At 68.1% G+C, this 57,671-nt stretch carries 40 protein-coding genes (2 of these 40 running past the window's edge); 22 read left to right on the top strand and 18 right to left on the bottom strand.

The genetic code is table 11. From position 1 onward, the window contains the following. Nucleotides 1-977: the 3' portion of a DUF1513 domain-containing protein gene (locus CRT60_RS21605; RefSeq protein ID WP_098738562.1), read on the top strand. The gene continues 172 nt to the left of window position 1, outside the view; the window shows 977 of its 1,149 coding nt (coding positions 173-1,149); its start codon lies beyond the left edge, outside the window; it ends in the stop codon at nt 975-977. Between the two features lie 55 nt (nt 978-1,032). On the opposite strand, the gene fghA is transcribed toward CRT60_RS21605, so the two are convergent. Together fghA and CRT60_RS21595 are read right to left on the bottom strand one after the other, a co-directional pair. Continuing rightward, on the bottom strand, nt 1,033-1,884 hold the full coding sequence (fghA, locus tag CRT60_RS21600) for an S-formylglutathione hydrolase (protein ID WP_098738561.1): 852 nt from the start codon (nt 1,882-1,884) through the stop codon (nt 1,033-1,035). Between the two features lie 85 nt (nt 1,885-1,969). Beyond that, the gene (locus CRT60_RS21595; RefSeq protein ID WP_098738560.1) at nt 1,970-3,088 is read right to left on the bottom strand and encodes an S-(hydroxymethyl)glutathione dehydrogenase/class III alcohol dehydrogenase; all 1,119 of its coding nucleotides are present in this window, start codon (nt 3,086-3,088) and stop codon (nt 1,970-1,972) included. 180 nt (nt 3,089-3,268) lie between these two features. Between CRT60_RS21595 and CRT60_RS21590 the strand changes: the two genes are divergently transcribed. Continuing rightward, nucleotides 3,269-4,174 (top strand): LysR substrate-binding domain-containing protein, encoded by a 906-nt coding sequence (locus tag CRT60_RS21590; protein ID WP_280177233.1) that lies wholly within the window; start codon nt 3,269-3,271, stop codon nt 4,172-4,174. Between the two features lie 90 nt (nt 4,175-4,264). On the opposite strand, the gene CRT60_RS37560 is transcribed toward CRT60_RS21590, so the two are convergent. The 4 genes from CRT60_RS37560 to ptsP all read right to left on the bottom strand — a co-directional run bounded on the left by CRT60_RS37560 (nt 4,265) and on the right by ptsP (nt 11,243). After that, nucleotides 4,265-5,617, bottom strand: coding sequence for a calcium-binding protein (locus tag CRT60_RS37560; protein WP_161958101.1), 1,353 nt, complete (start codon nt 5,615-5,617; stop codon nt 4,265-4,267). Between the two features lie 272 nt (nt 5,618-5,889). After that, nucleotides 5,890-7,668: a fructose-specific PTS transporter subunit EIIC gene (locus tag CRT60_RS21580; protein WP_098738558.1), complete on the bottom strand. Its 1,779-nt coding sequence runs from the start codon at nt 7,666-7,668 to the stop codon at nt 5,890-5,892. Between the two features lie 69 nt (nt 7,669-7,737). Beyond that, on the bottom strand, nt 7,738-8,706 hold the full coding sequence (pfkB, locus tag CRT60_RS21575; RefSeq protein ID WP_098738557.1) for a 1-phosphofructokinase: 969 nt from the start codon (nt 8,704-8,706) through the stop codon (nt 7,738-7,740). Beyond that, nucleotides 8,703-11,243, bottom strand: a complete 2,541-nt coding sequence (ptsP, locus tag CRT60_RS21570; protein WP_098738556.1) for a phosphoenolpyruvate--protein phosphotransferase — start codon at nt 11,241-11,243, stop codon at nt 8,703-8,705. Before ptsP ends, pfkB begins: the two co-directional genes overlap by 4 nt. A 259-nt stretch (nt 11,244-11,502) precedes the next feature. Here ptsP and CRT60_RS21565 point away from each other — a divergent pair, with 259 nt between their 5' ends. The 11 genes from CRT60_RS21565 (at nt 11,503) to CRT60_RS21515 (ending at nt 28,740) form a co-directional block, all read left to right on the top strand. Next, entirely contained in the window at nt 11,503-12,516 is a 1,014-nt protein-coding gene (locus CRT60_RS21565) for a LacI family DNA-binding transcriptional regulator (RefSeq protein ID WP_098738555.1), read from the top strand. A 517-nt stretch (nt 12,517-13,033) separates the two neighbouring features. Further along, a complete protein-coding gene (locus CRT60_RS21560) occupies nt 13,034-14,407 on the top strand; it encodes an oligosaccharide flippase family protein (RefSeq protein WP_098738554.1) in 1,374 nt (457 codons plus the stop codon). Nucleotides 14,408-14,448: 41 nt separating this feature from the next. Then, the gene (locus tag CRT60_RS21555) at nt 14,449-16,299 is read left to right on the top strand and encodes a glycosyltransferase (protein ID WP_098738553.1); all 1,851 of its coding nucleotides are present in this window, start codon (nt 14,449-14,451) and stop codon (nt 16,297-16,299) included. Next, the gene (locus tag CRT60_RS21550; RefSeq protein ID WP_193548454.1) at nt 16,296-18,461 is read left to right on the top strand and encodes a hypothetical protein; all 2,166 of its coding nucleotides are present in this window, start codon (nt 16,296-16,298) and stop codon (nt 18,459-18,461) included. The genes CRT60_RS21555 and CRT60_RS21550 overlap by 4 nt, the downstream gene beginning before the upstream one ends. A 60-nt stretch (nt 18,462-18,521) precedes the next feature. Next, complete coding sequence (locus tag CRT60_RS21545) at nt 18,522-20,852, top strand: GumC family protein (RefSeq protein ID WP_098738552.1); 2,331 nt, start codon at nt 18,522-18,524, stop codon at nt 20,850-20,852. 52 nt (nt 20,853-20,904) lie between these two features. Beyond that, on the top strand, nt 20,905-22,077 hold the full coding sequence (locus CRT60_RS21540) for a glycosyltransferase (RefSeq protein ID WP_098738551.1): 1,173 nt from the start codon (nt 20,905-20,907) through the stop codon (nt 22,075-22,077). Nucleotides 22,078-22,097: 20 nt separating this feature from the next. Continuing rightward, complete coding sequence (locus CRT60_RS21535; RefSeq protein WP_244592685.1) at nt 22,098-23,084, top strand: glycosyltransferase family 2 protein; 987 nt, start codon at nt 22,098-22,100, stop codon at nt 23,082-23,084. Beyond that, entirely contained in the window at nt 23,081-24,598 is a 1,518-nt protein-coding gene (locus CRT60_RS21530; RefSeq protein ID WP_244592684.1) for an O-antigen ligase family protein, read from the top strand. The genes CRT60_RS21535 and CRT60_RS21530 overlap by 4 nt, the downstream gene beginning before the upstream one ends. After that, a complete protein-coding gene (locus tag CRT60_RS21525; RefSeq protein WP_244592683.1) occupies nt 24,583-25,770 on the top strand; it encodes a glycosyltransferase family 4 protein in 1,188 nt (395 codons plus the stop codon). Before CRT60_RS21530 ends, CRT60_RS21525 begins: the two co-directional genes overlap by 16 nt. A gap of 10 nt (nt 25,771-25,780) precedes the next feature. Next, nucleotides 25,781-27,040: a glycosyltransferase family 4 protein gene (locus tag CRT60_RS21520; RefSeq protein WP_098738549.1), complete on the top strand. Its 1,260-nt coding sequence runs from the start codon at nt 25,781-25,783 to the stop codon at nt 27,038-27,040. After that, nucleotides 27,037-28,740 (top strand): hypothetical protein, encoded by a 1,704-nt coding sequence (locus tag CRT60_RS21515; RefSeq protein WP_098738548.1) that lies wholly within the window; start codon nt 27,037-27,039, stop codon nt 28,738-28,740. Before CRT60_RS21520 ends, CRT60_RS21515 begins: the two co-directional genes overlap by 4 nt. Nucleotides 28,741-28,750: 10 nt before the next feature. Here the strand turns inward: CRT60_RS21515 and CRT60_RS21510 are convergent, their stop codons facing one another. Further along, the gene (locus tag CRT60_RS21510) at nt 28,751-29,959 is read right to left on the bottom strand and encodes a glycosyltransferase family 4 protein (RefSeq protein ID WP_098738547.1); all 1,209 of its coding nucleotides are present in this window, start codon (nt 29,957-29,959) and stop codon (nt 28,751-28,753) included. Nucleotides 29,960-30,301: 342 nt separating this feature from the next. Here CRT60_RS21510 and CRT60_RS21505 point away from each other — a divergent pair, with 342 nt between their 5' ends. Both CRT60_RS21505 and CRT60_RS21500 read left to right on the top strand, forming a co-directional pair. Further along, on the top strand, nt 30,302-33,079 hold the full coding sequence (locus CRT60_RS21505; protein ID WP_244592682.1) for a carbohydrate-binding domain-containing protein: 2,778 nt from the start codon (nt 30,302-30,304) through the stop codon (nt 33,077-33,079). A gap of 509 nt (nt 33,080-33,588) precedes the next feature. Beyond that, a complete protein-coding gene (locus CRT60_RS21500; RefSeq protein ID WP_244592681.1) occupies nt 33,589-34,608 on the top strand; it encodes a LuxR C-terminal-related transcriptional regulator in 1,020 nt (339 codons plus the stop codon). A 42-nt stretch (nt 34,609-34,650) separates the two neighbouring features. Here CRT60_RS21500 and CRT60_RS21495 read toward each other — a convergent pair whose 3' ends face one another. Beyond that, nucleotides 34,651-36,708, bottom strand: coding sequence for a sensor domain-containing protein (locus CRT60_RS21495; RefSeq protein ID WP_098738544.1), 2,058 nt, complete (start codon nt 36,706-36,708; stop codon nt 34,651-34,653). Between the two features lie 661 nt (nt 36,709-37,369). Here CRT60_RS21495 and CRT60_RS21490 point away from each other — a divergent pair. Continuing rightward, nucleotides 37,370-38,206, top strand: a complete 837-nt coding sequence (locus CRT60_RS21490) for a formate/nitrite transporter family protein (RefSeq protein WP_098738543.1) — start codon at nt 37,370-37,372, stop codon at nt 38,204-38,206. A 65-nt stretch (nt 38,207-38,271) separates the two neighbouring features. Next, nucleotides 38,272-40,026, top strand: coding sequence for a bifunctional protein-serine/threonine kinase/phosphatase (locus tag CRT60_RS21485; protein WP_244592680.1), 1,755 nt, complete (start codon nt 38,272-38,274; stop codon nt 40,024-40,026). Nucleotides 40,027-40,054: 28 nt separating this feature from the next. On the opposite strand, the gene CRT60_RS21480 is transcribed toward CRT60_RS21485, so the two are convergent. Next, on the bottom strand, nt 40,055-40,234 hold the full coding sequence (locus CRT60_RS21480) for a zinc-finger domain-containing protein (RefSeq protein ID WP_412504566.1): 180 nt from the start codon (nt 40,232-40,234) through the stop codon (nt 40,055-40,057). Between the two features lie 188 nt (nt 40,235-40,422). Here CRT60_RS21480 and CRT60_RS21475 point away from each other — a divergent pair, with 188 nt between their 5' ends. From CRT60_RS21475 to CRT60_RS21460, 4 genes are all read left to right on the top strand, one after another. Continuing rightward, nucleotides 40,423-41,421: an ABC transporter ATP-binding protein gene (locus CRT60_RS21475; protein WP_098738542.1), complete on the top strand. Its 999-nt coding sequence runs from the start codon at nt 40,423-40,425 to the stop codon at nt 41,419-41,421. Between the two features lie 64 nt (nt 41,422-41,485). Further along, nucleotides 41,486-42,403: an alpha/beta hydrolase gene (locus CRT60_RS21470; protein WP_244592679.1), complete on the top strand. Its 918-nt coding sequence runs from the start codon at nt 41,486-41,488 to the stop codon at nt 42,401-42,403. Nucleotides 42,404-42,501: 98 nt separating this feature from the next. Further along, entirely contained in the window at nt 42,502-42,681 is a 180-nt protein-coding gene (locus CRT60_RS21465) for a hypothetical protein (RefSeq protein ID WP_143273338.1), read from the top strand. Nucleotides 42,682-42,819: 138 nt separating this feature from the next. Continuing rightward, the gene (locus CRT60_RS21460) at nt 42,820-43,059 is read left to right on the top strand and encodes a hypothetical protein (protein ID WP_244592678.1); all 240 of its coding nucleotides are present in this window, start codon (nt 42,820-42,822) and stop codon (nt 43,057-43,059) included. 115 nt (nt 43,060-43,174) lie between these two features. Here CRT60_RS21460 and CRT60_RS21455 read toward each other — a convergent pair whose 3' ends face one another. Beyond that, nucleotides 43,175-46,495: a maltotransferase domain-containing protein gene (locus CRT60_RS21455; protein ID WP_098738538.1), complete on the bottom strand. Its 3,321-nt coding sequence runs from the start codon at nt 46,493-46,495 to the stop codon at nt 43,175-43,177. A 216-nt stretch (nt 46,496-46,711) separates the two neighbouring features. Between CRT60_RS21455 and CRT60_RS21450 the strand changes: the two genes are divergently transcribed. Beyond that, a complete protein-coding gene (locus tag CRT60_RS21450; RefSeq protein ID WP_098738537.1) occupies nt 46,712-47,530 on the top strand; it encodes a polyphosphate kinase 2 family protein in 819 nt (272 codons plus the stop codon). Between the two features lie 42 nt (nt 47,531-47,572). Here CRT60_RS21450 and leuD read toward each other — a convergent pair whose 3' ends face one another. The 8 genes in view from leuD to CRT60_RS21410 are tightly spaced (at most 19 nt apart) and all read right to left on the bottom strand, a layout consistent with a single transcriptional unit that may run on beyond the window. Beyond that, nucleotides 47,573-48,172 (bottom strand): 3-isopropylmalate dehydratase small subunit, encoded by a 600-nt coding sequence (leuD, locus tag CRT60_RS21445; RefSeq protein ID WP_098738536.1) that lies wholly within the window; start codon nt 48,170-48,172, stop codon nt 47,573-47,575. A 2-nt stretch (nt 48,173-48,174) separates the two neighbouring features. Beyond that, nucleotides 48,175-49,596, bottom strand: a complete 1,422-nt coding sequence (leuC, locus tag CRT60_RS21440) for a 3-isopropylmalate dehydratase large subunit (RefSeq protein WP_098738535.1) — start codon at nt 49,594-49,596, stop codon at nt 48,175-48,177. Beyond that, on the bottom strand, nt 49,593-51,002 hold the full coding sequence (locus CRT60_RS21435) for an FAD-dependent oxidoreductase (protein WP_098738534.1): 1,410 nt from the start codon (nt 51,000-51,002) through the stop codon (nt 49,593-49,595). The genes leuC and CRT60_RS21435 overlap by 4 nt, the downstream gene beginning before the upstream one ends. Beyond that, entirely contained in the window at nt 50,999-51,613 is a 615-nt protein-coding gene (locus CRT60_RS21430; RefSeq protein WP_098738533.1) for a cysteine hydrolase family protein, read from the bottom strand. The genes CRT60_RS21435 and CRT60_RS21430 overlap by 4 nt, the downstream gene beginning before the upstream one ends. Then, nucleotides 51,610-53,694 carry a hydantoinase/oxoprolinase family protein gene (locus CRT60_RS21425; protein ID WP_098738532.1) on the bottom strand — a complete coding sequence of 695 codons (2,085 nt, stop codon included), beginning with the start codon at nt 53,692-53,694 and terminating at the stop codon, nt 51,610-51,612. The genes CRT60_RS21430 and CRT60_RS21425 overlap by 4 nt, the downstream gene beginning before the upstream one ends. Before the next feature lie 19 nt (nt 53,695-53,713). Beyond that, nucleotides 53,714-55,459: a hydantoinase B/oxoprolinase family protein gene (locus CRT60_RS21420; protein WP_098738531.1), complete on the bottom strand. Its 1,746-nt coding sequence runs from the start codon at nt 55,457-55,459 to the stop codon at nt 53,714-53,716. Next, nucleotides 55,456-56,358, bottom strand: coding sequence for an isocitrate lyase/PEP mutase family protein (locus CRT60_RS21415; protein WP_098738530.1), 903 nt, complete (start codon nt 56,356-56,358; stop codon nt 55,456-55,458). Before CRT60_RS21415 ends, CRT60_RS21420 begins: the two co-directional genes overlap by 4 nt. Nucleotide 56,359: 1 nt before the next feature. Then, on the bottom strand, nt 56,360-57,671 hold the 3' portion of the coding sequence (locus CRT60_RS21410) for an MmgE/PrpD family protein (protein ID WP_098738529.1). Its footprint extends 116 nt past the window's final position; only the last 1,312 of its 1,428 coding nucleotides appear in the window; its start codon lies off the right edge, out of view; its stop codon occupies nt 56,360-56,362.

Here is a 57,671-nt window from a genome sequence, read left to right as displayed (position 1 = left end):
AGCCGAGCTTCGGCGTCGCAGCACTCGACCGGACCGGCAAGGTGCTGTTCACCACCGCCACCCCCGGCCGCGCCCATGGCATCATGCCCCGGCCCGGCATGGCGGAGGCCGCCGTCTTCGCCCGCCGGCCCGGCCGCTGGTTCCAGACCCTGTCGCTGGCCGACGGCTCCCCCGGCCCGGTGGTGCGGGCGCCGGACGACCGCCGCTTCACCGGCCATGGCGACTATTCGGCCGACGGACGCACCCTCTTCGTCGCCGAGGACGACGTGCCGCGCGAAGAAGGCGCCATCGGCATCTATGACGCCACCGACAATTACCGCCGCATCGGCGCCATCCCGACCCATGGGCTGGGGCCGCACGAACTGATCCTGATGCGTAACGGCACGACGCTGGCGGTCGCCAACGGCGGCGTCATCACCCATCCCGACACCGGCCGGGCCAAGCTGAACCTCGACAGCATGGACAGCTCGCTGACCTATGTCGAGGCGGCGACCGGCAAGCTGCTCGACAAGGTGCGCCTGCCGGAAGAGCACGCCAACCTCGGCATGCGCCACATCGCCCTGCTCGACGATGGCGGGATCGCCTTCGGCGTGCAGGACGAGCGGCCCATCGGCATGCTCCAGCCGCTGACCGGCGCCTACCGTCCCGGCAGCGGCGCCATCCGCCTGTTCGACACGCCGGAGGACATGCTGTCGCGCATGCAGGGCTATATCGGCAGCGTGGCGTCGGACGGCAGAACCGTGGCGGCCAGCTCGCCGATGGGCGGGATCATCGGGCTGTGGGATGCGGCGAGCGGGGCATGGCTGGGCTCTACCGCGCTGGCCGACGGTTGCGGTCTGGCACCGAACGGCGACGGCTATCTGGCGACCAGCGGGCTCGGCGTCATCGAGCCGGTCTCGGCGAGCGCCGAGGCGGGACCGGAGCGCAAGGCGCCGGCCTTCCGGTGGGACAACCACCTGACGCGGCGGGTTGCCTGACGCGCAGGGCGTCAGGACAGGGGGCTTTTCGCGCCCCCTGCCCCGTGTCAACCTCTCACCCCAGCAGCGCCGCCGCATGGTGGCGCAGATGGTCCTCGATGAAGGTGCTGATGAAGAAGTAGCTGTGGTCGTAGCCCGGCTGCATCCGCAGCGTCACCGGGTGACCGACAGCCTCCGCCGCGGCGACCAAAGTCTCCGGCTTCAACTGCGCCTCCAGAAAGCCGTCGCGGTCGCCCTGGTCGATCAGGATCGGCAGCCGCTCGGCCGCAGTCGCGATCAGCGCGCAGGCGTCCCATTCCAGCCAGCGGTCGCGGTCGGGGCCCAGATAGCGGCCGAAGGCCTTCTCGCCCCAGGGCACCGCCGCCGGGTTGACGATGGGGGCGAAGGCCGACACCGCCTTGTAGAAGCCCGGATGCTTCAGCGCGCAGACCAGCGCGCCATGTCCGCCCATCGAATGGCCGGCTACCGACCGCCGGTCGGTGACCGGGTAATTCGCCTCGATCAGCGCCGGCAATTCCCGCGTCACATAATCGTGCATCCTATAATGGCGTGCCCACGGTTCCTCGGTCGCATCGACGTAGAATCCGGCGCCGAGCCCGAAATCCCAGGAATTGTCGGGGTCGCCAGGCACCCCCTCCCCGCGCGGGCTGGTGTCGGGGGCGACGATGGCGAGGCCAAGCTCCGCCGCGACGCGGAAGGCGCCGGCCTTCTGGGTGAAGTTCTCGTCGGTGCAGGTCAGTCCCGACAGCCAGTAGAAGACCGGCACCGCGGCGCCGGACTCCACCTGCGGCGGCAGGAAGATCGCGAAGGTCATCTCGCAATCCACCGCCGCGGACTGGTGCCGCACCCGCTTCAACCGGCCGCCGAAGACGCGGGTTTCCGACAGGGTGGTGAGGGGATCGGTCATGGAAGCGCCTTTTGAAAAACGATGGCCGGAAGGCTCCCTCCCCCGGGTCCCGGCAAAAGGAGCGAGGGAAAGAGCCAGCGTCACCTCACTGGTTGTACAGAATGACCGAGCGGATGCTCTTGCCCTCATGCATCAGGTCGAAGGCGTGGTTGATGTCCTCCAGACCCATGGTGTGGGTGATGAAGGTGTCCAGTTCGAACTCGCCGCGCAGGTAACGCTCCACATACTCCGGCAGCTCCGACCGGCCCTTGACGCCGCCGAAGGCGGAGCCGCGCCAGACGCGGCCGGTGACCAGCTGGAACGGACGGGTGGCGATCTCCTCGCCGGCGCCGGCGACGCCGATGATGACCGACTCGCCCCAGCCCTTGTGGCAGCATTCCAGGGCGGCCCGCATCACCTTGACGTTGCCGATGCACTCGAAGCTGTAGTCGACGCCGCCGTCGGTCATCTCGACCAGCACTTCCTGGATCGGGCGGTCGAAATCCATCGGGTTGACGACGTCGGTGGCGCCGAGCTGCTTGGCGATCTCGAACTTCGACGGGTTGACGTCGATGCCGATGATGCGGCTGGCCTTCGCCATGGTGGCGCCGATGATGGCCGACAGGCCGATGCCGCCCAGGCCGAAGATGGCGACGGTCGAGCCCGGCTCCACCTTCGCGGTGTTCATCACCGCACCCATGCCGGTGGTGACGCCGCAACCCAGCAGGCAGACCTTCTCAAGCGGCGCCGCCTTGTTGATCTTGGCGAGCGCGATCTCCGGCAGCACCGTGTATTCGGAGAAGGTCGAGGTGCCCATGTAGTGGGCGATCTCCTTGCCCTTCAGCGAGAAGCGGCTGGTGCCGTCCGGCATCAGGCCCTTGCCCTGGGTGGCGCGGATCGCCTGGCACAGGTTGGTCTTGCCGGACAGGCAGAATTTGCACTTGCCGCATTCCGGCGTGTAGAGCGGGATGACGTGGTCGCCGACCGCCACCGACGTGACGCCGGGACCGACCTCCACCACCACGCCGCCGCCCTCATGGCCGAGGATGCAGGGGAAGACGCCTTCGGAATCCTTGCCGGACAGGGTGTAGGCATCGGTGTGGCAGACACCGGTGGCGACGATGCGGACCATCACCTCGCCGGCCTTGGGGGCCGCGACCTCGACCTCTTCGATCTCCAGCGGACGGTTGGCTTCCCAGGCGACGGCGGCGCGCGACAGAACCATGTGGGTTTCCTTCCCCAAGTCGGATTGGTCCCGAGAACGGGTTTGCCCCGAAAGCGGGTTTGCCAATGAGGATTGGCATTTGATTTCCGCAGTGTAGACCGCGACCGGTCATTGCCAGAACGGCGATTTCGGGAATAGATTTTTGCCGTATGGGGATAATGGCCGGATGGCCCTGGGAGAATGACCGTGAGCGGCTGGGACGGCATCGATGAATTCGTGGCGGTGGCGGAAACCGGCAGCTTCTCCCGCGCGGCGGAGCGGCTGCGCGTCTCCTCCTCCCATGTCAGCCGCAGCGTGGCGCGGTTGGAGGACCGGCTTCAGGCCCGCCTGTTCTACCGCACCACCCGCAAGGTCAGCCTGACCGAAAGCGGGCGTGCCTTCCTCGCCCGCTGCCAGCGTCTGGCGGAGCAGCGCGACGACGCCTTCCTGGCGGTGGGCGCGTTGCAGGGCGGCAGCGACAGCGATGTGAAGGGCGTGCTGCGGATGACCTGCGCCACCGCCTATGGCGAGCAGTTCGTCATGCCGCTGATCAACGACCTGATGGAGCGCCACCCGCAGCTGAGCATCGAGGTGGAACTGACCAACCGGCAGCTCGATCTGGTGCAGGAAGGCTACGATCTGGCGATCCGGCTCGGCCGCCTCAGCGAATCGAGCCTGGTGGCGACGCGCATCGCCCCCCGCGTGATGCATCTGTGCGCCGCCCCGTCCTATCTGGAACGCCACGGCAGTCCGGACAGCCTGACCAGTCTCGGCAGCCACCAGTGCCTGACCGGCACCTCCGACCATTGGCTGTTCGACGACAACGGCCAGGACTGGCTGTTCCGTCCCCGCGGCCGCTGGCGCTGCAACAGCGGCTTCTCGGTGCTGGACGCGGCGCTGCGCGGGTTCGGGCTGTGCCAGTTGCCGGACTATTATGTGAAAGATCCGGTGGCGGAGGGACGGCTGGTGTCGCTGCTGGACCGCCACCGCCCGCCCAACACGGCGGTGTGGGCGGTCTATCCGCAGAAGCGGCACGTGCCGGCGAAGGTGCACGCGGCGATCCGGCATCTGAAGGACGGGCTGGCGCGGCGGCAGGAATACCGGTGAGCACGGTTGCCACCGGCCGGCCGTGGTGGCGCACGCCGCACCACGCGCTATGCATGCGTGCGCCACCCCCTTCCTATCTGCCGATGAACATCAGTATACGTAGGGGATCGAGATTATGTCCGAAGCGGACAGAGTCCTGACGTTCAGCTTGGCGATCGCAACCGCCGCGCCGAAACCGTTGCCATCGGCGTCGTAGGACAGGACGCCCGTGTTGGTGTTGAAGATGAACCGATCATCGCTATCGGCTGGCCGGTTCAGTGCGAACAGATCGTCGCTCAATGCACCGTCCGGCAGATAGCCGAAGTCAAAGCCGTACACCTCGATGTGATCTATGCCGTTCTGGAAGTCCCGGATAATGTCACTTTCCTTATCATATCTTGAGAATCGGAACGCATCCGCGCCGGCTCCGCCGATCAGAATGTCGGTGCCGTTTCCTCCGATGAGCGTGTCGTCGCCACCGCCGCCGGAAAGAGTATCATTGCCGTTCGATCCGCTCAATTCGTTGGCGAGCGCATTTCCGGTCAGTGTGTCGTCGTAAAAGGACCCCCGAACGCACTCGATGTCGATGAGACGGTCGCCCTCGGCCGTGCCGCCACTCCCGATGCCAGTGCTCAGATTGACTGTGACGGCTGCATCCGAACGGTAATAATAAGCAATATCGTAGCCGTCTCCACCGTTCAATACATCGGCACCGGGACCACCCTCAAAGAAATCGTCTCCGATACCGCCGCGTAGCGTATCATTGGCGGAACCTCCGGTCAGAGCGTCGTCGCCGGCTCCTGCATTGACCTCAATGGAAACCGTGCGGTATTCACCATAGAAGCTTTCATTTCCGTCTCCACCGAACGCGCGTTCGACGTTCCAAGTATCCATGTTGATGAAAACGGGGTTGCTTCCTTGCACGACGATGGTGTCAACTCCGTCGCCGCCATCCAACCAGTCTTCGTAAGCTCTGATGTAGAAGCGGTCGTTCCCATCCCCTCCAAGCATCGTGTCGTAGCCCGGGCCTCCGAAGAACGTGTCGTCGCCGGCACCGCCTTCGAGAAGATCGTCACCGGCGCCACCACGCAGAAGGTCGTCGAAGCCACTGCCGGTGATCGTGTCGTTTCCGCCCCGACCGTCGATGAAGACACCGGCGGTTGCGTCGGTGGCGATCAGCACATCGTCGCCCGCGCTGCCGTAGGCACGCTCGATTTCAGTCGCGGCGAGATCGAATGTGAAGCCGACCGTTCCCTGCATGACGACGGTATCGATACCGGCTCCGCCACTGACGAGCAGATCGGCCGCATCGATGTAGAAGCGGTCGTCTCCATCGCCGCCACGGAGGGTGTCCGCTCCTTTGCCGCCGAAGAGGGTATCGTTTCCTTCAAGGCCCCAAATGTCGTCGTCGCCCAGCCCGCCCCGCAGGTAATCCGCATCCTCGGTCCCGAAAATCACTGACATCGTCATCTCCTGGTATTCTTTTTTTCAACTGCCAATAGGCAGATTGGAGAATAAGATCCGTGATAGGTAGAAGCGTGTGACGGCCATCACTCCCTTCGAAGCTTTTCGCGAGGCAGAGTGTCGCATGAGGGAATCAGATAAACCCGATGCACTTGAAGGGTGTGATGTCGCCGAACCGATCTTCGGCAGCTCGCCGAAAAGAAAACCCCTCCCCGCGGGTGCGGAGAGGGGCCAAGGGTCGGGAGGACGCCCGAGAGGAAAAGGGGCAAGGGTCAGGCGGGCGCGCCGGCCCGCTGGACCGCCGGCTTCGGCGTCGCGGCGGCGGCGGCCACCGGCTTCTTCAGGATGCGCAGGGCGACGGCGGTCACCACCGTGCCGACCACCAGGGCCACCACATAGCCGAGCAGATGCGTCACCGCGTTGGGGATCGGCAGGACGAAGACGCCGCCATGGGGCACCTTCAGCTCCGCCCCCACTGCCATCGACATCGCGCCGGTCAGCGCACCGCCCAGCATCAGCGCCGGGATGACGCGCAGCGGATCGCGGGCGGCAAAGGGAATGGCGCCTTCGGTGATGAAGGCGATGCCCAGGACCGCGGCGGCGTTGCCGGCCTCGCGCTCCTCCGCGGTGAAGCGGTCGGCGAACAGCTTGGTGGCGAGCGCCAGCCCCAGCGGCGGCACCATGCCGGCGGCCATGGCGGCGGCCATCGGCGTGTAGACCTGGGAGGCGATCAGGCCGGTGGAGAAGGCGTAGGCCGCCTTGTTGACCGGGCCACCCATGTCGAAGGCCATCATCGCCCCGATCAGCAGGCCGAGCAGGATGGCGCTGCTGCCCTGCATGCCCTTCAGCCAGGCGCTCATCCAGGCCAGCGCCTCGGCGACCGGGGTGCCGACGACATAGATCATCAGCAGGCCGGTCAGCAGCGAGCCCAGCAGCGGCAGGATCAGAACCGGCTTAAGCCCTTCCAGGTTGCGGTGCAGCTTGATGTGACGGTTGAGGAAGGCGGTGCCGTAACCGGCGATGAAGCCGGCGACGATGCCGCCCAGGAAGCCGGCACCGATGCTGCCGGCCAGCATGCCGCCCACCATGCCGGGAGCGATGCCGGGGCGGTCGGCGATGGAATAGGCGATGTAGCCGGCCAGCGCCGGCACCATCAGGGCGAAGGCGCCCTTGGCGCCGATCTGGAACAGGGCATAGCCCAGCGTGCCGGCGTTGGATTCTTCGTAGACGTAGATGCCGCCCAGCGCGAAGGCCAGAGCGATCAGCAGGCCGCCCGTCACCACGAAGGGCAGCATGAAGGACACGCCGGTCATCAGATGCTTGTAGGGGCCGGTTCGCTGGGCCGAGCGCTCGGCCTTGCCGGCGGCGACGGCATCGGCCAGCGGGGTCGCGCCGCCGGCGGCGCCATGCGTCTTCGCCTCGGCCAGGGCACGGTTGACCAGCGCCTTGCCGTCATTGATGGCGGGCTTGGTGCCGCTGAGGAACACGCGCTTGCCGGCGAAGCGGGACAGGTCGATCTGGGTGTCGGCAGCGATCAGCACGACGTCCGCCTCGCGGATCTCCTCGTCGGTCAGGGTGTCGCGTGCACCGACGGAGCCCTGGGTCTCCACCCGGACCTTGTGGCCCAGAGCGGTGGCCGCCTGCTGGATGCCCTCGGCCGCCATGAAGGTGTGGGCGATGCCGGTCGGGCAGGAGGTGATGGCGACGATCCGGCGCGGCCCAGCCCCCGCGGGCGCAGCCGTGGACGCGGCGGAGGACAGCGCCTTCTCCAGCACGGCGGCGGGATTGCCCAGCACCTCGTCGAGCGTGGCGGTGCTGCGCTTCAGCGCGGCGAAGCGTCCGTCGTCGAAGTCGCCGCTGCCGATCAGGATCAACCCGTCAGCCGTGGACGGCGCAGCGGCGTCGAGCGGAGACTGGATGCCGAGGCTCGTGCGAATCTCCACCTGGATGCGGTGGCCGGCCTTCGCCGCCGCCTTGCGCAGGGCCTCGGCCGCCAGAACGGCCTGGGTGGTAAGATCGCCCGCCGCGATCACGGCCAACAGGGTCGCCATTGTTTCCTCCTGGCGGGTTCGAGCCCGCGCCTGTCACTGCGTTGATTTCAGTCCGATATCTCGGAAATCTCAGTCGATCGGGGTCAGGGCCACCTGTGCGGCGAGCGTCCGCACCGTCGCCGGATCGGGCAGGTTGGGGCCGAAGCAGCCGAGCTTGGCGGCGGCAAAGGCTACCGAGAGCCGGGCGACATCCTCCAAACCGCCATCCTGCTGGAAGGCGGCGATCAGCCCGGCAACCATCGCGTCGCCCGCCCCGACGGTGCTCAGCGCCTGGACCGGCGGCAGCCGGCCGTGCAGGGCGCGGTCGCCATCGACGAACAGCGCGCCGTCGGCCCCCAGCGACACCACCACCACCGACACGCCGCGGCGATGCAGATCACGGGCCGCATCGAGCAGGTCGGCGGTCGTCGGCAGAGGCCGGCCGGCCCAATCCTCCAGCTCATGCCGGTTGGGCTTGATGCAGTGGGGCAGCGCACCGGCGGAGGCCAGCGCCGCCGCCAGCGGCGCCCCGCTGCTGTCCAGCACGACGCGGGCGCCGGCCGCCGCCAGATCGGCAGTCAGGGCGGCGTAGGCGTCGGCAGGCAAGCCTTCCGGCAGGCTGCCGGCCAGAAGCACCGGCGTTCCCGGCTCCACCAGCCCCAGCACGGTCTCGCGGACGCGGCCGACGGCGCCCGCATCGGCGCTCAGGCCCGGCAGGTTGATGTCGGTCGTGTCGTTGGCCGCGAGGTCGGCGATCTTGATGTTGACCCGCGTCTCGCCCGGCAACCGCAGGAAGGCATCGGCGATGCCCTTGGCCTGGAACAGCGCCTCGAACGGCGCGGCGTTGCCGGTGCCGAGCAGGCCGGTGGCGGTCACCGGCGTTCCCCAATCGGCAAGGCAACTGGCGACGTTCACGCCCTTGCCGCCGGCATTGTGGCGAACCGCCTTGGCGCGATGGACGCTGCCGGGCTTCAGCGTCTCGACCGTGATGGTCTGGTCGATGGCCGGATTCAGCGTGACGGTGACGACGGACCGGGCCGTCTTCGGCTGGCCGCTCATGACGCTTCCCCCTCCAGCGCCCGCACCTCGTCGGAGGATTCGCAATCCAGCGCGCGCTGGGCCAGCGCCCGCAGGCCGGCGAGGTCGCTGTCGCGCAGCTTGTCCTTGACGCCGGGGATGTCGCGCGGGGTCATCGACAGCTCGCGCACGCCGAGACCGGCCAGCAACGCGGCGCCGAACGGGTCGCCGGCGATGCCGCCGCAGACGCCGACCCAACGGCCGTGCTTCTCAGCCCCTTCCACCGTCAGGCGAATCAGGCGCAGCACCGACGGGTGCAGGCTGTCGGCCTCCGCCGCCAGTTCGGGGTGCTGGCGGTCGATGGCCAGCGCGTATTGCGTCAGGTCGTTGGTGCCGATGGAGAAGAAATCGACATGACGGGCCAGCACGTCGGCCTGGATGGCGGCAGCCGGCACTTCGACCATGATGCCCAGCGGCACCGCCGGCGCGTCCAGCTCGGCCCGGATGCGGTCGCAGACGGCGCGCAGCGTCTCGATCTCGCGCAGCGTGGTGATCATCGGGAACATGATCAGCAGCGCGCCGGGCTTCGCCCCCTTGGCGGCACGGTAGAGCGCGCGCAGCTGCGGCTCCAGCAGTTCGGGATGGCGCAGCAGCAGACGGGCGCCGCGCACACCGAGGAAGGGGTTCTCCTCATGCGGCAGCTGAAGGTGCGGCACCTGCTTGTCGCCGCCGATGTCGAGCGCGCGGACGATCAGCGGACGGCCGTCCAGCGCTTCCAGCATGGCGCGGTAGGTCTGGTACTGCTCCTCCTCGCTCGGCGCGTCGCCGCGCTCCAGGAACAGGAACTCGGTGCGCATCAGGCCGACGCCCTCGCCGCCCTGCGACAGGGCCATCGCCACCTGATCGGGGCGGTTGACGTTGGCGCCGATCTCCACCGTGTGGCCGTCGCGGGTGCGGGCGGGCAGGCTGCGCCGCTCCTCCTGCTGGGCCTTCCTGACGCGCTGCTCCTCGATCCAGCCATGGGCCGCGGCGATGTCGGCGTCGGAGGGCTCCAGATAGAGGCGGCCGGACTGGCCGTCGAGGATGGCGGTGGTTCCGTTGGCGAGACCGGTCAGCGCGGCACCGCCCGCGACCATCGCCGGCAGGCCAAGCGTGCGCGCCAGGATGGCGGTGTGGGAGGTCGGGCCGCCCTGCGCCGTCGCCAGACCGATGACGCGGCCCATGTCGAGGGCGGCGGTGTCGGACGGCGACAGGTCGTCGGCGACCAGGATGCAGGGGGTGTCCGGCAGGTCGCGGATCGAGCCGCCGCGCAGGTCCGGATCGATGCGGGTCAGCACCCGGCGGCCGACATCGCGCAGATCGGCGGCGCGGCCGGCCAGCACCGGGTTCGGGTTGGCGGCGAGCCTGACGGCGCTGCGCTCCACCGCCTCGTTCCACGACCAGCCGGGACCATGTCCCTCGACCATCAGCTGGCAGGCCAGCGTGATGACGTCGGTGTCGTTCAGCAGCTCCGCCTGGGCGGCGAAGATGCCGGCCTCGGCCGGTCCCAGCCGACGGGCGGTGTCGTCGGCCAGCGCCTTCAGCTGCTGGCGCGTCAGGTTCAGCGCCTCGTGCAGGCGGTTGCCCCCCTCCAGCAGCGGGGCCGGACGGTCGGGAACGGTCAGGTCGGCCTTCGGCATCACGTGGACCGGGCCGATGGTCAGGCCTGGGCTGGCGCCGATGCCGGCAATCGCGGGCATCTCGCGGCCGCCATTCGTGCCGGCGGCCGGCGGGGTCCAGCCCTGCACCACGGCCTTCGCCTTGCGCGCCGCGGCGGCGGCATCGGCCTTTTCCCGCGCGCTGAGGCCGGTGATGGTTGCGCGCAGCCGGTTCAGCACCGCGCGGGCGTCGGCCCCGTCGGCGGACACGGTGATGCGGTCGCCGGGACGCAGGCCCAATTGCAACAGCGCCACCAGCGTCTTGCCATCGGCGCTTTCCCCGCCATGGCGGACACGGACCCGGCCGGACGCGGCACGGGCGCTCTCGACCCAGGCGGCGGCGGGGCGGGCATGCAGGCCGGTCGGATAATCGACCACCCACTCGAAGCTCTCGGCAAGATCGCCGGCATCGGCGGCGGAGGGGGCAGGCGCTGCCATCTCGTCGGACAGCGCGGCAACGAGGTCGGCGGGATCGCCGGTGGTGAACAGGGCAGCCAGCCGCGCCTCGTCCTGCATCAGGCGGGTCAGGCGGCGCAGGATGGCGATGTGGGCGTCGGACTGGGCGGCGATGGCGACGACGAGCCGGGCGGTCTGCCCGTCGTTCCACACCACGCCGTCCGGCACCTGCAGAATCGCGATGCCGTTACGGCGGACCAGATTGCGGTCGTCCACCATGCCGTGCGGGATGGCGACGCCATGGCCGAGGAAGGTGTTCGCCACCGTTTCGCGCCGGATCATGCTGTCGGCATAGGCGGGATCGATGCAACCCGCCGCGATCAGCAGCTGCGCCGCCTCGCGGATCGCCGCCTCCTTGCCCGCCGGAGCGGCGCCGAGGCGGATCAGATCGGGGGGAAGGCTCAAGGGGTGCGTGTCGGTGAGCATGGCGACCGTATCCTCCGCGGGCTTTTGTTTGTGCTGTTGAACCAAGTGAAAACGATTACAGTGCGACTGTCAACGCTTGTTGCGTTGCAGCATATGGACTTTCCTGGATGAATGGCTTGTCAGGCGGACAAAAATAAAGGATGTTTTGCCGAAGCTTCTGGAAACGTTTTCAGAAAATACCCCGCCCTGGTCATCGTCGGCCCATGCGGCTAAGGTCGCCTCCCCAATCGGGGCATCCCTCCACACGATCGGTCTGGACATGAGCGTCTCGGGAAAAACCGCCGGCATCAAGGACGTGGCCCTGGCCGCCGGTGTGTCGGTCGCCACCGTGTCACGCGTGCTGAGCAACGGTCCGGTCAGCGACGCCCTGCGCAGGCGGGTGGAGGATGCGGTGCGCGCCACCGGCTACCGCCCCAACCTGTCGGCGCGGCGGCTGCGCTCTCAGCATTCGCAGACCATCGGGCTGGTGGTGTCCGACATCCGCAACCCCTTCTTCACCGCCGTCAGCCGCGCGGTGGAGGATGCGGCTTACCGCGCCGGCATGCGCGTGATCCTGTGCAACAGCGACGAGAACCCCGAACGGGAGGAGCTGTACCTGCGCCTGATGCAGGAGGAGCGGATCACCGGCCTGATCTTCGCCCCCACCCGGGCGACACTCGACCGGCTGGACGGGCTGGATCTCGATTTCCCCGTCGTGCTGATCGACCGCAACGCGCCGACCGGCCGTCACGATGCCGTGGTCCTCGACAACCCGCGTGCCGCGGCGATGCTGGTGGAGCATCTGCATGCCCAGGGCTATCGCCGCATCGCCGGGCTGTTCGGCAACACCAGCACCACCGGCCAGGAGCGTCATGAGGGCTACCGCGCCGCCATGACCGCCCGCGGCCTCGCCCCGGCGGCCCGCTTCCTCGCCCCCCATGCCGATGCGGCGGAAGAGGCGGTGGTGGCGTGGATGGCGGAGCGCGAGCGGCCGGAGGCCTTCATCGTCAGCAACAGCCTGTTCCTGATGGGCGTGGTCAAGGCCGCCCGCCGGCTCCATCTGCCGATTCCCGACGGGTTGGCGGTCGCCGGCTTCGACAACGAACCCTGGACGGAACTGGTCGGTCCCGGCCTGACCGTCATCGAGCAGCCGGTGCAGGACATCGGCCAGTCCGCCATGGCCCTGCTGTTCGAACGGCTGGAGGCGCCGGACCGTCCCAGCCGCCGCCTCATCCTCGGCGGCACCTGCATCGTGCGCGGCTCGACCGCCGCGCGGATGGCCGCGGCCGACTGAAGACACCCATCAATGGCGTCAGTCGGCGGTCCGACGACGCCATGCGGCGGGACGCAACGGCGCCTCCCCCTCCCCTCCCGTGTGCGACCGGCCCGGCAACGGGCTAATCCCGATGCCGGAAAATGGGCGTCGCCGATAACCGATGCCCGAAAGATACGCTAGGACTCACGATCCTCGCCAACGGATGTTCAAAGAAAAATACTCCCCTGGTGTGTGGGAAGAACAGTTCCGAAAGCGGCGTTGACCCTGGACCAACACCCCACTACCGTCCTGTTTGCAACGCACAACAAAAATGCGCGCCGGATCAAATAACGGCCGCATTTTACGATTGTTCCTCTTCCCGATAACTTTTGAATTCACCGCACAATGTTGGCATTGCCAACTATTTTTCGCCGGCAAAAGCAGGCAAGTGAAAACCGCTTCAAATCGGGAATGGGGCTGCAATCAAAACAGGAGTTCCAGAACGGCAGGTTACGCAGTGCGCGGATTTCAGGGTCATCGACGGGGGGACGGCGCGATGCTGAAGGGTTTGACCGGACGGAAGGCGGCGGAAAAGCAGAACAGCTTCGCTAGGCATGGCGTGGCGACGGTGCTCGTCACCGCCGCGACGATGGCGCTGGGGCTGCTGACCGGAATCCTGGTCGCCCGCACCATCGGTCCGGACGGCCGGGGGGCGCTGACCGCGGTGCTGACCACCGTGCAGCTGCTGGGCTGGCTGTTCGGCATGGGCTGCGGCAAGGCGGTCACCTACGCGCTGTCGCGGAACCATGCCGCCGGCGGTCGCCTGCTGAGCACCTGGACCCTGATCCTGCTGCCGGTTGCGGCGGTGGCGATCGGCGTCGGCTATCTGCTGCTGCCGACGCTGCTGGCGGCACAGCCGGCGGAGACGCTGGCGCTGGCGCGGCTCTATCTGCCGATGATCGCCATGGCCCTGCTGTCCGAACTGATGCTGGGCCTGATCCTGGGCGACCAGGATTTCCGCAGCTTCAACGCGCTGAATTTCCTTCAGCCGGCCGGTGTCGCCATCGTCTATGCCGCGCTGTGGGCCACCGGCCGCTTCACGGTGGAGGCCGCCGTCATCGTCCAGGCGGCCATGAGCACGCTGGTTCTCGTGGTGGCGACCGCTCTGCTGGTCCGCCGCCACGGCATCGGCCGGCCCGACCCGGCGCTCGGCCGGCAGACCGTCTGGTATGCCCTGCGCACACACGGCGACGTGGTGGGCGGCGTCATCACGCAACGGCTGGACCTGCTCATCATCCCCGCCTTCCTGTCGGCGGCGCAGGTCGGGCTCTATGCGCTGGCGACCAGCCTGTCCTGGCTGATCGTCAGCCTGTCCGGCGCGCTCGCCACCGTCGTCATGCCCGCCGCCACCCGGCGGGGACAGTCGGGGCGCGAGCTGGTGCTGAACAGCCTTCAGGCGACCTTCGCCATCGGCGGGCTCCTGGGCGGCGGGCTGTTCGTCTTCGCCGACATCGCCATCGGGCTGGTCTATGGCCCGTCCTTCGCCGACAGCGCGCTGCCGCTGCGGCTGCTGCTGCCGGGCGCCATCCTCTACGCCGCCGCGTCGATCCTGCTGAACGGGCTCTATGCGGAGAACCGGCCCTTCACCGCCACCCTGGCCAATCTGCTGGGCATGCTGGTCACGCTGGCCGGGCTGCTGCTGTTCCTGCGCAGCGGCGGGATCCTGGCGGCGGCCATCGTTTCCACAGTCGCCTACACGCTGGTGTTCGTCACCGCGGCGACGCTCTACCGCCGCGCGACCGGACTGCCCTGGCGCGTCTTCCTTCCCGACCCGGCGATGCTCGCGGCCTTGCCGCGGCGCCTGTTCGACAAGCCGGCCCCGGTGGCTCCCGCTCCGGTTGTCTCTCCGGCCGGCCCCGCAGGCCAGTGACCGAACCACTCGGACATTCTTTAGGAATCGAGGAAACCGCAATGCGACTGTCGCTCTTGACGCCCGAATACCCACCCGGCGAAAAGCTCGGCGGTATCGCCACGCACACCCACACGATGGCCCGGGCACTGTCGCGGCTGGGCCATACCGTCCAGGTGGTGACCCCATGGAAGGCCGGCGGCCTGCCGGCCGGCACCACCATCGAGGACGGCGTGACGGTGCAGCGCGTCGATCCGGGTCCGCACAGGCATGCGGTCATCGACCGCTTCCGGACCAACCGCCGGCTGGCCGACGCCGTCCGCGCCTTCCGTCCCGAAATAGTCCATGCAGCGGAGTTCGACGCCGACGCCTGGTGGCTGACACGCTTCAGCACCATTCCGGTGGTGACGCGGCTGGCGACCCCGACCGGGCTGGTGATGGACACCAACAGCCAGCCCTGGGTGCCGCACACCCATCTGCTGAACGCGCTGGAGCGCGACCAGACCAAACGCAGCACCGCGATCTACGCCTCCACCCGCGCCATCGCCCGGCGGGTGGCCGATTACTGGCGCATCGCGCCGGAGCTGATCCAGGTCATCCCCAACAGCATCGACGTTGCCGCGGTGGCGGCGAACCGGACGGCCGAACCGCCGATCCCGCTGCCGAAGCGCTTCATCGCTTTCTTCGGCAGGCTGGAGGGGCGCAAGGGCATCGCCACGCTGGGCCGCGCCATCCCAGGCGTTCTGGCCGCCAACCCCGACCTGCATCTAATGATGATCGGCGGCGAGGATTCGGCGAGCGCCGCCGTCATCGACCAGTTCCGCCGCGATGTCGCCCCGGTCGCCGACCGCGTCCATTTCACCGGCGCCCTGCCGCGCAACGACGCGCTGGCCGTGGTGGCGCGGGCCGAGATGGCGGTCGTCCCCTCCCTGTGGGAAAGCTTCGGCTTCGTGGTGGTGGAGGCGATGGCACTGGGCGTGCCGGTGGTCGCCAGCGACTGCGGCGGCTTCCCCGAAATCATCGAGCATGGCCGCACCGGCTGGCTGGTCCCTCCCGGCGAAGCCGAACCGCTGCGCGACATGCTGATCGCCCGGCTGGCCGACCGCGAGGGGCTGAAGGCAGTCGCCGCGGCCGGTCTGGAACATGCGAAGAGCTTCGACGTCGACACCGTCGCCGCCCAGGTCGCCACCCTGCTGGAGAATGCCAAGGCGGAACGCACGCAGGCCGCCGGCTCCGGCATCTACAACAACGGTTACCGCCGCCATTTCCGCCCCGACCACCCCACCACCCCCTTCTACCGCATCTATGACGAGAAGCGGCGCGCGGTGGCGGCGGAGCTGGAACGGCTGCCGCGGATGCGCATCCTCGATGTCGGCGGCGGCTACGGCCGCATCACCGGCCCCTTCGCCGGCCGTCACGACGTGACGCTGCTCGACATCTCCCACGAGATGCTGGCGGAGGCGAAAGAGCGCTTCCCGGCCCTGACCGTCCAGCAGGCCGACGCCCGCAAGCTGCCCTTCCCCGACGACAGCTTCGACCTCGTCATCGCCATGGATCTGCTTTGCCACCTGCCGGATCTGGAAGCCGGCGTGCGCGAGTTGCAGCGGGTGGTCAAGCCCGGCGGCCGGATCGTCTGCGACACCACCAACGCCAACCCGCTGTGGGTGATCGCCTATCCCCGCTATTACCGCTGGCGGCCCGACAGGCTGCTGGCGACCATGCGCTGCCACGGCGTGCTGCCGGAATGGAAGGCGCTGGTCCGCCACCATTGGGCGCCGGAGATGCGCAAGGCCATCGCCGCCACCGGCCTGACCCTGCAGAAGACCGATCATTTCGGCCCGCCGGGGGTGGCGAAATGGCATTTGTGGTGGTGCCGGCGCGGCGGCGGCGGGACGGAGGGCCGCGCATCGTGACCAAACCGCCCCCCAAGCCGCCCTTGCTCCTCTTCTTGGCCCATGGCGGCGATCCGCACCGCGTCGCCATGGCGCCGGTGCTGGCCGCCGCGGCGGAACGCGCCGGATGGACCTTCGACCTCTATTATGACGGGCGCCGCAGCGGACGCCATTTCGGCGGCTGGGAGGACGGCAACCGCACCGAGGCGACCGGCACCGGCAGCCTGATGGCCGGCGGCCGGCATTTGGACCATGCGCTGTGGCTGACCACCTGCTTCCGCGTCGTGGCGCTGGGCGATCCGGCCTCTCCGCTTTGGCCGGTGGTGGAAGCGGGCGGCGAATGCGCCCTGCGCAGCGCCGATCCGGCCGCCCTGTATGACGCCGCCTTCCGTCTGCTGGGCCAGCCGCTGCCGCAGGAGGTCGCGGTGCTGGACATGGCGCCGCAGACCCCGCTCGGCATCGTCGCCGCGCCATTCCTCTATCCGCGGCTGATGGCGGAGCCTTGCCTCGGCATCGACGCCAGTGCCGATGCCGGGCTGCGGCAACGGCTGGAGGCGCTGGGCGCCCGACGCTTTGCCGGTCACTGCGTCGATCCGGTGCGCGCCCGCGCCTTTCCCGGCGGCCTCGATGCGGTCGAGGGCAAGGTGGCGGGGGAGAGCTATGCCAGCTTCAGCGTGGCTTTGGCCCGCCGTCATACCGGATGGGGCCGCGGCACCCTGCTGGGCGATCCCGACCTGATCGCCGCCCAGCTGCCGCTGGCTGCGAGCAAAAGGCTTCTGCCGCTCTATGGCCGGCCGCAGACCGACGTGATCGAACGGGCCGCCGACCTGATCCAGGCCGGGGCCGACCCGGTCTATGGCAGGCAGTTCGACGACCATGACTTCTTCGCTCTCGGCCGGCTGGGCCGCGGCTTGCAGATCGTCGATCCCGACCCGCCCTTCGCCAGCACCGCCGCGGTGCCGCTGCGCATCGCCGAGCCGCCGCGCCCCTTCACCGACTTCGAACCCGACGACGCCACCCTGCGCCGCTGGGCGGCGGAGGGGCGGGTGCTGACCACGCTGGTCCTGTGGTCCGGCATGATCCGCGAGCTGCACTGCATTCCGCGCATTCTCGATCTGGTGGCGGCGACCGGCCTGCGCTGCGGGCTGGTGGTCACCGTCGACAGCCTGACCCAGTCCAGCCCCGCCGACCTCGCTCTGCTGTCGGTGCCGGAAGAGCGTGGCGGCGTGCTGGGCCGGGTGGAGCTTCTGCTGGGCAGCACCGGCCGCGGCGTCTGCGCCGAAGGGGAAATGCCAGACGGCGAGCTGACCCGCCTGCTGTCCGACGCCCGTGCGGAGATCGCCACCATGCTGCCGCCCGGCCTGATGCCGCGCGGCTGGTGGCCGCTGGTCGACTCCCCCCTGGTGCCCGGACACACCCCGCGCCTGCACTGGGAGGAGGGCCGCCCCGTCCTGCGCATCTCCCCGCGCCCCCGCCCGGCAGAAACTCCGGCAGCCAGCGTCGAGGCGCCCCCGGAAGGCACGCCGCGCACGGCACCGCGGACCGGCGCGCCGGCGATGGACGCCCGGCGCCTGATCGGGAATGCGCTGCGCCGCTACCGGCTCGACCGCTTCTACGAGGCGTGGCGGCCCTACGACAGCGCCCGCCCCGGCCCGCTGCGGCCGGAGGTCGCCGCCGCCGTCCGCGCCGCCGGCTTCGATTACATGTGGACCAAGTCCGGTTTCGGCGCGGCCGAGGCGGTGGTGGCGGACGGCGGAGGTGACGGCGGCTTCGTCGCGCTGCCGTTCACCGCCGGCGACTGGGACGGCTGGTCGCCCTTCTACACCATCCGCAACACCGCGCAGGTCCGGTCGGCCGAACGCCGCCTGACGCGCAGCGGGAAGCCGGGATGGCTGGCCTCCAACATCGATTCCATCCTGTGGATGCTGCCCGGAGAGGTTCTGGAAAAGGGACGCGCGCTGTTCCAGGTCGCCCAGCTCGTCGCCAATGGCGGCGGGACCGGAATGCTGGTCAACGTCACCCCCAACACCGTCGCCCGCTATGCCCGGATCCTGGCCGAGGCCAAGGCAGGACACGGCACCCCCGCGCGTCCCGCGCTCCCGCCGGACATCGGCGGCCCGCGGGCGCAGGAGGCATCGCCTGAAACCCGCCAGCCCAGCCGCGACCCGGCAGAGGTCGCCTGAGCCACCACAGCCGTCTTGCAACGCCGCGCACCGTTCGCCCGCTATGAAGGAGTTGAGCCCATGGACGCACCGGAACACCGATTGCCGTCAGGCACGTCCGGTCTCGCCGCCGGCTTTGTCGCACCGCCGGTCGGAACGGGCGCCGACAAGGTCGACGTCAGCCGGCTGGTGCAGATGCTGTGGCGCCAGAAATGGCTGATCCTCGGGCTGACCGCGGTGTTGTGGCTGCCGGCGGTGTTGCTGATCAATGGCATGACCCCGCTCTACAGTTCCTCCACCGTCGTGGTGATCGACCCGCATCCGAACCGCGTCATCAATATTCCCTCCGTCTCCGAGCCGATGGGGATCTATCTCGACACCGTCAACACCGAGGTGGAGATCCTGCGCTCCCGCGATCTCGCCGCCCGCGTGGTCGAGGCGCTGAACCTGGGACAGGAACCGGAATATGCCGCCCCCACCGCCAAGCCCGGCCTGTTCAGCCCGCTGATGGAGGAAGGCCGTACCCTGTTGACGGAAGTGACGGCGATGCTTCCTGATTCCCTGGCCGCCCTGCTGACGCCGCCGCCGCGCCCGGCCGCCCCGACCGGCAACGCGCAGGACAGGGAAGCCGACCGCCTGACCGAGGCGTTCCAGAAGAACCTGCGCATCAGCCCCGGCGTGCAGTCCCGCGCGATCCGCATCACGGTGGAGGCGAAGGACCCGCAGCTTGCCGCCCGCGCCGCCACCGCCGTCGCCGACGCCTATCTCGCCATCCAGGTGGAGGCGAAGCGCAAAGCCACCCAGAACGCCAGCGAATGGCTGCAAAGCCGCCTGGACGAGCTGCGCCAGGATATGACGACCACCGGCCGCGCCGCGGTCGAGGCGATGCGGTCCGAGACCGGCATGGTGAAGGGCCGCGACGCCCCGCTGGTGAACGAGGAGATGTCGGCCTTGAACGGGCAACTGGCGGAGGCGCGCACCGCCCATGCCAATGCCCAGGCCCGGCTGCGCCAGTTGCAGTCGGTCAGGCCCGGCAACCCGGAATCGCTGACCGGCGCCGACATCGGCGGCGATCCGCTGATCACCAGCTTGCGCCAGCGTCAGGCGGCGCTGAACGCCCAGCTCGCGGAATTGCGGGCCCAGTACGGCGACCGCCACCCGGCGCTGAACCGGCCGACCGCCGAACTGCGCGAACTGAACGCCACCCTTGCCACCGAAATCGACCGCGTGATCCGCAGCCTGCGGGGCGAGGTCGAACAGCAGGTCGCCAAAATCCAGGATCTGTCCCGCCGGCTGGAGGGCCTGCGGGCGGAATCCTTCGACACCCTCCAGGCCGACGTGCGGCTGCGCGACCTTCAGCGGCAGGCCGACGCGTCGGACGACAATTACCGCCGCGCCGTCACCCGCCTGAAGGAGACGCAGGTGCTCCAGGCGCTGGAGATGACGCCGGACGTGCGCATCGTGTCGGCCGCCGCCGTTCCGGGCGGCCCGGTCGGGCCGGGCAAGGCGGTGCTCGCCGGGCTGGCCGCGGTCGTCTGCGGCGCCATCGCCACCGGCGTCGCCCTGGTGCGGACCATGCGGCAGCGCGGCGTCTACAGCTCCCATCAGGTCGAGGCGCTGCTGGGCCTGCCCGCGGTCGGCATCGTGCCGCTGCTGGGCCGGGCCAAGCGGTCCGCCCAGCGGAGGGGCCGGGCCGACGACGACCCCTATTCCAACACCGGCGGCGGCGATTTCGCCGAGGCGGTCTGGCGGCTCTGCGCCCGGCTGCATCTGGTCCGCACCGGGGCCGAGCCCGCCAGCGTGAAGGGCGGTGAGGTGGTGATGCTGACCTCGTCGGTGTCGGGAGAGGGCAAGACGACACTGGCCGTGGCGCTCTCCGCCTTCCTCGCCGACACCGGCCGGCGAGTCGTCATCGTCGATTGCGACACCCGCCGGCCGGCGGTGCACCGGCTTCTGGGCGGCGTCCGCCCGCCCAAGGGACTGACCGACCTGCTGGAAGGCGACGCGACGCTCGATCAGGTTCTGCACATCGACGACCGCCGCCGGGTGTCGGTGATCGCCGCCGGCCGGCCGGTCGACCGCCCGCAGATCCTGCTCGGCTCCAAGGCCATGCTGTCGCTGCTGGTCGAGCTGGCCGAACGCTACGACGTCGTCGTCCTCGACACGCCGCCGGTTCTGTCGGTGTCGGACGCGCTGATCCTGGCGCCGCTGGCCGACCGTGTCCTCTACGTCGTGCGCTGGGCACGCACCGCCTCCAGCCTCGCCGGCGCCGGCATCAAGCAGGTGCGGCAGGTCGGCGGGCGGATCGGCGGGGCGGTGCTGTCGATGGTCAACGCCCGCGAACACGCGAATCTCGAATATGGCGCCCGCCCGCCCAGCGGCCGCTCCTATCGCCTGCGCCGCATCGCCTGAGATCGAACCCTTGGCCTCAGGCAAGCGCCGGTCCCTTTCTGGAGAACCCACCATGAAAGTCGCGATCGTCCATTACTGGCTCGTCGGGATGCGCGGGGGCGAGAAGGTCGTCGAAGCCCTGTGCGAGCTGTATCCGGAGGCGGACATCTTCACCCATGTCTACCGGCCGGAACGCATGTCGCCGATCATCCGCAGCCACCGGGTCACCACGACCTTCATCGACCGGCTGCCGATGGCCCACCGGATGTACCAGAAATACCTGCCGCTGATGCCGCTGGCGCTGGAGCAGCTGGACCTCAGCGCCTACGATCTGGTCATCAGCAGCGAATCCGGACCGGCCAAGGGCGTGCTGACGCGGCCCGACGCGCTGCATGTCTGCTACTGCCACACGCCGATGCGCTATGTGTGGAGCGGCTATCACGATTACCTGCATTCGGCCGGCCCGATCGTCCGGCCGCTGATGCCCTATGCCATCCACCGCCTGCGGCAATGGGATCTGGCGACGGCGGCGCGGGTCGACCGCTTCATCGCCAATTCGCACACGGTGGCGCAGCGCATCTGGCGGGTCTATCGCCGCGATGCCACCGTCATCCACCCGCCGGTGGAAACGCAGCGCTTCGCCACCGTCACCTCATCTGGCGGCGGCGACAGGAGCGACCATTACCTGTTCGTCAGCCAGCTCGTCTCCTACAAGCGCGCCGACGTCGCCATCGAGGCGTTCAACCGAATGGGTCGCAAACTGGTCGTCGTCGGCGAGGGGGAGGAGTTCCGGCGCCTGAAGCAGATGGCCGGACCGACGGTGGAGCTGGTCGGCCATTGCTCCCCGGCCGACCTCGACCGCCACTATGCGTCCTGCCGGGCGCTGATCTTCACCGCCAACGAGGATTTCGGCATCGTCCCGGTGGAGGCGATGGCCGCCGGACGGCCAGTGATCGCGCTGAACCGCGGCGGCGCCACCGAGACCGTGCGCGACGGCCTGTCCGGCCTGTTCTTCGACCAGCAGACGCCGGAGGGGGTGATCGAGGCGGTGGAGCGCTTCGAGGCGCAGGAGGCGCGCTTCAATCCCGCCGCCATCCGCGCCCATGCCGCCCGCTTCGACCGCGACGTGTTCAAGGCACGCCTGCGCGAGACCATCGACAGCTGGATGAACGGCGAGGAAGCCTCCCTGGCGCCCGACCGGCCCACGGCGATCAGCCGCCGCGGACGGGAGCTGGCACCGGCATGAACGGCGGAACAACTGCTTCCGTGGCGACCCGTCCGGTATCGCTGGTGCCGATAGACCCCAGCGCCACCGAGCGGCTGGGCGTCACCGTGATCGTCCCCACCTACCGCCGGCCGGACCAGCTGGCCGGTTGCCTGGACGGGCTGGTCCGCCAGACCCTGGCGCCGGTCCAGGTGGTCGTCACCGTGCGCGACAGCGATCCGGAGTCCGCCGAAGTCGCCCGCCGCTACCGCCCCGCCCTGCCCGTCCAGGTCGTCGGCATCGACGTGCCGGGGCAGGTCGCCGCCATCAACCGCGGCATGGACCATGCCATCGGAGATATCATCGCCATAACCGACGACGACGCCGTTCCCCATCCCGACTGGGTGGAGCGGATCGAGGCGTGGTATCGCACCGATCCCCGCATCGGCGGGGTCGGTGGCCGCGACCATGTCTTTCACGGCGACGTGCCGGAGACTGGAGAGGCGGAGATCGTCGGCCGGCTGCAATGGTTCGGCCGCGTCATCGGCAACCACCATCTGGGTATCGGTCCGGCGCAGGACGTCGACGTTCTGAAAGGCGCCAACTGGAGCTTCCGCCGGGCGGCCATCGCCGGCCAAAGGCTGAACACCCGGCTGCGCGGCAGCGGCGCCCAGGTCCGCAACGAGGTCGACTTCTGCCTGCGCCTGTCCCGCCAGGGCTGGCGGCTGGTCTACGATCCGCTGGTGGCGGTCGACCATTTCCCGGCCGTCCGCTTCGACATCGACCAGCGTGGCAGCGACCATTTCCACCCGCTGGCGCAGGAGAACGCCACCTTCAACGACACGCTGGCGCTGATGGCCCATTTCGGCCCGGCCAACCGCGCCGCCTTCGCCGCCTGGGCCATGCTGGTGGGGACCTGCGAGTTTCCCGGGCTGGCGCAATGGGCAAGGCTCAGGCTGCGCGGCGACCGCCATGCCGGGGCGAAGCTGCGCGCCACGCTGCGCGGCCGGCTGGCGGGGATGCGCGACTGGCGGGAGACAGCGGCATGACCTTCGCCACCGCCGGCCAGGATCAAAACCATCTGGCCCATACCCATCACGGCACGGGCGGCCTGCCGTCCCTGGGCAAGCTGGCCGCGCCGGTCTTCTGGTTCCTGGTTGTGATGCCGGTGCTGGTCGGCAAGGCCGGCCTGCTGGAGATCATCTTCCCGGTGGGGGCGCTGGCCGTCGGCGCGCTGCTGGTGACGCGCGACCCGGCCCGCTTCGCCGCCTTCACCTGGTGGCTGTGGTTCCTGACGCCGGAGGTGCGCCGGCTGGTCGATTACCAGGCGGGCTGGAGCGTCATCAGCCCGGTCATGGTGACGCCCTTCGCCGTCGGCGCAATGACCTGTCTGGTGATCGCGCAATATCTGCCGATGCTGCGCTACCGCGCCTATTTCGGCTTCGTGCCGGTGATGCTGGGCATCTTCTACGCCTATTTCAACGGCATCACCCAGGCCGGCATGGCGGCGGCGACCTTCGCGCTGCTGAACTGGCTGGTGCCGGTGACGCTGGGGCTCTATGTCGCCCTGCACTGGCCGCTCTATCCGCAGATCCGCGACGCGGTTCTGCGCGCTTTCGTGCTGGGGCTGGCGTTGGTCGGCGGCTATGGGCTGATCCAATATTTCTTCATGCCGGCCTGGGATGCGCGCTGGCTGATCAATGTCGGCATGACCAACCAGGGCATGCCGCTGCCGATGCAGGTGCGGGTGTTCAGCACGCTGAACTCCTCCGGCCCGCTGGCCTTCCTGCTGGTGACCGGGCTGGCGGTGCTGCCGGCGGCCCGCGGCATCCTGGTGCCGATTGCCGGCGCGCTGACGCTGGGGTCGCTGCTGCTCAGCCTGGTGCGGGCGGCGTGGCTGGCCGGGCTGTTCACCTTCGCCTGGCTGCTGCTGACCATGCCCGGCCGGCACCGCTTGCGGCTGGTCGCCGTCGGCGTCGGTCTGGTGCTCTGCTCCCTGCCGCTGCTGAGCGTGCCATTGGTCAACCAAGCCATCGTCTCCCGCTTCGACACGCTGAATTCGATGGAGAACGACCGCAGCTACCAGGAACGGCAGGAGTTCTACGGCCGCTTCCTGATCCAGGCGCTGACCGAGGTGCGCGGCGCCGGGCTCGGCACCATCGACACCGCGACCAAGCTGACCAACGAGGACGGTCAGTTGGGCGCAATGGCCTTCTTCGACAGCGGCATCCTGCGCGTGCCCTACGAACTCGGCTGGCCCGGCACGCTGGGCTACGTCGCCGGGATCATCGCGCTGACGGTGGGCATGCTGCGCCGCGGCGGGGCGCCGCCCGACCCCTTCGCCCGCTGCGCCGAGACCGCTGCGCTGACGATCCTCCTCTGCATGGTGTTCGAGCACACGCTGGTGAAGGTCACGGGCGTCGGCTTCTGGTTCTTCCTGGGCATGGCGATGGCCGCCAAGAACCATGGGCTCGCCACCCGGCAGGTCGCCGCCGAGCAAACAACCGTCGAGCAAGCCGCCGCACGCCAACTCCAAGAGGACAAGCAATGGACGGAAGCCTGATCCTGCCCGGCGCCCTGCCGGAGGAGATGCGGGAGGCCAGCGTGCTCCAGCTTGGGCTGGGTTGGTTTCCGGAAACCCATGGCGGGGCGGAGAACATGTTCTACAACCTCGCCCGCCATCTGCCGCAGCAGGGCATCGCCTTCTCCGGGCTGGTGCTGGGCACCGTTTCCGAAACGCTGGACAATGGCGCCCGCATCGCCAGCTTCGCGCCGCCTTCGGCCTCCCTGCCGCGCCGGATGGTGGCGGCACGGACCGCCATCGCGGAGGCGTTGCGCCGGCAGGCGCCGGACCTCGTCGCCTCACATTTCGCGCTGAACACGGTGGGGGCCCTGCCGGCCCTGCGCAACCGCCCGATGGTCGTCCATTTCCATGGCCCCTGGGCGCTGGAAAGTGCGGCGGAGGGGGCCGGCCCGCTGGCGGTGCGGCTGAAATTCATGGTGGAGCGGTTGGTCTATCGCCGCGCCACCCGCTTCGTCGTGCTGTCCCGGTCCTTCGCCACCGTTCTGGCCGAGCGCTATGGCGTACCGCCGGAGCGCATCCACCGGGTGCCGGGCGGCGTCGATGCCGACCGCTACGACCTTCCCGACAGCCGGCAGCGGGCGCGCGTGCGGCTCGGCTGGCCGCAGGGGCGTCCCACCGTGCTGACGGTGCGCCGGCTGGTGAAGCGCATGGGGCTGACGGCGCTGGTCGATTCCATGGCGGAGCTGCGCCGCCGGGTGCCGGACGTGCTGCTGGTCGTCGCCGGGCGCGGGCCGGAGGCGGCAGCCCTTCAGGATCGCATCGGCGCGCTGGGGCTGGAGGAGCATGTGCGGCTGCTGGGCTTCGTTCCCGATGCCCATCTTCCGCTGGCCTACCGCGCCGCCGATCTGTGTGTGATGCCGTCCCAGGCACTTGAGGGCTTCGGCCTGACCGCGCTGGAATCGCTGGCGGCCGGCACCCCGGTGATGGTCACCCCGGTCGGCGGGCTGCCGGAGGTGATGGAGGGGCTGGACGGCGACCTCGTGCTCGCCGGGACCGACGCACGGTCCATCGGCATCGGCCTTGCGGAGGCGCTGACCGGCGTCCGCCGCCTGCCGGATGCCGACGCCTGCCGGGCCCTGGTCCGCAGCCGCTTCGATTGGCCGGTGATCGCCGCCCGTACCGCCGCGGTCTACCGCGGCGCCCTGCAATGAGCATCCCGTCATGAGCACGGTGGTCATCCTCTGCGACCATGCCCACCCCAGCGGCGGGCTGGCCAAGGTCGCCATCGCGGGCGCCGTCGGCTTGGCCGGGCGCGGCCACCGGGTCCAGTTCTTCACCGCCGTGCCGCCCATCGATCCGGCCCTGCTGACCGACGGCATCACCGTCCATTGCCTGGAACAGGCCGACCTGAAGGGCAATGCCGACCGTGTGCAGGCGGCGCTGCGGGGGCTCTGGAACCGCGAAGCGGCGCGTGCGCTGGAGAGCCTGCTTGCCGGCTGCCCGGCCAACGACACGGTGATCCATATCCATGGCTGGGCCAAGGCGCTGTCGCCCAGCGTCTTTCCGGTCTGCCGCAAATCCGGCCTGCCGGTGCTTCTGACCCTGCACGATTATTTCCCGCTCTGCCCCAACGGCGCCTTCTTCGTCTTTCCCGACGGCGTCAACTGTCCGCACCGGGCGCTGTCTGCCGGCTGTCTCGCCACCGACTGCGACGCCCGCGCCCTGCATCACAAATGGTGGCGGGCGGCCCGCCATGCGGCAGGCGCGCTGGCCGGCGGCTTCACCGGGGGCATGGCGCTGGTGACGCTCAGCGACCGCCAGCGCGCGGTGATTGCCCCTCACCTGCCACCCGGCACCATGACCCTGCCGATTCCGAACCCGGTCGAGGTGCCGGACGGGATCAGGGCTCGCGGTCCGGCTCCGGTCGCCGACAACCGCCACATGCTGTTCGTCGGCCGCCTGTCGCGCGAGAAGGGGGCCGCCCTGCTGGCCGAAGCGGCGGCCGAAGCCGGTTGCCCGGTGCGCTTCATCGGCGACGGCGACGAGATGGAGACGGTCCGCCGGCTGAACCCGGAGGCGGAGCTTGCCGGCTGGCTGCCGCCCGATGGAGTGCTGGAGGAGGTGCGGCGGGCGCGCGCCCTGGTGGTTCCGTCGCTGTGGTACGAGACCTTCGGCCTCGCCGCCTATGAAGCGCTGGCGAATGGCGTCCCCATCATCGTCAGCGACAATTGCGCGGCGGCGGAGGCGGTACTGTCCGGCGAGAACGGTTTCCTGTTCCGCAGCGGCGACGCCGCCGACCTCGCCCGCTGCCTGAAGCTGTTCGCCCACGATGCGGAGGTGACGCGGATGGGCCGCAACGCCTACGATCGCTATTGGCAAGCGCCCTTTACCCTGGACCGCCATCTCGACCGGGTGGAGGAGGTCTATCGCGCCGCCCTCAGCGGAGGGCTCCAGCGGCCGGCGCGGGTTCGTGTCCCATGAATGACCGAACCGGCAGCCGCATCGGCAGGCGTGCGCTGCTGTCCGCGGCCCTGGCACTGCCGGCTGCCGCATCCGCCGCCGTCACTGCCGGAGCGTCCCCGGACAAGCCATCGCGCCCGTCTCTCACCCCACCCTCCGGCCTGCCCCCCGACCAACCGCCACGGAACGGCCCGGCCCTGTCGATCCGCGACCGCGGTGCCATCGGCGACGGGCGCAGCCATCCTCTGTCGGAACGCTACAAGACCCTGGAGGCGGCGCGGCGCGTCTATCCGCATGCCCGTTCCTTGGACCAGGAATGCGATTGGGCCGCTCTGCAAGGCGTTGTCCTGGATCTGTCGCGCAGCGGCCAGGGCGGGACGGTGCTGGTGCCGCCGGGCCAGTACCGTCTGGACGGCGAGATCGTCCTGCCCAACCTCGACCGCTACGACGATGCCTTCAACGAGGTCGAGATCGTCGGCGCCGGGATGCGGGCCTCGCTGCTGTCCTGGCCGGAGGATCTGGGGCCGGGCCGCTTCGCCATCCGTGCCGGCAGCCGGCAGGCCGCCCGCAACGACAACAAGGGCTATCAGCGCAGCCGCATCGCGCATCTCAGCCTGCGCGGACCGAAGCCCGGCAACCGGCCGGGCGATGCGCCGCCGGGCATGGGCGGGGTGGCCCTGACCTCCCGCTTCCTGCTGGAACGGGTCGGGGTGTACGGTTTCCGCGCCGGGGTGGATGTCTGGCGCGACCATTCCTCGCTGATCTCCTGCCAGTTGACCAAGAACCATATCGGTGCCTACTGGTCGGCGGGAACCGACAGCTTCGGCGATCATCTGTTCCTCGACACCGATCTCGCCGGCAACACGCTGGCCTCCATCGCCGTGGCGCCGGAGAACGGCATCGATCATGCCAGCTTCATTTCCTGCCATTTCGGTTTCTCGCCCTACGCCATCCTGGCGGAGGACGGGGCGCCGAAGCGGACATTCCTGTCGAACAACAAATTCCTCGACTGCGCCTTCGAGGCCTGCGGCAATGGCTGGATCCAGGGGCCGATGGCGGAGATGTACGGCAATGTCCTGATCGGCTGCAGCGGGTCGCTGCTGCCCGACTATCGCCTCGCCGGACGGCCGGTCACCGGCCTGATCGTGGTGCGGTCGCTGGAGCGCAACCGGTTCACCGGCGGCAGCGCCAGCTTCGGCGACGGCACCAACGACCGCGCCGCCGACATCGAGACCGCGGCCGTGGTGGCATCCTCGGCCGTCGGCAACCGGTTTGAGGATGCGGAACGATTGATCCGTCTCGGCCGCGACGGGTTCGCTCCGGCGCTCAGCATCTCCGGCACCTGCCGCGCCAACCGGTTCGAGGCGGTGGACTGCGCCGGCGAGTTCCGCAGGGTGGGCTCCGGCGGCGTCGATGCCGGCAATCTGGTGCAGCGCGATTATGACCGGGTGCGCCGGCTGGAGCAGGACCGCCCGGCCGATGGCGTCGCCCTGACCTCCGCCCCTGCCGGCGGCGTCGTGCCGGTCGCCACCAGCGGCACCGCGCCAGTCGGCAAGACCCGCCCCGCCATCCGCATGGGCAGCCTGTTGCGCCCCGCCGGCGGCGTTCCACAACGGGTCGACTCCTCTGCCGGCCCCGCGGCTGCGGTGGGCGTGGCCGTGGCGGACGCCCCGGCGGGAAGCGACAGCGTGACGATGGATTTGCGGCTGGGAGTGCGCTGACGGCACCCGGTCAGGGGGCCGATCCGGCCAACAGCCCCCGCCCCTCGACCGCCCGCCCCGAGCATCCCGGCTCCTCCAGCAGGTCGGCATACTGCCCGGCCGTCACCGACCAGTCCCGGCTCTCGGCGATGCGGCGCCCGGCCTCCCCCATGCGGCGGCGGAGCGCCGGGTCGGCCGCCAGACTGCGCATCGCCTGCACCAACTCGGCATGGGCGTCCGGGCGATCCAGCACGATGGCCGCCCCGTCCTCCAGCAGCCGGCCGGCACCGGCCAGACGCGTGGTGACGACCGGCAGCCCGCTCGCCGCCGCTTCCAGCAGGACGAGGCCGAAGGGCTCGTAGCGGGTCGGGAAAACGAACAGGTCGGCCGCCCGCATCAGCGCCGCCACGTCGCGCCGGTGGCCAAGGAAGCGGACCCGTTGCTCCACCCCCAACGCCCGCGCCATCGCCGGGAATGGACCGCCCCGCTCGTCGCCGACCACCGCCAGCGCCAGCGCCAGATCCGGCACCTCGGCCAACGCGCGCAGCACACCGTCCAGATTCTTGCGGTCGCTGCGGGCATCGCCGACGAACAGCGCCACCGGCCGGCCGGGAGGCAAGCCGAACAGCGCCGGATCCGGCGTTCCCGGACGGAATTCTTCGACATCGACGCCATTGTCGATCACGCTCAGCCGCCCGGGCACGATGCCGTCCCGGCGCAACTCGTCCGCCACGGTGCGCGACACCGCCACCAGCCGGCCGGCACGGCGGAAGCTCCAGCGCTCGAACCCGACATTCAGCAGCGTGTAGAGCGCCCGGTAGAGCGACAGGGGCGAGACGCCCTTGCGGATCGGATGGGTGGGGGAACGCATCCAGGCGGAATGGACGAAATGCACCGCGTTCACGTCCGACCGCGCCCAGCTGACGAAGCCGTTCACCACCACCCTGTCCAATCCCGGCTGACCATTTCCCCGGCGCCTTTCCCGTGCCAGCGCCCGGCTGGCCCGCCATGCGAACAGCTGGTCCTTCGCCAGCTGCGTCGGCACCCCTCCCCCGTCGATGCGAACCCAGTTTAGGCGCGGATGACACGCCAGTTCGTCCGCCAGTTCCGACGCGATGGCGACGACCTCGTGCCCGCGGCGAAGCAGTTCGTCGACCACGACCGCGTTCACGCGTCCCTGGCCGTCATGGCGGACGATCTTCTGCGTAACGACGGCGATGCGCAGGGATTCGGTGCGCATAGGGGGATCTCCTGCCCTGCCTGATCTGCGGTATCGGCGGCGGTTCGTGCCGCAGTGGACCATGGAGGCGGAGCGGACACCAAACAAACGAAAGATACGATCTCCACACAACAGGCTTAAGACTGCCGATGTCGGATTCAGTCTTTCAGCGTCTAAAGCATTCGCGGACTCAAAATCGATTTTTTTGGAAGAGTCAAAGATGAGTCAGAGTCATGTCCCAAGATTGACTCTCTCAATTACATAAACTTTCGTGCGACTACTCCTAACGAGAAGGGTAATCCGACCGATACGGGTAATCCCGTTTTGGAAGATCTTAATATCCGATTAATAGGAGTCGTGCCGATGCCGTCCACCGGGTCCAATCTCATCGATGTCACCTTTGCGATAGACGCTTGGGGACAGGCTGCCGGCGGCATCTGGCCGCATCTGGCGCTCAAGCTCGATGGTGCGACCATCGGTCAGGCGACGGTGAACAGCAGCACCGCCGGCCGTTACACGATCACCGCAAAGGTCGCCGCCGGCAGTGCGCACAACCTTCAGCTCGTCTATGACAATGACGGGGTGGTCGGCGGCGCCGACCGCAACCTGTTCGTCCGCGCCGTGGCGGTGAACGGCACCTCGATTGCCGTCACCGACCCGTCGGTCACCTATGACAAGGGCGCGGTCGACGGGAAGGACGTGGTGAAGGGGCAGGAGGGTCTCTATTGGGGCGGCGCCCTGAACATGCCGCTGCCCGCCTCGCTGTTCCCCGTCCCCACGGCGACCGATGCCGCCGAGGCGGTGGTCGCGACCCCGGCGGCGACCAAATCCTTCAGCGTGGTCGTCAATGCCTGGGGCACCAGTGCCGGCGGCGTGCCGCCGCATTTCAAGCTTCTGGTCGACGGCAAAATGGTGGGCGATGCCAAGGTGGCCGCCACCAGCCAGACCGCCTACAAGTTCACGGTCGATCTCGATCCGGCCCTGGCGCACAAGGTCCAGGTCCAGTACGACAACGACGCCGTTGTCAACGGCCAGGACCGCAGCCTCTATGTCGGCTCCGTCGTGGTGAACGGCCACAGCGTCGCCTCGACCGCCGCAGGCGTCACCTATGACCGCGGCGCGCTGGACGGCAAGGACGTCATCGCCGGCCAGCAGGGCCTGTGGTGGAACGGCACGCTCAGCATTCCCGTCAGCAAGGACATGCTGGCCAGCGGCGCGACGACCACTCCCACGGCGCCGACCGCTCCCACCACTCCCACAATTCCGACGGCGCCGGCCGCCACGCTGCCGAAGAACGACCACAGCGCCAGCGCCGGGGTCAGCAGCGAGCGTCCGCCGCTGATGTCGGACGTGTCGACCATCTCCTGGGGCGCCGACCGCGGGCTGGCGCCGCAGCACCTGTTCTGGGAATCGGTGCCCGATTATGCCAATGCCGCCCATCTGAAGGAAACCCGCGATGTCGCCGCCGGCCATCTGGCCGACGGGGTGATGCCGCTGATCGGCTTGCAGCTGTGGGAGGATACCTTCGAGTTCTCGCAGAACGGCGGCGAGTTCGCCAATCTGGGCGGCCACAAGGCGTGGGTGTCATGGGTCAAGGCCCATCCGCAGTATCTGGGACGCGACGGCGACGGCAATGTCCTGAACTCCGACAGCAGCAATCCCTATGGCTGGGGCTATGTCAGCCCGCTGATGCCGCTGGACGCCAAGGATGCACCGGCCGGTTGGACCGGCGGCACCGCCCATTACGCCGACTGGATGGCCGACAAGCTGGGCCGCCTGTCCGCCCTGACCGGCACCCGCGGGTACGAGCTGGCCGACTTCTTCGACGGCAGCCCGCATTCCGGCGTGATGGACTTCTTCAATTCGCGCATGATCGCCGAATTCAGCAGCAAGACCGGCATCAAGGTGGCCGGCAGCACGCTGGCGCAGCAGGCACAGGACATCGTCGACAACCACCCGACCCAGTGGCTGGACTATTTCGTCGACGGCTGGGCCTATGGCTGGAAGGCGCTGGACGACGCCATCGTCAAGAACACCGGCAAGGCCGCCTGGCTGACCACCCAGGTGTCCTTCACCCCGGCGGCGATGCGCGAATTCGCCGGCGTCGATGCCCGCGTGATCGCCGACAAAATGAACGAGAAGGACATCCTGTTCAACGTGCAGACCCTCGAACGCTTCGAGATGCAGCACAAGCAGGCCCCGGCCTCCTACGAGCAGGCGATGCTGGGCATCCATGCCGCCCGCGCGCCGGACGCCCATTTCGGCCACATGATGTCCTCGTCGGAGGATGATTACTGGGGCGCGGTGAACAGCCTCTACACCGGCGTCACCGGCACGGTCCGCGATGAGCTGGGCTGGGGCCGGCTGGAACAGACCTGGCTTCAAAGCGGCTGGACCATGATCGCCGACGACCAGGGCGGCGTCCGCCGGGCGGCGGAGCAATGGTCGCGCAGCTATCACGACTGGGGCGAGGTGAAGCAGCCCTGGCTGGACATGCTGCGCGACATCGTGCCGACCCGTCCCTTCGGCCCAGCGCTCTATTACAGCGCCAACGCCGAAAAGGCGATGAATGCGCTGGAGCCGGCCGGCAACTCCATCGGCAATGCCTATCTCGGCGAATTGCTGGAGCCGATCACCAAGCTGCACGATGCCGGCGTGCCCTTCGGCTATTACGTCAGCGACGCCGCCCTGTCGTCGATGACCAAGGCCAGCGCGCCCAGCGCCTTCATCATCCCGCAAGCCACATATGAGGGGCATACTCTGTTCAGCGACGCCGAGATCGCGGCCCTGAAGGCCAAGGCCCCGGTGCTGATCGGCGACGAGGCGCTGAACTACCACCATCCGCTCAGCTTCACCGACAAGGATCCGGATGCCCAGATCACCGGATACGGCTTCTACGACCAGAAGGACCGGCTGATCGTCGTCGCCTCCGACCGCGTCGATTTCAACGACACCGCGGCGCGCAAGGCCGTGGCCACCCATGTGGAATTGCAGCTCGCCAACGGCCACTACACGGTCCAAGATCTGATGCACAACACCACCCAGGGTTTCGACGTGGTGAATGGCGTCGGCGGCTTCGACACCACCATCTCCCGCTGGGACACCGGCGTCTATGCCATCACCCACGACGTGGTGGCATAAGGCGGCGGCCAAGACACAGCTAGCCGGAACGAAAATGGAGCCCCGTCCAGGCGGGGCTCCATTTTCGTTTCCATGGTCAACGAAGATTCTCCTGGCAACCGCTGTTTAAGAGTCTATATTATCGATGGTGAACTGGCGCGGATCGGACAGATTACAAGTCAAGGCATCTAATATAAGTTGATTTGCCGTGGCGTTTTTCTTCTTAGTATGGCAAAATCGTTTGGCCCCCTTCCCTTCGGACCCGCTACGATTGGCGATATCCCTTGGAGCCACCACTGTCTTTGTCGGTTAATCATCTCTATCCCGGCACACGAGGATGGCTTATTACTGCTGTCCGCCTGACAGGGGACTCCGCCCTGACAGGGTGATTCTCACCCCCACTGAGCCTGGAACAATTCCAAAAGTGCAGCAGACAATGCCGTGAGTGCCGGATCATAGTTTGATCTAAATTCGAACGGGCGAGCACGACACCAGCGATACAACGTGCATCGTCCATCGGAATTGCGGCATTGCGCGGCCATGCGCGGCGGCATCGGAGACTGCGGAGGCAACGGTCCGAACGGGGGGCCGAAGGTAGGACGCCGGGCATAGAATCCGGCAAACCTGAATTGCCACGCACCGGCACCGCCGACGTCCAAGCACAGCGTCCAGGGGGGAAAGCCTGCCTTCCGGCCGCGCAATGCCGTCCGCCAATTCGTCTATTCCTGGGGGAGACGGACATGTCCGATCGCATTCGTGTGATTGTTCACAACCAAAGCCGATTGCTGCGCGAATCCATCCTGAACATTCTTGATGATTGCTTCGAGGTCATCGACCCGCAAAGCCGGCTTGTAACCGGACTTTCACCCAAGACGATGTGGAACGGCAGAACGAACAGCGCCGCCGACCGCTATTCCGACGGGTTCTCCGCCAGGGGGGCCGTGGCCACGCTGGAGGCGCCGCCTGGAAACGGCTCCGGAACCGGCAATCCCGACCGATCCGCCGACATCGTGCTGTTCGATCTGGCCTCGCTGAAAACCGACGCCTGGAATTTCCGCAGCTGGTACGGCGAGCAGGCCAAGCTTGCGATGATCGCCGACGAATTTTCCGCCCACCACATGCGGATGGCCCTGCGCTTCGGCGTGCGCGGCTATCTCCTGAACCGGATGGCGCCGGCCGCCTTCGTGCTGTCCCTGCGCCTGATCCATGCCGGCGAGCCGGTGGTGCCGGAGGAATGCTTCGATTACTTCTCTCCCACCGCACTGCGCCGCGGTGGCGAGGATGGGGCGATGGCCCAGCATGAAACCGAATTGCTGGGTTATCCCGGGCTCTATCCGCGTCACGCCCGCATCCTGAAGCTGATCATGGACGGATGCAGCAACAAGGAAATCGCGCGCGAGATGTTGATGACGGAAGATCTCGTGAAGCTTCATGTCCGCCACATCATGCAGACCATCAACGTCCGCAACCGCACCCAGGCCGCCCTGTGGGCCGCCCAGAGCGGCATCATCCAGGAGATGGAGTATTTCCTGGAGCGGACTGCGCCGTAAGCCGGGGTATCCCCTCTCCCGGCGGGAGAGGGGGGACAGGCGTCAGGCCGGAACCACGGTGTTGCCGAGGAAGGCTTCGAACTGGTCGATCGGCAGCGGCCGGCTGATCAGATAGCCCTGGATGCGGGTGCAGCGCTGCTGGCGCAGCATGTCGGCCTGTTCCTGTGTCTCCACCCCCTCGGCGATGGTGTCGAAGCCAAGGCTTTCGGCAAGATTGACGATGGTGCCGACGATGGCCGGATCGGTGGTCGACTTCACGATGTCGCGGACGAAGCTGCGGTCGATCTTCAGCGTGTCGATGGGGAAGCGCTTCAGATAGGCCAGCGAGGAATAGCCGGTGCCGAAATCGTCGATGGACAGGCGGACGCCGATGTCCTTCAACCCGTTAAGGATCGTCACCGCCTTCTCGATGTCGCCGATCATCGCACCTTCGGTCAGCTCCAGTTCCAGCCGGTCGGCCGGGATGCCTGCCGATTCAACCACGCTGCGCACGAAACCGACGAGGCGGGCGTCCTGGAACTGGCGCGGCGACAGGTTCACCGACACCGAGGGGATCGGCAGGTCGCGCCGGATCCAGTCGGCCAGCCGCCGGCAGGATTCGATCAGGGTCCAGGCGCCGATTTCCCAGATCAGGCCGGTTTCCTCGGCAAGCGGGATGAACTCCGCCGGGCTGACCACGCCGCGGACCGGGTGGCGCCAGCGGATCAGCGCCTCCGCCCCGATGGTGCGGTTGCCGTCCAGATCGATCTTGGGCTGGAAATGCAGTTCGAACTCGTCACCGCCGCTGGCCCGGCGCAGGTCGCTCTCCAGCCCGAGCGTGAAGCCTGACCGCTCGCGCATCCCGTTGTCGTAGAAGACGTATTTGTGCTCCGGATTGCGCTTGGCGTGGTACATCGCCAGATCGGCGTTGCGCAGAAGCTGGTCCGCCGTCTCGCCGTCGTCGGGATAGAAGGCGATGCCGATGGACGCGCCGCAGAAAAGCTCTTGATTGTGGACGCTGAACGGCTCCGACATCGAATAGAGCACTTTTTCCACCAGCCGGGCTCCGGCGGAGCGGTCGGCGGCGTCGGGCGCCACGATCAGGAACTCGTCCCCGCCCAACCGCCCGACGGTGTCGGTCATGCGGGTGCAGTTGCGCAGGCGCCGGGCCACCAGTTTCAGCAGTTCGTCGCCGGCATGGTGGCCCAGCGTGTCGTTCACCTGCTTGAAGCGGTTGAGGTCGAGGAAGGCGACGGCGACTTTGCTCTTCGTCCGCTGGGCGCGGACGATGGCCTCCTCCAGCCTTTCGCAGACCAGCCAGCGGTTGGGCAGGTCGGTCAGCCGGTCGAAGCTGGCCTGATAGCGGATCTGGTGTTCCTGCGACTTGCGCTGGCTGATGTCGGCGATGGTCAGGACGTAATGTTCCAGCACACCGTTCGGCGCGCGGACCGACGTCACCGACAGGGCGGCGGCGAAGGCGTCGCCCGAATGGCGGAAGCTGGTGACCTCCCCCTGCCAGCGGCCAGCCTGGCGCGCCGTGGTCCAGATGGCGTCGACGAACTCCCGCTCGTGCGAGCCAGGGGCGAAGAGCACCAAAGGCTTGCGGAGCAGCTCCTCGCGCTGGAAGCCTGTCATGATCTCGTAGGCCGGGTTGATCGCCTGGACGGTCAGTTCGGGATCGACGATCAGGATGCCGTCGGCGACGCTGTCGAACACGGTGGCGAGCAGCCGGATCTTCTCCTCATGCTGCTTGCGCTCGGTGATGTCCTGGACGGTGCCTTCGTAATAGCGGATGCGGCCGGCGGCGTCGCGCACGCAGCGCGCACTTTCCGAAATCCAGATGATGGAGCCGTCGCGGCGGAAGACGCGCGCCTCGAAGCAGAGGACGCGGTCCTGGCGGGCCATCAGGTCGGCGAAGGCCTCGCGCTTGCCGGGATCGACATAGAGCTGGCAGGCGATGTCGGTGAGGTTGGCGATCAGGTCTTCGGGCGAAGCATAGCCGTAGATATCGGCAAGCGCCGGATTGACCCGCAGGTAACGGCCGTCGACGGTGGTCTGATAGATGCCTTCGACAGCATTCTCGAAGATGCTGCGATACTGCTCTTCAGTGTCGTGACTCATTGTACGCGCCTCATCCGACGCCGATCCCGAACCGCCTGGAAACAACATAGGCCTGCAACTCAAACAACGATTGTGGAACTGCCATCTTTCCGCAATGCGGCAAAGTAGACGCCGGTTCGATGAAGCCCGTCAAGCGACATCGCCTGTACTGTCTCATAGTACGAAGGGAAAATATAACAAAAAGGTAACCGTTCCTGACCATTACCGGCACATCAGACCCACGCCATTGCTCAGCGCATTGATTCGCAACGATAGTCTGGCGAGCTACGGTTAAAATTCTGAAAGACTTCTCCGCTATGTCCCTCGCTGCAACGGACACTCGCTTGTCTGGAGTCATAATCGTTCTTGTGCGAATGATTGATTTTTATTCAGCACTGCCCGGTCTTTGAGCAACACCGGTTCTTCTTTGCGTTGCAGCCTCGTCGCGGCGGTCGAAATGCCGCCGCTTTGCTGCATTCCAGCGTTTGGCACATCCCGTGCAATGAGTCTCCCGTTCAAGCCAACGGCGGTTTGACCAGCGCGGACCCAAAGACTGCGGCCCGCACCCAAATCACACGCACTGCGTCCTTCCTCCTCCCGCCCCGCACCGGACCGGTGCCGCGCGGATCGTACCGGACGCTGCCGTGCCGTTTCTTCAGCGCTTGTTCCAAGGGGACTTGTCATGTCGTATCTCGTGCCCTCCGAGTTCGTCACCAAAATGGTGGACGCCGGCGAATCCAAGATTTTCATGTCCACCCGCGACACGATCATCCGCGCCTACATGGCCGGAGCGATCCTGGCGCTGGCGGCGGTCTTCGCCGTCACGGTCACGGTCCAGACAGGCTTTCCGATCATCGGCGCCATCCTGTTCCCCGTCGGCTTCTGCATGCTGTATCTGCTGGGCTTCGACCTGCTGACCGGCGTGTTCGTGCTCACCCCGCTGGCGCTGATCGACAAGCGGCCGGGCGTCACCATCGGCGGCGTGCTGCGCAACTGGGGGCTGGTGTTCGTCGGCAATTTCCTGGGCGCGCTGACGGTGGCGGTGATGATGGCCGTGGTCTTCACCTACGGCTTTTCGACCCCGCCGGACAAGGTCGGCACCGTCATTTCCCACATCGGCGAAAACCGGACGCTGGGCTACGCCCAGTATGGCGCGGCAGGAATGCTGACCATCTTCCTGCGCGGCATGCTGTGCAACTGGATGGTCTCCACCGGTGTCGTCGGCGCCATGATCTCCACCTCGGTCAGCGGCAAGGTGATCGCCATGTGGATGCCGATCATGCTGTTCTTCGGCATGACCTTCGAGCATTCGGTGGTGAACATGTTCCTGTTCCCGTCGGCGATGCTGATGGGCGGTAACTTCTCGGTCATGGACTACATGATCTGGAACGAGCTGCCGACGGTCCTGGGCAACCTGATCGGCGGCCTCGCCTTCACCGGCCTGACGCTTTACGCCACCCATGTCCGCACGGCACCCAAGCGCCGCCTGCAGCAGCCCCACCTGCAACCGGCCGAATAAGCCGCCCTGCCCGTCCGTCCGCCATCCCCCCGGTCCGCCCTGGACCGGAGGAAGCGGAGTTTTCCTTGAGCGGGGCCGGTATCGTGAAAGAGCTGCGGATCTCCATCGGCCAGTGGTCCGACAAGGGGCGCAAGGAGACCAATCAGGATTTCCATGGAGCCCTGATCCCGGCCGCGCCGCTGCTGGGCATGAAGGGCATCGCGGTGGCGCTGGCCGACGGCATCAGCACCAGCCGGGTCAGCCACATCGCCAGCGAATCCGTGGTGAAGAGCTTCCTGACCGACTATTATTGCACGCCGGAAAGCTGGTCGGTCAGGATGGCGGCGCAGCGGGTTCTGGCGGCGACCAATTCCTGGCTGCACGCCCAGAACCGGCGCAGCGAATACCGCTACGACCAGGACCGCGGCTATGCCTGCACGCTGAGCGCGCTGGTGTTGAAATCGGCCACCGCGCACCTGTTCCATGTCGGCGATTCCCGAATCTACCGCCTCGCCGGCCGGTCGCTGGAGCAGCTGACCGACGACCACCGCGTGGTGGTGTCGTCGGAGGTCAGCTATCTCGGCCGGGCGATGGGCGTGGTGCCGCATGTCGAAATCGACTGCCGCGAGCTGCCGGTGGAACCCGGCGATGTTTTTCTGCTGGCGACCGACGGCGTCTATGAGCATATCGATGCCGAATTTTTAATCAGCACAATCGACAGGCATCCGGACGACCTCGACCGCGCAGCCCGATTCGCGGTGGAAGAGGCGTTGCGGCGCGGCAGCACGGACAATCTGACCCTCCAGATCATCCGAATCGATGCGGTTCCCGACGCCGATGCCGGCGACCTGTTCCACCGGCTGTCCGACCTGCCCTTGCCGCCCCTGCTGGAGCCGAGGACGGAGTTCGAGGGATACCGCATTCTTCGGGAGTTGCACGCCAGCAGCCGCAGCCATGTCTATCTGGCCCAGGACGGTGCAGGCGGCCCAGGGGTGGGCCCGGCGGTGGCGCTGAAGGTGCCGGCCATCGACCGGCGCGACGACCGCGCCCACCTCCGCCGCTTCCTGATGGAGGAGTGGATCGCCCGCCGGCTCAACAGCCCCCATGTGCTGAAGCCGCCGCCGCAGAGCCGGCCGCGCCGTCACCTCTATGTCGTCACCGAGTATATCGAGGGGCAGACGCTGACCCAGTGGATGCGCGACCACCCCAGTCCTGACCTGCCCGCCGTGCGCGCCATCGTCGAGCAGATCGGCAAGGGGTTGCAGGCCTTCCACCGGCTGGAGATGCTGCATCAGGATCTGCGGCCCGACAATGTGATGATCGACGGCACCGGAACGGTGAAGATCGTCGATTTCGGATCGGTCCTGGTTCCCGGCATCCTGGAAACCATGCCCGACGCCGACCGCGGCGAGATTCTGGGCACGCTGCAATACACCGCGCCTGAATATCTGCTGGGGGAAGGCGGAACGCCGGCGTCGGACCTCTATGCGCTGGGGGTCATGGCCTATCAGATGCTGACCGGCCGCCTGCCCTACGGCGCCGATGCGGCGACGGCCACCACGCGGGCGCGCCAACGCAAGCTGGTCTACCGCACCGCCCTGGACGACCGGCGGGCGGTTCCCGCCTGGATCGACGGGGTGCTGCGCAAGGCGGTCCACCCGGACCCGGCCAAGCGCTATCGGGAATTGTCGGAGTTCCTGTACGACCTGCGCCATCCGCGCAAGCAGGCGGCGGGCATGCGGCGCCGGCCGCTGATCGAGCGCAACCCGCTGGCCTTCTGGCAGGGGCTGTCGGCGCTGCTGGCATTGGCCGTGCTGATCCTGCTGGCCGGCCGGGTCTGACCGGCCCGCCAGCAGGAGGAACGGGCTGTCAGTGCCCGTGGGCGACCTTGGCGCCTTCCTTCAGCTTGAACAGGCGCGAGCAGTAGGGGCATTCGACCTGCCCTTCGCGATCCAGCGTCAGATAGACCAGCGGATGGCCCAGCGCGCCGCCGCCGCCGTCGCATCCGACGGTCGAGGTTTCAACAAGGATCGTCTCGGTCGGCTGCATAGCAGTCATCCTCTGTTTTGACAGGCGCGCCGGTTCACGCCATCGTGGACACGCCCGCTGTCCGGGTCCCCGATCAGGGTTCCGCGCGCGCGGGCCGGATGATACCCATCGCGCGCCGCGGATCAACGGGGGAAACCACCGGACGCCGGGGCTTTTTCGCAAACCGCAAACATCATGGTTCAGGATCAATGGCCGCGCCAACCGACACCCCCACGCCCGTCTCGCTCCCGGCCAACGCGGTCGAGCTGCGCGGCCTGACCAAGATCTACCAGCCGACCGGCAAAGCCGGGCCGAAGCACGCGCTGAAGGGCATCGACCTCGTCATTCCGCGCGGGTCGCTGTTCGGGCTGCTCGGCCCCAACGGCGCCGGCAAATCGACGATGATCAATATCCTCGCCGGGCTGGTGAACAAGACCGGCGGCACCGCCACCATCTGGGGGCATGAGGTGGCCGACCATCCGCGCCGTGCCCGCGCCTCCATCGGCGTGGTGCCGCAGGAACTCAACATGGACCCCTTCTTCACCCCGCGCGAGATGCTGGAGCTTCAGGCCGGCCTCTATGGCGTGCCGAAGAAGGAGCGGCGGACGGACGAGCTGCTGGACGCCGTCGGGCTGGCCGACAAGGCCGACGCCCATGCCCGCTCACTGTCGGGCGGCATGAAGCGCCGGCTGATGGTGGCAAAGGCGATGGTCCACACCCCGCCGGTGCTGATCCTGGACGAGCCGACCGCCGGCGTCGATGTCGAGCTGCGCCGCCAGCTGTGGGAGTATGTGCGCACGCTGAACAAGTCCGGCACCACCGTCCTGCTGACCACCCATTACCTGCAGGAGGCGGAGGAGCTGTGCGACACCATCGCCATCATCAACCACGGGCAGGTGGTGGCGTGCGAGCCGAAGACCACCCTGCTGCGCCGGGTCGACAACAAGGCGCTGTGCCTGACCTTGGACCGCGACCTGAGCGCCGCCCCGCCCTCGCTGGAAGGCTATACGGTGGAGCTGCCGGAACCGCGGCGGATGGTTGTCCGCTACCACCCGAGCCGTCAACGGGCCGGGGCCATCCTGTCGGCTCTGGCGGCAGCCGGAATTGGGATCGTCGATGTCACGACCGAAGAGTCGGATCTTGAAGATATATTCCTCCAACTGACGGGTGGTGCGCACAGCGACACAGGGGTAATCCATGCGGCATAGCGGATTGGCGGCTGTTCTCGGGTTGGGGCTTCTGCTTGGCGGCTGTGCCGCGGATTTCCAACCGATGGGGATGGCCGTCGTCCAGCCGCAGTTGAACGACAAGGTGCTGGTCGCCGCCGACGGCTTCGAGCTGCCCATGCGCTCCTGGCTGCCGGCCGACGGCAAGGTGCGGGCCGCGGTGGTGGCCCTGCACGGCTACAACGACTATTCCAATGCCTTCGACGGCGCCGGCCGCGACTTCGCGACTGCCGGCATCGCCACCTATGCCTATGACCAGCGCGGTTTCGGCGCCACCCGCGCACGCGGCGTGTGGGCCGGCACCCCCACGCTGGTCAGCGACGCCCGCACCGCGGTGGAGATGGTGCACAGGCGCCATCCCGGCGTGCCGGTCTATCTGATGGGCGAAAGCATGGGCGGTGCGGTCGTGCTGACCGCGATGACCGGCCCCAACCCGCCCAAGGTCGACGGCACCATCCTGGTCGCACCCGCCGTCTGGGGGCGGCAGGCGATGGGCTTCTTCCCGCGTGCCGCGCTGTGGATCACCTACACTCTGGTTCCCGGGATGGTGGTGCATCCGCCGAAGGACCTCGACATCCACCCGTCCGACAACATCGAGATGCTGCGGGCTCTCGGCCGCGATCCTCTGGTCATCAAGGGATCGCGCGTCGATGCGCTGGAAGGGCTGACCGACCTGATGGGGTCGGCGCTCGACGCCTGCCAGCATCTCCAGACGCCGTCGCTGGTGCTTTACGGCGCCCATGAGGAGGTTCTGCCGCCGCGGCCGGTCGAGCGCGCCCTGAAGGATTTCGAGTCCGGCGGGCGGCATGTCGTCGCCGTCTATCCCGACGGCTACCACATGCTGCTGCGCGACCTGAAGGGCAAGCTGGTGGTCAACGACGTCATCGCCTGGATCGAGAACCCCAAGGTGCCGCTGGCCAGTGGAGCCGACCGGGCGCCACGAGCGTTGCTGGCCGCAAAGTAAAGAACGGCCATTTTTTATCACAGGCGCCTGCGCGATTGCCGGTCCGACGGATTGTTCTTCATCCATCGTGACCTTTGGCAATGGTGGAGGACTGCCCGGTGAGCAACAACCTCGCTCCCGATTTGCGCCTGTCGCCGGAGGAAGTCCGGGAGATGGCCGCCGAATACAAGCTTTCGCCCCTGTGGGTGCGGCTGGCCCTGCTTCTGCGCCCGGCCAACCGCGCGGCGCTGGTGGCGCTGCTGGGCTGGGCCAGCGGATTGCCGCATCCACCTGCCTGAAAGGGGCGGCCCAGGGCATGGGACCCTTGCAGCCAAAGGTATAGTACCCGTTAGCACCAAAGCCACTCTGCCCCTTCCAGCGGTTGAGAGCTAAGGTACCGCATAAGCGGACACCGTATGTCCCCGTTGGGAGGAACCATGCACAGCGTCGAATCTCAGGTTACCCCGCCCGGCGCCACCCGCGCCGCGGCGACTGCCCAGACGACCATGTCCTCTACCATGGATGTTCAGACCATCGCCGACCGCTACGGCTGGACCACTCCGATGGCCCGCTGGTGGATGGCGTTCGCTGCCTCGTCGGTCGGACCGAAGCCGGATACCATGATCGATTTTCTCGACAAGACCGTCGGCGGCGTGACGATGATCCGCCGGCGCTGATTGGCGCATAGACGAAATTTAAAAAGCGGCCCTCCAGGGCCGCTTTTTTATTGGGAAATTTCTTCGGCGGCGGATGGAGGGCGGCAGAGTGGCATCTGCCGCCGAAATCTCTTCCTCAGCCCCCCGGCGGCACGATCCGCCAGATCGCCGCCGGGTTGCGGTGGGGATCCAGCCAGACATTCTGGAACTTGCCGATCCAGGTGAAGCGGTGGCCGCTGAACAGGTCCTCGACCTGGACATGGGCGCCGTCCGACAGTCCAAGTTCCCACAGCGGCACCTCGATGGTTCCGCCATGGCCGTTGTACGGATCCAGGTTCACCGCAATCAGGATCACGTTGTCCTTCGCCGCCGTCATCTTGCCGTACAGCAGGATGTTGTCGTCGAAGGCATTGTAGAATTTCAGATTGGTGAACTGCTGCAGCGCCGGATTCTCGGCACGGATGCGGTTGATGGCGGTGACGTAGTCGCGGATGTTGCCGGGCTTGTTCCAGTCCCAGTGCCGGACCTCGTACTTCTCCGAGTGGTTGTATTCCTCCTTGCCAGGATAGGCTTCCGCCTCGCACAGCAGGTAGGGACCGTAGAGCCCATAGACGCCGGCCAGCGTCGCCGCCAGAACCGCCCGCATCATGTGCGCCGGACGGCCGCCATGGGTCAGGATCGGCGGCAGGATGTCCGGCGTGTTGGCGAAGAAGTTCGGCCGCATATACTCCCGCGATTCACCCTGCGTCAGCTCCGTCAGGTACTCGGTCAGTTCCGGCTTGGTGGTGCGCCAGGTGAAGTAGCTGTAGGACTGGGTGAAGCCGACCTTGGCCAGCCGCTTCATCAGCTTCGGACGGGTGAAGGCCTCGGCCAGGAACAGGGCGTCGGGATAGCGGTCCTGCACCTCGCGGATCATCCATTCCCAGAAGGGGAAGGGCTTGGTGTGCGGGTTGTCGACGCGGAAGATGCGCACACCCTCCTTGCACCACATCAGCACCACGTCGCGCAGCGCGTACCAGAGGTCCGGATAGGACTGGCGGTAGAAGCTGACATTGACGATGTCCTGATACTTCTTCGGCGGGTTCTCGGCATAGCGGATGGTGCCGTCGGGCCGCCAGTAGAACCAGTGCGGGTGCTCCTTCACCCAGGGATGGTCGGGCGAGCACTGCACGGCGAAGTCCAGCGCGATCTCGATGCCATGGCGCTTGGCCTCGCGCACCAGCCGGCGGAAGCTGTCGAAGTCCCCGATCATCGGATCGATGGCGTCGTGCCCGCCCTCCTCCGCACCGATGGCATAGGGCACGCCGGGATCATCGGGGCCGGGGTTCAGCGTGTTGTTCCTGCCCTTGCGGAAGGCGCGGCCGATGGGATGGATCGGCGGGAAATACAGCACGTCGAAGCCCATGTCGCGCACCATGGGCAGCAGATTGACCACATCGTCGAAAGTGCCGGGACGCGACGGGTCGGGCGAGGCCGAGCGTGGGAAGATCTCGAACCATGCCGAATAGGCGCCGGCGGTGCGGTCGACATAGACCTCCAACTCACGCACATAGCGCGACTTGTACTGGCGTTCGCCATACTGCGTCATGACGCGGCGCGGTTCGTCCGACAGGGCGTAGTCGATGGCCTCGCGGCCGGACAATGCCTGCATCCGCTCGATCACCGCCTGGAGCGCCGCACGCCCGTCACCATGGTTCAGCTCCAGCGCCTGCTCGACGAAGCGGCGGCCCTCCACCAGTTCCAGATCGACGACCATGCCGGCATCGACCTTCTTCTTGAAATCGGCGCGCCAGCTTTCCCACACGTCGCGCCAGGCTTCGATGCTGTAGGTGTAGCGGGCGTTGCGGGTCAGCGGCACGCGGCCGACCCAGCGGTCGTTCTCGTGCAGGCGCATCGGCGCTTCGCTCCACGCCTCGTCGCCGTTCGCCTTGTACATGACGGAGGCCGCCAGCACGAAGGTGCCGTCGGTGTAGATGTCGGCCCAAACCTCCATCACGTCGCCGACCGCGCGCTTGATGGCGAAGCGGCCGCCGTCCAGCTCCGGATAGACATTCTCGATGGTCATGCGGCCGGCGGCGATGGAATCCATCCATTCCCGCTCCTCCACATCGTGCAGCTCGATGGCGTGGCTGCGGGCGGCGCGGGCGCGGAAGACGCGCAGTTCCATCGGGCGCAACGTCATCGGCGCGCCGGGCTCCACCGGCAGCGGCTCGGCCTCCGGCGTCACATCCTCGAACGCCTCGTAGGTGCCGCCGGTGGCCGCCAGGATCGGGCCGACATCCAGCGTGTGCGTCCGGTTCTCGTCCGGGTTCAGCACCAGGATGGCGCAGCCGTCGGGTTGGTCGAGGGCGGCGCCGTCCACCTGCCGGATCAGCCCCAGCACCGGGCTGTGCGGGGAGGTCACGCGGCGCTGCGGCCCCTCGACGTTCAGGGCCGGGGTGGCGGCCTTCATGGCGTTGACGGCGCCGATGAAGCCGGTCAGGTCAAGCTTCTGCTGCTCCCAGTCGGCCGGGCTGGTGCGCACCACGTCCAGCTTGCGGGTGAAGCCATATTCGAAGCCGACCGGCATCAGCACGCCGGTGGAGAAGCTGGCAGCGAACAGGTAATGCATCTTCAGCTGGGCGGCGAGCCGCACCGCGTCCTGGCTGCCGACCTCCGCAGCCAGCCGGTCGGTGTCGTGGCTTTCCGGGAAGGCGATGGACGGCGCGATCCAGCGGAATTCCTGATACTGGTCGAGCAGCCAGTCGGCCTTGAAGTCCCACCATTTGGCGCTGTTGAACAGGAAGTCGAAGCCGGCGCCGCACAGCTCGCGCACCTGCTCCACCGTGCAGCCCAGCGTCTCGGCGAAGAACTTCACCTCCGGGTTCACGGCATAGGCGGCGTCGATCAGGCTCTTCCACACCTCCGCCGGCACCTGATAGGCGGCGTCGCAGCGGAACCCCCGCACGCCAAGCCCGATGTAATGGCGCAGATAGTCGGACCAGTAGCCGATCAGCCCGGCGCGCGAGTCCGCCCGGTCATAGTCGAGCGAGGCGAGGTCGCCCCACACCGTGACATGGGCGGTGTTGTTGGGATCGACCGCACCCGGACGGTGCAGGTCGCCGTCCGCGCCGCGCTTGTACCAGTCGGGGTGACGCTCGACCAGCAGCGCATCGCGCGAGGTGTGGTTGATGACGAAGTCCATCATCACCGACTGTCCATGCGCCGCGGCATCCGCCGTGAAGCGGCGCAGAAGCTCGTCGTCGCTCTCATGCGACCCACCGCGGAGCGCGTCGTGCAGCCGGTAGGGGTCCTTGATGGCATAGAGGCTGCCGGAGAATCCGGGCTGGTGGATCGGGTTCAGGAAAATCCAGTCGAAACCCATCCCCTGGATCCGCGGCAGGTGCCCGGCCCAATCGCGCACGGGACCGACCAGGGTCGGAAACAGGTTGTAGATGCGCGGTCCGACGATGCTCATGGAACCCCCTTCCTTGGCCCTGCTTCTCCGTTGACAGCCTGCCGCTCCCCGTTGTGGGATCGACTGGACGGCATCGGTGCTTTTCCCCTCACGGGTGTGCCGGCGCCGACGCAGATGCCGACACCGTGCCCCCGCCGGACAACCCGCAGGGGCGGTGAAGGTTCCGCCCGCCTGTTGGCAAGCCGCAACCGAACCCACCAGCACAGGATACAACGCATGGCCGAGAAGCCCGGCAAGGTCTCGAAAATCCGCCTCGGTAAACTGGATCAGGACAAGGTGCGGATCGACACGGCGGAGGAATACGACCGCCGACTCGGCAAGCTGCAGAAGGAGCTGCTGCACATCCAGCAGACCTATTGGCACGAGAAACGCCGCGCCATCGTGGTGTTCGAGGGCTGGGATGCGGCCGGCAAGGGCGGGGCCATTCGTCGCATGACCGAGCCGCTCGATCCCCGCGGCTTCCATGTCTGGCCGATCTCCGCCCCCACCGCGGACGAACAGGGAAAGCATTACCTGTACCGCTTCTGGACCAAGCTGCCGGCACCCGGCACCTTCGCCATCTTCGACCGGTCCTGGTACGGCCGCGTCATGGTGGAGCGGGTGGAGAATTTCGCCACCAAGGAGCAGTGGAAGCGCGCCTATGACGAGATCAACGAATTCGAACGGCTGCTGACCGACGACGGCGTGCGCATCGTCAAGCTGTTCCTGCACATCACCCCGGAAGAGCAGCTCGACCGCTTCCGCGAGCGGATGAAGAACCCCTACAAGCGCTGGAAGCTGACCGAGGAGGATCTGCGCAACCGCGCCAAATGGGACGATTACGTCAAGGCGGCGGAGACGATGTTCGAACGCACTTCTACCGTCAATGCGCCCTGGCATGCGGTGGAGGCGAACTCAAAATGGCATGCCCGCCTCAGGGTGCTGGAACTCGTCACAGCCGCCTTGAAGGAGGGTGTGAACATCGCACCGCCCCCCATCAACGGCAACGTTGCGAGAATCGCCGCCGAAGTTCTTGGAGTACCGGTGGAAGAATAGTCCGTGAAACATCCCCTCTCCTTCTGAGGAGAGGGGAATTCCTCATTTTCCGGCCGGCACCACCCAGGGCCGCCGTTGCGCATCGGTCCGGTCGAAGGCGTCGATGGCGTCCTGCTGGCGCAGGGTCAGTGCAACATCGTCCAGCCCTTCGACCAGACACTCCTTCTTGAAGGGATCGATGGCGAAGGACAGCGCCCGGCCGTCCGGACCGGTCAGGCTCTGGGCCGGCAGGTCCACGGTGACGGCGGCGCCCGGCGTCGCCTGCAACTGGCGACGTAGCAATGCCACCGTCTCCTCCGGCAGGGTGACCGTCAGCAGGCCGTTCTTGGCGGCATTGGCGGCGAAGATATCGCCGAAGCTGGGGGCGACGACGCAGCGGAATCCACCGTCCACCAGCGCATAGACCGCACCCTCGCGCGAGGATCCGCAGCCGAAATTGCGGTCGCTCACCAGAATGCGGGCACCAGCATAGGCCGGGTCGTCCAGCGGGAAGCCCGGCTTGCGTTCGTCATGGAACAGGAAGTTGCCATAACCGGCGCTGCGCGGCTTCTTCAGGAAGCGGGCGGGCAGAAGCTGGTCGGTGTCGATGTTGGCGATGTCGAGCGGCACCGCCGGGGCGGTCAGCGTGACGAAGGGTTCCATCCTCAGGAAACTCCCAGCTTGCGGACATCGAGCTTTCTGACATCGGTGAGTTTGCCGGTCGCGGCGGCGGCGGCGGCCATCGCCGGGCTCATCAGATGGGTGCGGGCGTTCGGCCCCTGGCGGCCGGGGAAGTTCCGGTTGGTGGTGGAGGCGCAGCGCTCCCCCGCCGGAACGAGGTCGCCGTTGATGCCGACGCACATCGAACAGCCGGGCTCGCCCCACTCCAGCCCGGCGTCGATGAAGACCCGGTGTAGCCCTTCCGCCTCCGCCTGCTGGCGCACCGGGACCGAGCCCGGAACCACCAGCCCCGGCACCGCCGCGCGACGGCCGCGCAGCACCGCGGCGGCGGCGCGCAGATCCTCCAGCCGGGCATTGGTGCAAGAGCCGATGAAGACGCGGTCGATGGTCACCTCCTCCAGCGCCATGCCGGGGGTGAGGCCCATGTAATCCAGCATCTTGCGCATCTGGCCGGCGCGCACCGGATCGGCCTCCGCAGCGGGATCGGGAACGGCCGCCGTCACCGGAACCGCGGTTTCCGGGCTGGTGCCCCAGGTCATCGCCGGGGCGATGTCGGCGGCATCCAGCGTCACCTCGCGGTCGAACACGGCGTCCGGATCGCTGGGCAGGGTGCGCCAATGCGCCACCGCGCGGTCGAACACATCCCCCTTGGGCGCGAAGGGGCGGCCCTCGATCCAGGAGAAGGTGGTGTCGTCCGGCGCGATCATGCCGGCCCGCGCCCCGGCCTCGATCGACATGTTGCAGACGGTCAGGCGGCCTTCCATCGACAGGGCGCGGATGGCGCTGCCGGCATATTCGATGACATGGCCGGCGGCCCCGTCGGCGCCGATGGCGGCGATCACCGCCAGGATCAGGTCCTTGGCCGTAACATGCGGCCCCAGCACCCCGTCCACCGTGATGCGCATCGTCCTGGGCCGGCGCTGCCACAGGGTCTGGGTCGCCAGCACGTGCGAGACCTCGGTCGCTCCGATCCCGAAAGCCAGCGCGCCGAAAGCCCCGTGGGTGGAGGTGTGGCTGTCGCCGCAGACGATGGTCAGGCCGGGCAGCGTCAGCCCCTGTTCCGGCGCCAGCACATGGACGATGCCCTGTGCCGGATCGTGCAGGCCGAAATGGCGCAGGCCGTGGCGGCCGGCATTCGCCTCCAGCATCGTCACCATGTTGGCGATCTCGGGATCGGCAATCGGCTTGGACCGGCTGTGCGAGGGAACGTAATGGTCGGCGACGGCGAAGGTCAGCTCCGGCCGGCGCACCTTGCGGCCGGCATGGTCAATCATGCCGAAGGCGTGGAAGGATCCTTCATGCAGGAAATGACGGTCGATGGCGAGCAGGGCCTGACCGTCCGGCCGGGTCGCCACGACATGGGCGTCCCAGACCTTCTCGAACAGGCTGCGTGGCTGTGCGGTCATTGGTTGGTTTCCTCACTAACGGCGCCCGCGGCGGCCATCCCGGCGATGCGTCCCAGCGCCACCGCGGTCAGCAGGCCGTTGCCGGACAGGTAGCCGGACGCCTTGGACCCCGAGACGCCGCAGGCAGCCCCGCCGGCAGCGTAGAGGTTGGGCAGCGGAGTCCCCTGCCCGTCCAGAACGCGCGCCTCGTCATCGACGACCAGCCCGCCCTGGGTGTGGAACAGGGCACCGGTGACGCGGACGGCGCGGTAGGGCGGCACCAGCGGGGCCGATCCAGCAAAGTCGCGGCCGAAGCCGTCGGTTCCACCCTCCGCCTTCAGCCGGTCGATATCGGCCAGCGTGGCGGCGAAGACATCCGCGTCGATCTTCATCAGCCGGGCCAGTTCGGCCGGCGTGTCGGCGCTCAGCACCGCGCCCATCGCCTCGGCCTGCCGGAAATCCTCGAACTGGCGGGCGATGCCGGCGATGCGCTCGTCGAAGACGGTCCAGGCGATGCCGTCCGGCTGGCGCAGCACCACGGCGGCCTGTTCCGAATAGCCCTGCGCCTCGTTGGAGAAGCGCCGGCCCTCCGTGTTCACCTGCACGCCGCCCTCGGTGATCGTCGCCCAGGTGACGAGGATGCCGGCGGGATGGGCGACGGAGCCATGGCCCTGATGACCCGACAAGTGCCGGGTTGCCGCCCCCAGCGCCTCGCCCCACAGCAGCGCATCCCCCTGGTTGCCGGGATGGCCGAAATAGAGCGCATCGGCCAGTTCCGGCACATGCCGCTCCACCAGCGCCCTGTTGCCGCCATAGCCGTTGCAGGCAAGAATCAGCGCACCGCAGCCGACCCGCTCGACGCTGCCATCGGGCCGGGTGACCTCGACGCCGCGAACCTCCGCGCCGTCGGCATAGAGGGCGGTGACCTGCGCCTCGCACAGCACGTCGATGCCGGCGGCCTCGACGGCACCGCGCAGCCGGTCGATCAGTTCCGCTCCCGACCGGCTGGGCAACCCATGCATGCGCCGGGCGCTGTGTCCGGGATAGCTGAAATTGTCCACCACCGAAAACGGCAGGCCGTAACGGTCGGCCAGCCACTCCAGGGCCGGCCCGACCGCCTGGGCGACGCGGTCGACCTCGGCCCGGTCGGGTTCGCCCTTCGCCTTGGCGAGGATGTCGGCGGCGAAGCGCTCCGGGCTGTCCTCGATGCCGGCATCGCGCTGCCAACGGGTGCCCGGCGCCGGGATCAGCCCGGCCGACAGGGCGGTGGACCCTTGCGGCAGGGCATCGCGCTCCAGCACCAGCACCCCGGCACCCCGCTCATGGGCGGCCAGCGCCGCGACCATTCCGGCTGCTCCGCCGCCGATCACGACGACGGGGACGGTGAACTCGAACTCGACGCCATCGGCAGGCAGGATACGGCTCATGAATTCGCCACCTCCTCCAGCATGGTCCCGACCGTTGCCACCCGGCAGACCGGGCGCAGTGCTGCGACGGAAACCTCATGCACCTCCGGGCTGAAGGCGGCGCAACCGTCCTCCAGCAGGATTGTCTCGAAATCGCGGACATGGGCGTCGCGCACGGTCGAGGCGACGCCGCCATTGGTGACGATGCCGCAGACCAGCAGTCGTTCAACCCCGCATTTCGCGAGCACCCATTCCAACCGCGACATGTAGAAGGCGGAATAGGCGATTTTCTCCACCTCGACATCGACGGGCTGGAGCGCATCGACCGTGCGATGTCCCCAGCTTCCGGGTTGGAAATCGCCCTTCGCCAGGAAGGGGCGCAGAGACTTCAGATGCGGCGAGATCATCGGCTCGCCGCCGCGGCCCGGCACCAGGGTGAAGTTGGTGGAGATCACCCAACCGCCGCGCGAGCGCAGCAGATCGGCCAGCGGCTTCACCCGCTCCGGCAGCGCCGCAATCTCCAGGGCCGTCTGTCCGGCACGGCCATAGGCGCCTTCGGGATGCAGGAAGTCGTTCTGCAGGTCGCAGACCAGCAGGGCGGTGCGCTCGACCGGGATGACGGCGGCGCTCATCGGCCGCTCCTTTCGACGATGACGTTGCCGAAGCCGTCGACGCGGGCCGACAGGTCGGGGTCGATGACGGTGGTGGCGTCAGGCTGCTCAAGGATCGCCGGGCCCTGGATGACGGCACCGACCGGCAGCTCCAACCGGTTGTAGACGGCGGTCTCGTGCCAGGCCCCGTCGAACCACACCGGCCGCGACCCGGCATAGGCGCCCTCCACCGTCGTTCCGGCGGCCGGAGCCAAAGCGGAGAGGTCGAAATGCGGACGGCGGCCGATGGCGGCGGTGCGCAGGTTGACGATCTTGGCCCCCACCCCCGGCAGCAGCCGGCTGAACGAGGCCTGATAGGCCCGCTCGAAGGCGGCACGGATGGTCGACTCGTCGATTCCGGTGCTGCCGTTCTCGACCGACACCGGCAGCGGCACGGCGACCGTGTGGGTCTGGCCGATGTAGTGCATGTCGAGTTCGAAGACGAGGTCGATGCGCTCGACGCTGAGCCCGGCGGACTCCACCACGGCGCGGGCGGCAGTCGCCTCCTCCACCATGCGGCGGTCGAGCGAGCCTGCGTCGATGCCCGCCAGCGGCAGATTGACCGTCTGCACCTGATCGTGGCGGATGTCGGCGATGACGCAGCCGAGTGCGGAAGTCACGCCGGGGAAGCGCGGCACCAGAGCCGCCTTCAGCCCGACCTCCTTGATCAGCGCGCCGACATGCAGCGCCCCGCCGCCGCCGAAGGGCACGGCGGCGAACTTGGCCGGATCGTGGCCGCGCTCGATGGAGACGAGGCGGATGGCGCCGGCCATCTTGCTGTTGGCGATGCGCACCACCGCTTCCGCCGCCGCCATGACGTCGAGGCCAAGCGGCTCGGCGACATGGGTGGCGATTGCCGTGCGGGCGGCATCGACGTCCAGCCGCGCCAGCTTGCCGCCGATGGGACGCTCGGCGTTGATGCGGCCGAGCAGGACATTGGCGTCGGTCAGGGTCGGGCGGGTGTTGCCCTGGCCATAGCAGACCGGCCCCGGCCGCGAGCCGGCGCTCTCCGGCCCGACCTGGAGCATGCCGCCGGGATCGACCCCGGCGATGGAGCCGCCGCCGGCACCGATGGTGGTGATCTCGATCATCGGCGTGCGGACGACCAGACCGAAATCGATGGTGGTCTGGGCGGCCAGCATGGTCTGCCCCTCCACCACCAGCGACACGTCGAAGCTGGTGCCGCCAAGATCGCCGGTGATGACGTTGGGGAAGCCCGCCGCCTTGGAGATCGCCGCCGCGGCGATGACACCGGCCGCCGGTCCCGACAAAGCGGTGCGCACCGGCAGCCGCCTTGCGGTGTCGGTGGACATCACGCCGCCGTTCGACTGCACGATGTGGAAGCGCCCGCCGAACCCTTCGCCGGCCAACGCGTTGTCGAGCTTGGCGAGATAGCTGCCGACCACCGGCTGGAGATAGGCGTTCAGCGCGGTGGTCGAGGTGCGCTCGAACTCGCGGATTTCCGGCAGGATGCGGGACGAGCATTCGACATTGGCGTTCGGCCAGACCTCGCGCGCCGCCTCCAGCGCCGCCAACTCGTTGGCCGGGTTGGCATAGGCGTTGATGAAGACGATAGCGAGTGCCTCCGCCCCCTGGTCGGCCAGCCGGCGGGCGCAAGCACGGACCTCCTCCGGGTCGATGGCGCTGCGGATGGTGCCGTCGGCCAGGGTACGTTCCGCCACCTCCAGCCGCATGTCGCGGTCGACGACGGGGACGAAATCGCCCCACAGGCCCCAGGTGTGGCGGCGGTCGCGGCGGCGCATCTCCAGCACGTCGCGGAAGCCGGCGGTGGTGATCAGGCCGACCTTGGCGCCCTTGCGCTCCAGCAGCGCGTTGGTGCCGACGGTGGTGCCGTGGACGATGGAGCCCAGTTCCGCCACCGGGCCGAAGCTCCGCAAACCGGCCAGGAAGCCGACCGCCTCGTCGCCACGGTTGGACGGGACCTTGGCGGTGCGGAAGCTGCCGCGCGCCTCGTCGTAATGGAACAGGTCGGTAAAAGTGCCGCCGACATCGACGCCGACGATGGCACCCTTGGGGGCACCCTTGGAAATGCCGTTGTTCATGGTCTTGCTTCCGGGTTCGTCAGGCGGCGGAGGATTCGCGCAAGGTCGCGGTGGCGGCGATGTCGAGCGCGCCGTCGTCGGTCAGCGCCACGCCATAGGCGCTGGACGCCGCGTCGCGGCCGAGGTAGCCGAGCCGCACGTCGCGGGCGACGGCCTCCGCATCGCGCCGCTTCGGGTCGCCCCAGCCGCCGCCGCCCGGTGTCTCCAGCCGCACGCGCTGGCCGTCGCGGATCTTCACATCGGTGACCTTGGAGGCGAGCGGCGGCGACTTCTCGCCCTCGTCGCTCTGCCAGGTGAAGCGGTTCAGTGCCGCCGGGGTGCCGCCGGCGACACCGAAGGGCGCGAAGACGCCCCGCTCGCCCAGCAGGAAGACGTCGGCGTCGGTCAGCGCCTCGATCTCATAGACGGCACCCAGCCCGCCGCGATGCAGGCCGGCACCGGCGGAGTCCGGGCGCAAGGCCCATTGGGTGAACATCACCGGATAGGCGGCTTCCAGGATTTCCACCGGCGGGATGGTGGCGGTGGAGATCGGGTTGTTGGCGTGGTTCAGCCCGTCCGTCTCCGGATTGCCGCCCAAGCCCCCGCCGAAGAAGGAGAACATTACCCAGCGCGAGCCGTCCTTGCGGTGGCCGGCCAGCGACAGCGCGTTGATGGTGCCGAAGGGGGCGGCGGTGGCGCGGGCCGGATCGGCCAGAGCCAGCGCGCCGAACACCACGCCGATCACCCGCAGGATGGTCTCGGTATAGCCGCCGACCGGCTTCGGCGGCTTGACCGCCAGCAGGGTGCTTTCCGGGATGACGAAGGTGATCGGATTGAGGCAGCCTGCATTGGCCGGCACGTCGGTGAAGACATGCTTCAGCGCGACATAGCAGCAGGCAACCGCGGTGGAATAGGCGATGTTCAGCGGCCCGGCGCAGGGAGCGGACGAGCGCGAGAAGTCCAGAATCATCCGGTCGCCGGCAATCGTCAGGTCCAGCGCGATCAGCAGCCGGTCCGCCGTGATGCCGTCATTGTCGAGATAATCCTCGAAGCTGTAGACGCCGTCCGGCAGCTTGGACACGGCGCTGCGCATCAGCGCGTCGGCCCGTGCGGTGAAGGCATCGAAGGCGGCAGCGACCGTCTCCTCGCCATGCTCATCCAGCAGTTCGGTCAGCCGGCGCACGCCCAGGTCCAGCGCGTTCAACTGCCCGTTCAGGTCGCCGTAGTTCGACACCGGAACGCGGGAATTGGCGGCGAGGATCGCCAGCAGGTCGTGGTTCATCGCGCCGGCCTTGACCAGCTTCACCGGCGGGATGCGCACGCCCTCCTGGAAGCTGTCGGTGGCACGGGCGTTGAAGTTGCCCGGCACATTGCCGCCGATGTCGAGCCAGTGCCCGACCGACGCCATCCAGCAGAACAGCCGCCCTTGGCGGAAGATCGGCCGCACCAGACGGAAGTCGTTCAGGTGGGTGCCGCCGTCATAGGGATCGTTGAACAGGAAGATGTCTTCCGGGTGGAGGTCGCCCTCCTTCGCCACCTTGTCGATCACCGCCTTGACGGCGAAGGCCATGGCGCCGACGAAGATCGGCAGGCCGTTGGTGCCCTGCACCAGCGTGGCACCGGTCTCGGCATGGTAGAGGCCGTGGCAGGCGTCGCGCGCCTCGGCGATGATCGGGTTGAAGGCGGAGCGGTAGAGCGTCGCGTCCATCTCGTCGGCGATCTGCTCCAGCCGGCCCTTCAGGACGGCCAGCGTGACGGGGTCGATGGAAGTGGTTTGGATGGTCATGCTGCGTCCTCCCGCTTGGCGGGTGCAAAGTCCTTGTAGGTTTCGCCGAGCGCCAGCATCTCCGGCGTGCCGATCAGGTCGTTCAACGCATTGAAGTCGAACATGCGGTCGCGGAAGGGCTGGGTGGTGCCATGCTGCGCCAGCGAGCCGTAATAGTCCTGCGCTTGCCGAGCGAGCGCTCGCACGATTCCGCCGGGGAAGATCACCAGCCGGTAGCCCAGCTCGGCCAAGTCGGCGGCGGAGCTGATCGGCGTCTGCCCACCTTCCACCATGTTGGCCAACAGCGGGCGGATGCCGCCCAGGTCGGTGGCGATGGCGGACAGCTGCTCGCGGCTTTTCGGCGCCTCGACGAACAGCACGTCGGCCCCGGCCTCGACATAGAGCCGGGCGCGGTCGAGGGCGGCGGACACGCCTTCCACCGCCACGGCGTCGGTGCGGGCGACGATCAGCGTGCCTTCGCTGGTGCGGGCATCGACCGCCGCCTTGATCTTGCCGGCCATCTCGCCGGCCGGGATCACCGCCTTGTCGGTCAGGTGGCCGCAGCGCTTGGGAAAGCTCTGGTCCTCAAGCTGCAACGCGGTGGCGCCGGCGCGCTCGAACATGCGCACGGTACGCTGCACGTTGAGCGCGTTGCCATAGCCGGTGTCAGCATCGACGATCAGCGGCGTGGCCACGCGGTCGCGCACCAGGGCGATGGTGTCGGCCACCTCGCTGACCGAAACCAGCCCGATGTCGGGCCGGCCCAGCCGGGTGTAGGCGATGGCCGCACCGGACAGATACAACGCCTCGAACCCGGCGGCGGTGGCCATCGACGCGGTGAAGGCGTCATAGACGCCGGGCGCCAGCACGACGCGGTCTTCAGAAAGCCGCTGTTTGAAGCTGAGGTCGGGCATGGTCATCTCAGACGCTCCCCCCGGCGGCGGCAGGCGCCGACAGAAGCCGGGTCAGGGTTGAAAGATCGGCCGCGCGGTCGATGGTCTCGACGCAATCGGCGATGGCGGCGGCGTGCGAAGCGCCCCAGACCGGGCCGGCGAGTTCGGCGAACTTCGCCCGTACCTCGCTGGCGCTGTAGGGATCCTCGGTGTCGCCCTTGTTGGTCAGCGCCTCTGCCGCGAAGCTGCGGCCGTCGGCGAGCGTCAGGCGGACACGGGCCGGGCGCAGGCCGGGAAGACGGGCAGTCAGGCCGGTATCCTCGCGCACCGTCACCCGGCGGGCGAGATCGCGGGTGGCCTGGACCTGCCTGGCCTCGTCGCGGAACGCATCCGGCGTCGCCGCCCCATTGGCGAGGAAGGTCGCCAGGGCGAAGGGCAGCGAGAACTTCGCCGCCAGCATGTTCTTCGGCTCTGGCCCATTCAGCTGGGCGGCCCAGACATAGGTATCGACCTCGATGGAGGCGACCTGCTCCGGTGCGATCCGCCCGCCGGCCTGCGCCACGATGTCCCCCAGCGCATCGAGCGCGCCGTGGGTGTAGCGGCAGGCGGCGTGGCGCTTGAAGTAGTTGCGGGCGATCTCCCAGCGCTCGCCCAGTTCGTCGACCATCAGGTCCGGCTGGAAATCGCGGGCGATGACGCCACCGAACACGCTGCCGACCCCGTCGGTCTCGCCGACGATGCCGCTGGCCGCCAGATCCCAGGCGGTCAGGCCCAGCTGGTTCGACACGCCGGCATAGGCGTTGCGCACGGTGCCGCCCTCCAGCATCGTCCGCCGGCTGGTGGCGAGGCCGAGGGTGGAGGCGATGTTGATCGTCTCGATCATCGCCGCCGCGTCGGCCCGGTTCAGGTGCGCCACCGCCAGCGCCGCGCCCGCCGTGCCCCAGGTGCCGTGCGGGTGGGTGGTGACCAGCAGCTTGGCGGCGATTCCGATGCGCGAGCCGATCTCGTACCCCAGCGCCAGCGCGGTCAGCAGATCGGCGCCGGAGGAGGTCAGCCGCGGCCCGGCGGCCAGCGCCGCCGGCAGCACATGGATGCCCGGATGGCCGCGGGCATACTGGTTGCCCTCATCCAGCTCCAGCATGGTCCCGGCGAGGCCGTTGAGAAAGGCGGCCGAGCCGGCGGGGAAACCATGGCCCGAACCGATGGCCGGACAATCCCCGGCACCGGCGGTCCGGGCCATCCGGCCGACCAGCGCGCGGCATTCCGGTTCCTGCATGCCGGCGGCGATCACGCCGATGCAGTCGAGCAGCACCAGCCTGGCCCGCTCCACCACCGGGGCC

The organism is Azospirillum palustre, from assembly GCF_002573965.1.
In the GTDB taxonomy this organism is placed as follows: domain Bacteria; phylum Pseudomonadota; class Alphaproteobacteria; order Azospirillales; family Azospirillaceae; genus Azospirillum; species Azospirillum palustre.
This window is presented reverse-complemented; position numbering and strand designations above follow the sequence as displayed.

Coding starts and splice junctions, on each gene's coding strand:
- CRT60_RS21525 (WP_244592683.1), top strand. CDS start 24,583: ATGGACGGAAGCCTGATCCTGCCCGGCGCCCTGCCGGAGGAGATGCGG.
- leuC (WP_098738535.1), bottom strand. CDS start 49,596: ATGACCGCACAGCCACGCAGCCTGTTCGAGAAGGTCTGGGACGCCCAT.
- CRT60_RS21470 (WP_244592679.1), top strand. CDS start 41,486: ATGGGGATGGCCGTCGTCCAGCCGCAGTTGAACGACAAGGTGCTGGTC.
- CRT60_RS21595 (WP_098738560.1), bottom strand. CDS start 3,088: ATGGTTCTGTCGCGCGCCGCCGTCGCCTGGGAAGCCAACCGTCCGCTG.
- CRT60_RS37560 (WP_161958101.1), bottom strand. CDS start 5,617: ATGTCAGTGATTTTCGGGACCGAGGATGCGGATTACCTGCGGGGCGGG.
- CRT60_RS21435 (WP_098738534.1), bottom strand. CDS start 51,002: ATGAGCCGTATCCTGCCTGCCGATGGCGTCGAGTTCGAGTTCACCGTC.
- CRT60_RS21480 (WP_412504566.1), bottom strand. CDS start 40,234: ATGCAGCCGACCGAGACGATCCTTGTTGAAACCTCGACCGTCGGATGC.
- CRT60_RS21555 (WP_098738553.1), top strand. CDS start 14,449: ATGCGACTGTCGCTCTTGACGCCCGAATACCCACCCGGCGAAAAGCTC.
- ptsP (WP_098738556.1), bottom strand. CDS start 11,243: ATGCTCACCGACACGCACCCCTTGAGCCTTCCCCCCGATCTGATCCGC.
- CRT60_RS21505 (WP_244592682.1), top strand. CDS start 30,302: ATGCCGTCCACCGGGTCCAATCTCATCGATGTCACCTTTGCGATAGAC.
- CRT60_RS21560 (WP_098738554.1), top strand. CDS start 13,034: ATGCTGAAGGGTTTGACCGGACGGAAGGCGGCGGAAAAGCAGAACAGC.
- CRT60_RS21510 (WP_098738547.1), bottom strand. CDS start 29,959: ATGCGCACCGAATCCCTGCGCATCGCCGTCGTTACGCAGAAGATCGTC.
- CRT60_RS21520 (WP_098738549.1), top strand. CDS start 25,781: ATGAGCACGGTGGTCATCCTCTGCGACCATGCCCACCCCAGCGGCGGG.
- CRT60_RS21450 (WP_098738537.1), top strand. CDS start 46,712: ATGGCCGAGAAGCCCGGCAAGGTCTCGAAAATCCGCCTCGGTAAACTG.
- CRT60_RS21515 (WP_098738548.1), top strand. CDS start 27,037: ATGAATGACCGAACCGGCAGCCGCATCGGCAGGCGTGCGCTGCTGTCC.
- CRT60_RS21425 (WP_098738532.1), bottom strand. CDS start 53,694: ATGAACAACGGCATTTCCAAGGGTGCCCCCAAGGGTGCCATCGTCGGC.
- CRT60_RS21545 (WP_098738552.1), top strand. CDS start 18,522: ATGGACGCACCGGAACACCGATTGCCGTCAGGCACGTCCGGTCTCGCC.
- CRT60_RS21460 (WP_244592678.1), top strand. CDS start 42,820: ATGCACAGCGTCGAATCTCAGGTTACCCCGCCCGGCGCCACCCGCGCC.
- CRT60_RS21475 (WP_098738542.1), top strand. CDS start 40,423: ATGGCCGCGCCAACCGACACCCCCACGCCCGTCTCGCTCCCGGCCAAC.
- CRT60_RS21590 (WP_280177233.1), top strand. CDS start 3,269: ATGACCGTGAGCGGCTGGGACGGCATCGATGAATTCGTGGCGGTGGCG.
- CRT60_RS21530 (WP_244592684.1), top strand. CDS start 23,081: ATGACCTTCGCCACCGCCGGCCAGGATCAAAACCATCTGGCCCATACC.
- pfkB (WP_098738557.1), bottom strand. CDS start 8,706: ATGAGCGGCCAGCCGAAGACGGCCCGGTCCGTCGTCACCGTCACGCTG.
- CRT60_RS21490 (WP_098738543.1), top strand. CDS start 37,370: ATGTCGTATCTCGTGCCCTCCGAGTTCGTCACCAAAATGGTGGACGCC.
- leuD (WP_098738536.1), bottom strand. CDS start 48,172: ATGGAACCCTTCGTCACGCTGACCGCCCCGGCGGTGCCGCTCGACATC.
- CRT60_RS21495 (WP_098738544.1), bottom strand. CDS start 36,708: ATGAGTCACGACACTGAAGAGCAGTATCGCAGCATCTTCGAGAATGCT.
- CRT60_RS21565 (WP_098738555.1), top strand. CDS start 11,503: ATGAGCGTCTCGGGAAAAACCGCCGGCATCAAGGACGTGGCCCTGGCC.
- CRT60_RS21430 (WP_098738533.1), bottom strand. CDS start 51,613: ATGAGCGCCGCCGTCATCCCGGTCGAGCGCACCGCCCTGCTGGTCTGC.
- CRT60_RS21420 (WP_098738531.1), bottom strand. CDS start 55,459: ATGACCATCCAAACCACTTCCATCGACCCCGTCACGCTGGCCGTCCTG.
- CRT60_RS21415 (WP_098738530.1), bottom strand. CDS start 56,358: ATGACCATGCCCGACCTCAGCTTCAAACAGCGGCTTTCTGAAGACCGC.
- CRT60_RS21455 (WP_098738538.1), bottom strand. CDS start 46,495: ATGAGCATCGTCGGACCGCGCATCTACAACCTGTTTCCGACCCTGGTC.
- fghA (WP_098738561.1), bottom strand. CDS start 1,884: ATGACCGATCCCCTCACCACCCTGTCGGAAACCCGCGTCTTCGGCGGC.
- CRT60_RS21580 (WP_098738558.1), bottom strand. CDS start 7,668: ATGGCGACCCTGTTGGCCGTGATCGCGGCGGGCGATCTTACCACCCAG.
- CRT60_RS21540 (WP_098738551.1), top strand. CDS start 20,905: ATGAAAGTCGCGATCGTCCATTACTGGCTCGTCGGGATGCGCGGGGGC.